Raw genomic sequence first — 57,671 nt, forward strand, 5'->3', positions numbered from 1 at the left:
TACAATATTGACCACGTGAATAACGGCAAGCTGCTCTTCTCGCTGTATCGTGCCACAGGAGATGAACGATACAAAAAGGCAGCCTACCAATTACGCAGTCAGCTGGAAAAACACCCACGCACAAGCGAGGGCGCATTCTGGCATAAGCAAATTTATCCGTATCAAATTTGGCTCGACGGCTTGTACATGGGTGCCCCGTTCTATGCTGAATTCATCCGCGAATTCGGAGATCCATCAGAGTTTGACGATGTGACCCTGCAATTCAAGCTCTGCTACGAACATACGCGTGATCCTGAAACAGGTCTGCTCTACCATGCTTGGGATGAGAAGGGTGAGCAGCATTGGTGCAACCCGGAAACAGGCTGCTCTAAAAATTTCTGGGGACGCTCGATGGGTTGGTTCGTTATGGCACTCGTTGACGTGCTGGACTATATTCCAGAGGATCATGCAGACCGTCCCGTCCTGATTGATATGCTGACGGAAACACTGGAAGCCCTGCTGAAAGTGCGTGATAAAGAAAGTGGAGTCTTTTATCAAGTGCTCAACCTGGGCCATGTGAAAGGAAACTATCTGGAAGCCTCTGCTTCCTGCATGATTCTCTATGCTATTGCCAAGGGCGTTCGCAAAGGCTATCTGCCAGAGCAATATCGTCAAGAAGCAGAAATCATCCGTAAGGGAATTATCGATGAATTTATCACGATCACTGAAGAAGGACTCGTGAATCTGAACAAAACGGTGCAAGTAAGCGGTTTGGGTGGTAAAGATCGTCGGGATGGTACCTTCGCTTACTATATCAGCGAGCCGATTATAACCAACGACCCCAAAGGTATCGGAGCTTTCATTCAGGCGATGGGTGAAGCAGAGCGTATCTAAACACGCGAACGATAAACCCTAATTGCAAAAAAGGACGGTGGCCATCAGCCCCGTCCTTTTCTTATATATAAACATATCTTACTTCATAACCTTAAACTCATATCCCTGTTTCTTTAAATACTCTATGATTTGCGGCAAAGCTTTTGCAGTTTCCTCTTTACCATAGGTGTCATGCATGAGTATGATGGCTTTTTCTCGACCTTTCACTGACCTCATAAATTGGTTGATTAGTCCGGGGGCTTTCTTCGATGCTCCCTCTGCATCCTTCGTTAATACATTCCAATCTACCTGATGATAGTCCTTTTGAAGTAAAACTTTATCCAAAGCAGCCATCCCCTGTGGATCTCTTCTATTCCATGTCATGTGGCCCCCCGGAAACCGGATCATTCTTGTGGTGAATTCTGGCCCTAGAATACTTTTTAACACCTTATTGTTCCTCTCAATATCCTGCATAACATGGTCCGTGCTTACCCGCCTGTTAGGATATAAATACTTATAATTATGAGAGTACGTGTGGTTTCCTATCGCATGACCCTCTTTAACAATTCTTTTAATAATGTTCCTGGTATGTTCATTTTCATCGGCTTCTTTTCCTACGATAAAAAAGGTTGCCTTGACCTTCTGTTTTTTCAGAATGTCCAATATTTTAGGTGTTACCGTCACGGATGGACCATCATCAAAGGATAAGTAGGCCACTTTTTTACCATCGGCTCCATCGGGCATCTGCCCTAGCATTTGCTGCTTTAAATATTTTTCGACAAAGGCACCATCTTCTACTTCGGGGTCGCTTTTTGGAGAGACCGCTTTACCTTTTGATGAGTCCTTGGATACGGAATCTGTCTTTTTAGCAAGCTCCTGTGTTGGCGCATGTGTTTTGTTATCTGAGACCTTTATTGCAATGAAAGTAATACAACCTGCCACAAATAATAAAATAGCAATCCAAATGAGTCTTTTTCTGTTCCTCTTCAAGCGGTGCTCCATTGTCCTACTATGTGAATAGCCCTTTTCCATTAGCTTATGTACCTCCATACTAAAATAAGAAAAACCACCGGATCAGGGTTGATGTACACACCTTAGAATAGACATTGGAAAAACCCTTAGGTTTAGCCGATGAAAATTTAGGGATGTGCTTCAACCAGAGGACAACCTACTCCCGGTGGCTTTCTTGTCTTGCATTTACATAATTTATGAGTATCATTGCAGTTTATTACGATTGCTTCGTTAAGGCCTGAGCCAACAAGGACGCATAAGCTTTAGCACCTTTAGGTTTTAAATGTACTCCGTCATGCTCGAAATATGAATTTTTACCAGAACTGGCTGCATACCAGTCAATCATTGTAATTCGCGGGTCCTGGGACGCTGCTTCGGCAAGATGCTTGTTCACAATGCTCTCCCATGGCCGAGGTACACGGGTATTCACAAGTATAATACGCTTCGCATCCTTCAGGCTAGCCAACAGATCGGATAACTGTTCCTTGGTGAAAGCGCCGTTCGTGCCCAGCTCAATAATAACCGTCTTACCCAACTGTCCGTTCTGTCTTAGCTGCTCCAGTACGGCAGGCGCCTCCGCCATCTGACGGCCGATCCGCCCATCTACAACAGCTCCCGGGAAGGATTCCTGAATGTACGACTGTACATCCAACATGACAGAGTCTCCAATGGCGGTAACACTCGAGCCATCACCTGTCATAGGCGTAGCTTCTTTGGGTTTGTCCGAAGGTTCCGACGTTTTCGTAACATCGTCCGTAGTACCAGCCTGGACCGCCGTATTCTTAGGCGTCTGGGTTTGAGACGGGACTGGGGTCTGCGCCTTGCTGCCCTCGGACCCTTGCAGCTTGATGGCTTGGGGCTCCTTGGAAGCCACGGATACCGTTCCGTGAAGCGGTGGCATCGCCTTTGCCTTTGCGACTGGATTCTCATCGCTTGATGCCGCCTGAATAGTTGCATCAGGAGAAGCCACGTACAGGTGGACGGTACCCACGAGAATACCTACAAACAGCACAGCCGCTGTAGTTGTAGGCATCCATCTCAACCGCGCCTGTCTACGAACCGCAGAACGGATTCCTGTGGTCCAGTGGCGGAATCCTCCATGACGGATCGGCTCCTCAATATATTTAAACGAGAGAGACGCCAGCAATACGGTAGCTAGCAATTGTAAAATGATACGCAGCACATGCACGCCATCGGTATCTACCTGAGGCGTCGTTAGCGTGATAACCGGAACATGCCACAGATACAGTCCGTAGGAACGGGCTCCAATCCAACGTAGCGGTTTGATTCCAAGCAGACGACCAAGGTGGCTTACCGGATGTGCCAACGCTGCGACCACAATAGCAGTGACTAAAGCTATGCCTAGCAGGCCGCCCCGGTACAGAGAGGGGTCATATTCATTCGAGGCCCACGCCCAGTGACAAAGCAACAGCAAGCTTATTGCACCGATGCTGTCCAGAAGCATACGCGCCTTAGCAGAAGCTTGCTCTTTCAGCTTGCCGCTTGGCCACACCAAGGCCAGCGCCGCACCAATTAGTAAAGCAAATCCACGCGTATCCGTGCCGTAATACACCCGGCTCGGGTCGCTTCCCGGTACGTAAATCACGGCCATCAGGAGCGCAGATATTAATGCCAGACAAGTTACCCAGCCTGCGAGCACAATACGCTTGGGCATGAATTTTAGCCCGAGCGCCAGCAGTAAGGGCCACAGGATATAAAACTGCTCCTCCACCGCCAGCGACCACAGATGCCCAAGCGGAGAAGGTGGGCCGAAACTTTCAAAATACGAAACCTGATGGAAAATAAACCACCAATTGCTCATATACACCAATGCGGCAGGTACATCTCCGCGCAAGGCCGTGAGCCGTGACGGATCGAAAAGCAACGAGCACAGGACAATGACAGCCACAACCGTCAACATGGCAGGCAGCAACCTTCTGGCACGACGCAACCAGAAATCTTTCATTTTAAAACTATGATATGTATCCCACTGACTCACCAAAATATCTGTAATCAGATACCCCGACAAAGTAAAAAACACGCCCACACCCAACAAACCACCCGGCAACCAATCCGGATTCAGATGATACACAATGACTGCGATAACTGCCAGCGCTCTTAAACCATCCAAACCTGGCATATAACGACGTTGTGACGACAACCGATTAGACTTCATTTCAGCCGCCGTCCTTCTTGCAAATTCAAGCTCCCTGTCTGTTTCAATGCTCTTCTGCCCTTTCCCTCTCCTGCACATCGTCTGCGATGCCCTGTAGCCTTTTCATTCATTATATAAAACTTCATAATCGTAATGATTTCAATGAAGTTAAAATTAATGACAATGTTTTTATTATATCATTCCTTTCCACAGTTAGGTAACCACTGATAGATATACAAAAAAAGGCATCTCTTCCCTTAGGAAGAAAATGCCTTTTTATTAGTATTCTATTCTCTTAAAATTTGATGATACCTGAGGTATGAAGGAAGACCAACAACATCAGGATCGGTGCAACATACCGAAGACCGAATAACCATACGTTGAACCAGAAGGGTTTGATGTTCGCATGCTCAGCCGCAGTCTTCCAGTAATAACCTGTGAATATAACAATCAACAAACCGCCTAACGGTAAGAAGATGTTGGATGCGGTAAAGTCTACGAAATCAAAGAACGATTTATCCCCTACTTTTAGTTCCGGCACCAGCCCCATGGACAATGCAGAAGGGACGCCCAGCATCAAGCACAGGACCGATACGACGAGAACGGAGCGAACCCGGCTCCAACGCATACGCTCCATGACATAGGCAACTGGAACTTCCAGCAAGGATACCATAGAACCTAATGCAGCAACCGCCAGCAGTACGAAGAACAAACCGCCGAAGAATGCACCAAAAGGCATTGCCGAGAAAGCAGCCGGTAAAGCAATGAAAACCAGCGATGGTCCTTGAGCCGGATTAATTCCGAAGGAGAAGGTTGTAGGGAAAATAATCATACCTGCGATAAACGCATAGATTAAATCTCCGCCACCAACGGCCAGCATGGCTCCACCCAGCGATTGACGGCGATCTACGTACGCACCGTACGTGATCATAATTCCCATCCCCAGTGAGAGTGAGAAGAAGGCATGTCCCAAAGCAACCAATGCAGACTCTATACTTAGCTTAGAGAAGTCGGGATTCAGAAAGAAGGATACGCCCGCACCAGAGCCTGGCAGCATAAGAGCGTTAATCATCAACACAAGCAACAGGATGACCTTGGCAGGAATCAAAATTTTATTGAACTTTTCAATCCCGTTCGATACCCCAAGAGTTACCACGACTGCTGTAAATGCAAAAACAACTAACAGCCAAACCAACGGCGCATAGCCGGAGGAAAAAGAAGCGAACTGTCCAGCAAAATCATTATTCGAAAACAGATTTCCGCTAAATGCCTCAACGGCATAATGCAGTGTCCAGCCGCCTACAATGGCATAGAACGATAAGATAACAAACGGCACGATAACAAACATGATGCTCATCTTGCCCCAAATCGGATGACCGCCTACTTTTACCATTGCAGAAGCAGCACTTCCTCGACCTGCACGACCAAGCGCAAGCTCCGCTAAAAGTACAGGCAAACCAACAAGCAACAGGCAGACAATAAACAATAAGAAAAATGCAGCTCCGCCATATTGTCCTGTAATATACGGAAATTTCCATATGTTACCTAGTCCTGCCGCACTCCCGATCGCCGCCAATATGAATCCAGCAGACGAGAAGCGTTCATTTTTATCAGACAGGCTATTCTGCCCCTTGCTCAAATTCATTATATCCCCCTCATTCTCTCTACTTACGCATAAACATGAGCATGCGTACATAAATAATTTTTACTCATTATAGCGTAAGTAGGATGTAAGGTCATGCATAATTTTTCACTATTACCGGATTTATTTTCATAATGTTCGGTATCTACAAAATACAACAGAAAACTACATATTTTCTTCAACATCCTTCTTTATTATGGTCTCTCCCATGCGATTAGATACTTTTTGATAAATATACGAAATCGCCAACAGTACAACACCAAAAGAGAAGTAGGCTACAATCGTGCTTCCTGTCGTTAACAGATGTAGATCATACAACAGCAGCTTACCTGTCGACAGCAAGGTCAAGCCCAATCCAAATCTGCGAATGTAGACCACTCGCTTGAGGAAGCCGTATACAATATACAAAATGGCCAGCAGCAAATACACCAGACTGAACACAAGACCAGCATCCCCCAGACGGAACTGAACTCCGAGAAAGGCGGTTATGATGCCCAGCAAATATACACCCATAATGACCGGATACAACTCATTACTTCTATAATGTCGGGTCATCAGTGCATTCAGGAAATCCCTGCTGCTGACGAATACCAGCACATTAAAGGCTGCGAGTACCACCAATGCCACATAATCAGCAGCCGTATTTTGCGCATAATTTTCATGCAAGGTTGGAACCGTTACGGTGACCACCAATGCCAGCGCGTAGCCTATGACGTACAACGCCAAGCTGTAGTATTTAATCACCCGATCATACAGCAACCTCACCTTAGGCAGGAAATAAGCCAACACCAGCGAAACGCAAGTATACAACAATACTTTGTACAAGGTGTAATGAGCAAACTCGTCGGATAAGACGATGTTATACCAATGCCCTGCTTCATACAAAAGGTAGAAATACACGTTCACCAAAGCTACATATTTGAATCCTTGCATGATATGCATTTCGTACAACCGATTGTTTTTGAAAGCATTCGAACGGCTAAATTCAATCGCATAGAAGACGGTAACGATTAACATTCCCAGTGTAATGAGCGTATATTTGAGTCCAAAATAATCCGTCTCAAATCCTGACAACAGATATATAGGGAAATCGACGAAAAAGAATGCGCCCAGACACAGTAATAAAATGCCCCAGCCAGCTCGTTCCAATTCCTTCAACCGGTAACGGTGTCCATATAATGTAAGAAGAACCGCTTCGATCAGCCAGCCCATGGATAACCATCTAACTCCAAACTGGAACGGAACCATAAGGATGGCAAAGGTCAACGAAGTCGCATAAAATAATATTTTGGTTTGTTTCTCCTCTGGAATATATCGACGGACCCATTGTCCCAGACCCCCGTACACCAAGCAAAAGACGAGAGCCAGCAAGCCTTTATAATCATCCAGGCCTGCATCGCCGAACAGAGAGTACAGAACGGAACAGCTCACGACTGTATTCAGAGCCAATAGGGAGAAATCCAGCCATGACAGTTTTGTTTTTAAACGGAACGGCACCCACAGCGTCATCCCGAGGTACATCGCAAATGTAATGACTGCATACATCATGCTCGCTACGGCGCTTTCCGATAACCACGCCAGCACAATCATCAAGGGCGTATTAAGCAAAAAGCTGATATATTGCACGACGACCCACCGTTTGCGGAAGGATACAAGCAGAATCAGCAAGTTTAACAGGAACAAATAGCCCATGGCGATATACACAGCGTTCCCTTCCAGCCCATTCGCTGCCATATAGGAAAACAGTGGGAGATATCCCCCTACTAAACCGAAAGAGCATATCGTTCGGGATTCATACCTTAATGACAGTAGCACAGCGGTCACCGTAACGAGTACGGATAAGCCTATGCCTGTATACATTCCTATGATTTCTAACAAAAAGTAGCTGTAAAAAATCGATCCATACAACACAGAAATACCGCCGCCCAAAATACCGAGCGCAAAGGTCTGCTTCTGCTTGCGGTACAGCCATTCCCCGCCGCCCAGCATCAACGCTCCTAGCAGAAAGAAGGCCACGCCCTTCATATTTCCTGTAAACCAGTTCGAGTATGAGTATTTAAAAGCAGCTCCCACACCCAATATAATGAGCAAAATCCCCAGCTTGTTAATCCAGTTCAAGCCTAGCTTCATTTCAAACTGATTTTGCTTCATGCGCTTCTGCATCGTTTCTTCGCTGATCTCTTCTTCTCCGAACTGCTGGAACTCGCTTGCCGTCTGATGAAGCAATTTACGCTCGGCCTCCTGAAACCGCCTGCGTTGCTCCATAATTCGGTCTCGAATCTCCTCTGAGAACAGTCGTAATCTGGCGACGATCTCGTCCTGATCTTCTTTAAGCTCATGCGTAGTTTGCTGAATAAGCTGGTCCACTCGGTTTTTAGCCCCATATTCAAAGGCTGTCAGCCGATTTTCCCCTTCTGTAGTTCTGGAAGCAAAATAGGTCTCCAGCTTTTCACGCGAAATGCGGATCATATTCGCCTTTTCACTCAGCATTTGCTCCGTCAGCGCAGTGCGCAGCTTTCCATTTTCCTGCTCAATATGTCGTACTCGCTCTTCCAAGTGAATGCAGCGAGCCTGATAATCCTCGAACTTTTTTCGCAGAACCTCATTCTCCAGAATGATATCTGAGGCTTCATAGTCCGCGATTAATGTTTGATACTCCTTGAGCAGCTTGTTCTGTTCTTGGCGGATCGTATGTAAACGATCTTTAAAATCCTCCATGTTCTCCTCCATCGCTGTCCATTTTGGTAATCATTACATTTTACATGAAATTAAAAAGTCATTATAGAGACTATAGCCCATTTTGAACGTTAAATTGGGGCTTTTACTTAAATATTCTTCCAGTTTTATGAGCGCAGATGAAGTAGAATGGATATACATATGAAATAAAGCCTACCTTTCCCCTTCGCAAACATGAAATCCGCATGGATGTGTTGCAGAGTCTACGCTGTGTATTTATTTTTATTGGAGAGATCACAATGAAAAAAGGAATTAATCCAATGTACAGACTCATGCCCTTGATTAACCTGCCGAAAATCCGTATACTTACAAAAAAGCAAACGATATTATGCCTATGAAGAGCATCCAACTCGGAGGCGTTTACGCCAAGGACCATACGTTAGCGTAGGATATGGCGATATGTACCTAAGTAAACCGGAGCCGCCCGTTACAGCGGAGCAAAGTGGATTGGAGAGTTATGACATCTGTCATGCTGTCTGGTCAATTTGGGTGGCACCGCGAGATCAAAGCGCTCCTCGTCCCATGTGGATGAGGGCGCTTTTTGTATTTTTATCCGAAAAGGAGTGCGGTGTCATGTTGGATATCAAATGGATCAGAGAGCATCAAGAACGGGTTCAGACAGCAGCAGACGGCAAAGGAATACAGGTATCGGTCGCAGAGCTGTTGACCCTGGATGATCGGAGAAAACAGCTACTTCAGGAAGTGGAACAGCTTCGACAGAAGCGTAATCAGTGTAGTCAGGATATTGGTGCGCTAATCCATGCCGGCAAGAGTGAACAGGCAGAAGGGGCGAAGCGGCAGGTCAAAGAAATTAACGGACAGCTAGATCTTCTGGAAGCCCCGCAACAGGAAGTAGAGGAACAGTTTCAACAGCTTTTGCTTCTGATGCCTAATATCGTATCGCCAGATACGCCACGGGGAAGATCGGATGAGGATAATGTAGAACTGGAGCGGGTCGGGTCGGTTCCGAACTTCGGATTTGAACCAAAGGATCATATGGCGCTCGGTGAGCTTCACAAGCTTATCGACGTCCCTCGGGGTGTCAAAACAGCCGGTACCCGTAACTACTATCTGACGGGAGCAGGGGTTGCATTGCATCGGGCTGTGCAGCAGCTTGCGGTGGATTTGCTGACTGCACGCGGATTCCAGTTGTTGGACGTTCCACTGATGGTACGTGCAGAGGCGATGCGCAGCACTGGTTTTTTTCCGCTCGGACTGGATCAGACGTACCGCATCACAGGAGAGGATCAGTGGCTTGTAGGCACTTCGGAAGTGCCGCTGGTCTCGTATTACAGCGGTGAGATCGTGGATGTTGCGGACCCGATTCGGCTGGCAGCCGTGTCCGTATGCTTTCGCAATGAAGTCGGCTCAGCCGGAAGGGATGTACACGGACTGTATCGTGTCCACCAGTTTGCCAAGGTTGAGCAGGTCGTCATCTGCGAAGCTAGCCTGGACGCTTCGGAACAGATGTTTCAGGAGATTACGCGCAATGCGGAAGACCTGCTTCAACTGCTGGAACTGCCCTACCGCAAGATGGCTGTCTGTACAGGCGACATGGCGCAAAAAACCTACAAGCAGGTGGACATTGAGACATGGATGCCCAGTCGCCAAGCTTACGGCGAGACACATTCGTCGTCCCAGCTGCTTGATTTCCAGGCGCGCCGTTCCAACATCCGGTACCGCAATGCGGATGGCAAGCTGCAATATTGCTACACGCTCAACAACACAGCAGTTGCTTCGCCCCGGATTTTGATCCCGTTGCTGGAGCATCATCAGCAAGAGGACGGTTCGATCCGTATTCCGGAGGCTTTACGCCCATATATGCCGCGAGGTATGGAATTTTTGCGTACTCCCTTGTTATGAAAACAGGAGCGCACTTTGAAAAGTAGTACCCAATGAGCAGGATTTCCGATTGTAATCATCGCAAAAAAGACGAAGGATAAATATCCTTCGTCTTTTTTGATGTCTCATTGTGTCATTGTGCTTCTGCTTCCCATGCGCTGGCAGGGCCAAAGAATTCATAGTGGATATCTGAAGCCGGGATATTCCACTCCTTCAACAGGCCGTATACCGATTGCATGAATCCCTCAGGGCCACAAAAGTAATATTGTGCGTTACGTTCTGGTATCACGGATTGCAACCAGGCCAGATCCAAACGGCCTTCCTTGTGAAAAGCCTGTGCCAGCCGATCCTGCTCCGTTGGTCTGCTGTAACACCAACGAACTGCAGCCTGTGCATGTGTGGCGACCAGCTTTTCTACCTCATTACGCAAAGCATGGTTATCCCCATTGACTGCTGCGTGGACAAAGGTGATAGGTCGATGCGGAGCAGATTTCACTAAGGAAGCCAACATACTAACCATCGGGGTTAGCCCGACCCCGCCGCTGATCAGCACAACAGGTCTGCGATCTGCCCGATCCAGCGTAAAATCACCCGCCGGTGCAGATACTTGGAGCACATCGCCCTCTTGCACCTGCTCATGCAGATACACGGATACTTTACCTGCCGGACGGGACTCTGCGGCATCCTCGCGCTTTACAGATATCCGGTAGTGGGATTGGCCTGGGGCATCCGAAAGACTGTATTGACGGATGTGGGTATTATGTTCGCCCGGAATTTCCATCTTTAAGCTGATATATTGCCCAGGCTCGAATTCAGGCAGCACCTGTCCATCCTGCGGCACCAGATAAAAGGACGTAATTTGGTCGCTTTCCTTAACCTTTTTCTGCACAACAAAGCTTTTAAAGTCTGACCAGCCTCCCTGCTGCTGTCCAGCCTCCTTGTACATTTCAGCTTCCACGTCTATAAATACATTAGCGATCACACCGTAGGCCTCGGCCCATGCGGCAATGATCTCGTCTGTAGCCGCATCTCCCAGTACGTCCTTGATCGCAGCGAGCAGATATTTTCCGACGATAGGGTAATGTTCTGGCTTAATTCCCAAACTGCGATGCTTATGTGCAATCTGGCGTACCACCGGAAGAATTTCCTCCAGGCGGTCAATGTGCTGTGCAGCCGCATATACAGCATTGGCCAGCGCTCCCTGTTGACGTCCTTGCTTCTGATTCGCGTGATTGAATATATTGAGAAGCTCGGGATGGGCTTCAAACATCATCTGGTAAAAACGCTTGGTGATTGTAGTTCCGTGTACCTCCAAAACAGGTACAGTCGATTTGATCGTTGCAATGGTTTGCTCACTTAGCATCTTTGTATCCCTCTTCTCTCCAAAATAAGATAACAAAGGGTATTTCAACATATGTCCCATTTGTTAATCCTCAATTTAAAACCCAGTATACCCACATAAAGTAACCGTTTATGTGATTCCAGTCACTTTAAATTTGAAATAATGTGAACGTGTCAATGACAAAACGCACAATCACAAACACTTCCCACATAACTGACGAGCTTTCCCCAAAGTTTCAAATATCTATATACCTATTTTGTATGTAATGATCAGATTTGTCCTTTCTCCTAACAACAGTTTCACCATGCTAAAGACTTCAATTTATTCCACTTGTAGACGCTTCCAATTAGGATAAAATCGAAGATGAGGTGCCGGACAAGCCGTTTCGGCCCATCCTATCCGTGTTAAAGGAGGCAGACGATATCGTGAAGTGGATCAACAGCAGCAAATGGTTAGCCGCATGGATTTGTATCCTATTCGCAGTGGCCAGTGCGAGTTTTCAACCCTGTGCAGCACATGCCAATACAACAGGCGTTACGCAAGCAACCTACGGGACCGAGGTGAACCAAGCGCTGAATGGCTTGGACGTCGCCAATGCCGAACTATCCCTGAGCGCAACAGCAAGCACAGCCATTACGAACGGAACGGATTGGAAAGACACCGCAGGTAACCCGATTCAGGCGAACAGCGGTAATATTCTAAAAGTAGGTTCTACTTATTATTGGTACGGCGAGCACGCCGAAAACTGGAAATTTGAAAAAGTGAACGTATATACCTCAACCGATTTGAAAAATTGGTCCTTCCGCAGCAGTATTCTCACCAAAGATTCCGCCCCTGAGCTGAATTCCAGCAAAATCGAGCGTCCCAAAGTTATCTACAACAAAACCACCGGAAAATATGTACTATGGGCGCACTATGAAAATGGCACGGACTACTCACTAGGTCGTGTAGCCGTCGCTACCAGCGATACACCCGACGGAAATTTTGCCTACCAAGGCAGCTTCCGCCCACTGAATTACGAGTCTCGTGATATGACGGTGTTCACGGATACTGACGGTAGCGGCTACCTTATTACAGCTTCCCGTAAAAATGGCGGCGCCAATGATACGATGGCGATCTTCAGGCTGACAGCCGATTATACAGGTGTGCAGGCGTTCGTTGGCTGGATTTTTGAAAATGGCTATCGCGAAGCTCCTGCTGTTGTGAAAAAGAACAATACCTACTACCTGTTCACCTCGCAGGCATCTGGCTGGTATCCGAATCAGGGCGCTTACGCAACCGCCAGCTCCATGACTGGAAGCTGGTCTGCTCTGTCACCCTTCGGTGATCCGGCGGCTTACGGCTCGCAAATCCATTCCATCGCCACGATTACGGGTAGCGCAGGAACCAGCTACATCTATATGGGCGACCGCTGGAATCCGCTCAACCTGAGCGACCACAAATTCATCTGGTTGCCACTAACTCTGAATGACTCCAACAAAACAGCAACCCTGAACTGGTACAGTAGCTGGGATCTGGATGCTGCGACAGGCACAGTAATCCTACCATCCCTTGTGAATCACGCACAGGGCAAAACAGCGACTGCTAGCTCAGCCGCATCCAGTTCTCCAGCTTCACTGGCGAACGATGGCAACGCCCAAACCTCGTGGAAGGCTGCTTCCGCATCCTGGCCCGCTTGGTGGCAGGTCGATTTAGGCAGTACCAAGACCATCAGCGAAGTGGAAATTTCATGGTTTATGTACAAAGGATCTGAAGCGTATTACAAATATAAAATTGAATACAGCATGGATGGAGTTAACTACTCCACGATTGATCGCACAGGTAATACCACGTATGGTTTTACCAGTGACAAAGTCAATTTTCAAGCTCGCTACGTGCGAATTAACCTTGTAAATGCAGTGCTATTCAATAATCCAAACAACTGGTATACCCCGACGGTGCATGAAGTAAGATTGCTTGGCAATTAACTTTCACACTTGGAATATTGCCTTAATCCTTAAAAAAATATCGCACAGCTCTTGCGCAATGTTGTACCCATTTGCAGGAGCTGTGCGATTTGTGTTGAACCGCTATGTTCGAGTGCCTCTCTTAGACTCCTGAAGTATCACATGCCGGGCAGTGATAGTGAGTCGCAGATAATCAGATATCAAGCGCTGCATGATATCCTTGATATATTGCAGTCGTGATGGTAGATGCCTTAACGCAATCTCCGATTTGTGCGACATAAGGTGCACAATCAATTAACTCATCTACTACGTTTCTTCTTGGCCGTTGTCCAAGCGCACAAATGACTGAAGTACCTGGAACAAGATGTTCTTCACCATTTTGATCAGCGCAAACAACACCTTCTTGTGTAACATTCAGCCCTTTAAATCCTAAATGAACTTGAATGTTATTCTTTTCGATTTCTTTTAACATAATGGGACGATGTCTAATATTAGCATCCGGAGCCAGCTCTGCTCTCATCTCTACCAGATGAACAGTCTTACCTTCCTGAGCAAGGTGAATGGCTGCTTCACAGCCTGCCAGACCTCCTCCCAATACGACTACGCTATCGCTGACCCTGTCCTGCTCCAGGTAGTAGTTATTAACAATGACTACGTTATCACCATTCAATCCAGGAATTGGAGGAACAATTGCTGCGGAACCAGCTGCTATAATTAACGCATCAACATTTTCTTTCTCTGCATACTCTTTAGTAACAGGTGTATTCAAACGGATCTCAACGCCAGCGTCTTTAGCCAGCTTTCCGAGAGTAACACCTAATTCATACATCTCATATTTAAAAGGAATCGCCTGCTCTCCCCTCAAAATACCGCCTACCTCGTCAGCCTTCTCACATAGAATAACTTTATGTCCGCGTTTGGCTGCAGTAAGAGCTGCATAAAGCCCGCCTGGGCCTCCACCGGCTACTAAAACCTTGCGTGGATTAGGGGAAGGGTAAATTTCTGTTCCATCCATCTCGCGACCAATTAATGGGTTAACCGTACAGCGTCTTGTGGATGTTTCTGCACGTTCTGCCATACAGGTGAAGCATCTCAGACATTTAATAATGTCCTCGTCGCGGTTGCTCATCACCTTTCTTGGAAGCTCTGGATCAGCAAGCAGTGCGCGAGCCATTTCAACAACATCCGCCTGACCGCTAGCAATGATTTCTTCCATTTGAGCCGGGTCATTTAATCCGCCGACCGTTGCAACCGGAACACTTACATGCTTCTTAATCTCTGCTGCAAGATAAACGTTACTTCCATGAGGCAAGAACATCGAAGGATGTGTGATACCAAAGCCTGTCTGATAGGTTCCAGCAGATACATGGAGTAAATCGACTCTTGATTCGATTAATTTAGCAATTTCTATACCTTCTGTCAGGTCATAGCCGCCTTCAAATAACTCCGAACCACTCATTCTAAACTCGATTGGGAAGCCAGAACCCACCGCTTCACGGACACTGTCCAGAACCTCCTGTGCAAAACGCACCCTGTTTTCCAAAGTTCCGCCATACTTGTCTGTTCTGCGGTTGAAATAAGGAGAAAAAAACTGATTAATCAACCATCCATGTCCGCCATGAACCATAATCATTTCATAACCTGCTCTCTTGGCCAGTCCAGCACATCTACCATAAGCTGCTACGATATCATCAATTAGTTCTTGCGAAAGTTCCTTTACTTCTCTGCCATCCGGGCGTACTCCGGGGCTGGGTCCCCACTGAGCAAGTCCTTGTTTCTTATTTTTGTCAGTCAGATAAGTTCCTGCATACTGTCCAGAATGAGACAATTCCACACTGGCAATTGCCCCGTGACGGCGAATAGCGTCTGCAGTATAGGTAAAACTAGCAAGAGAATCTACTGTCCCCAGATCCAGATGGTACATATGGGAAGCTTCCGTCTCAGGATGAACCACGACTTCGCTGACCGTAACTGACGCAGCACCGCCTTTTGCTCTTAATTCATAAAAAGCTGTAGATTTCGGTCCAATAGTGCAGTCAGCTGTAATATCTGTACCTCCCATAGGAGAGCCAAACATTCTATTTCTGAAAGTCACATTTCCAATTGTAATTGGTTTACATAGATTGGGATATTTTCTTTGCATGATCTCATGCTCCTTATCTGTATTTATTGCTATGGGTTAATTGATAGCTTTCTGATTCATATCCACAGCCATCTTCTGATTTTTTCGGGTAGTGAACTTATATACAAATGTTAGAACAAGTCCGGTTATGCCAAGTACGGCCGCAATGACAAAGGCTCTCTGATAGCTACTGTCTGTGCTGTAAACATGACTCATAATCGATGGGCCAAAGTATCCTGCTGTTGCAAATCCAATAAACATAATTCCATAATTCACACTATTATTTCTCACACCAAACTGATCGGCAGTAAATCCAGGAAATACCCCCATCAGTGCACCAAAACATAAACCAATAACTGAAATACCAATATAGAATGTCAACACACTACCTTCGCCTGAAAAATAAAGCAATGTGAGTCCTATGACCGAAAAGACAGAAGAAAAAGCCAGGGTATTGATTCGACCGATTTTGTCCGAAATATAGCCTGCAACGATTCGTCCGCCCGTGTTAAACAATGCCAATACGGAAACAACTGTCGTAGCGGCTGCCGCAGACATACCAATCATTTTCTGAGCTATAGGAGAAGCTTGTGATGTACACATGAGTCCGGCAAAAGCACCACACATTAATAACAAGATCATGATATAAAACAGAGGGCTTGAGAGCATGCCTTTCCAGTCTTTGTCGTTCTGAATAGAACGGCCAACATTTACAGTCTTGGGTGTCCATCCTGCAGGAACAAAGTCAGATGGACATTTCTCAATGAAGAAAGAAGCAGCACATACAATAATAAGAAATGCTATACCGATGATAATGAATGCTGATGTCACACCAGACCTACTGATTAAACTATTGGCAATAGGAGGTATAATAACTGAGCTTATTCCATAAGCAGCCGTTGTTATACCGCCAACTAATCCTCTTTTGTCAGGGAAAAACTTAATAGAGTTGCTAATTGTGCATCCGTAAACCATTCCCGTTCCTAGGCCGAGTACGATACCGTAAGCCAATACCAGGTAACCTACAGATGTTGCAAATCCTGATAAAATCATACCGCCTCCAAATAGCAAGCCCCCTACAAAGATCACTTTCTTGGGCCCGAATCGATCATTAATCCAGCCACCTGAAATCATCGTGATAGGACCTACCGAATTTGTAATCGTAAATGCAATAGCCAAATTCCCCGGTGTTAAACTAAGTCCTGTGACGCTGCTCAAATATTCTGCCATTGGGGCAGAAAATACACTCCACGCGTAAATTGATCCAATACACAGATTAATAAAACAGCTTGCAATCAGAATAATCCATCTCTTTTTTGTAAGTTCCACTGAGATCTTCTTCTCCCTCGTCGTTGTATTGTGAAATCATTCACATATTTCGAAATAATATTAACACGCGCTTTGCAATATATCAACAGAAACATGTATGTAGTTATATGTTTTATTAAATATGTTTTCAATAATATATCAATCTTATTGTGGACTCGCTAAATATGTTATACTTAACCAATAAACGACGAAAATGTTAGGAAGAATGCCTTATGAGAACTTTAAAATATGCCATTCTGGGCTTGTTAAATAAAGAACCTATGACTGGTTATGATATAGGTAAAGAATTCAGTAAAGATTTAGGCGAATTTTGGACTGCAAAGCATAGTCAGATCTATCCAGAATTAAAAAAACTGCTTAATGAGGGACTTATCGTCTACGAGATCCAAATTAGCGGAGAAATTTTAGAAAAAAAATTGTATTCGATTACGGAGAAAGGCAAAGAAGATTTTTTACAATGGCTAAGAAAAGCAGAGCCTATTGAACCCACTCCCAAAGATGTGTTTAGGCTGAGAATGTATTTTTCTAATCATCTGGATATAACAACCCGATTAAATTTGTTGGAACATCAGCTGCTTCAACATCAAGATAGGCTGGAACATTTACGCAAAAATAAAGAACGTTATGAAACTATTCCTCCTCTTGATAGTGATAATTTTGGCGATTATCTTGTATTAGATGGTGCTATTTTACGCGAAACTATAACCATACAATGGATAGAAAGTTTTATTGCTTATTGTAAAAAATAAAGCATCTCATTTTCCCTTAAACTTATTGTAAACACAAAAAAGCACAAGGATTCGAGAATATGTAGCTCGAACCCTTATGCTTATTTTTTTTACTAATCAACGCATTCGATTCACTGTGGTAAACACAAATTTATCGTACCGATGCCGCGAGAACGAGTATTCAAATGGTATACCTGTATCCAGATAACCCACCTGCTCAATTTCCAAGATTGGATCATCCGCTGCGCAGTCCAAATGCTCCCGATCCAGTTCCGTCGACTTGGATGCCCGGATGGTACGGTGTGAACCGACAATATTAAGTCCCAACTCCTCCTTAATGTGTTTGTACACCGAGCCATACAGCACCTCCTCTGTAATACCGCTGATCAGCTTCGTAGGCATGTATGTGCGCTCGATAACATAGGGCTCACCCTCCACGACACGCAGACGAATCACATGATATACAGGAGAATTGGCATCAATAAATAGATGGGTCGCTACCTCTTCGGATGGAAATTGAACGTCAAAGGCGACGATTTTATTTTTGATTTCTTTCCCGCGCAATACGTTGGTTAACCCCAGCATTTCATTTACGACGACGTTAACAGGGCCATTGTGAACCGATTTGACGATAAATGTTCCATGTCCTCTTTTACGATTTAGCAACCCGTCCATCACCAATGTGTCCAATGCCCGCTTAATCGTCATCCGACTTACACGAAACTCTTTTGCCAGTGAGATCTCATCGGGAATCGGATCATCACTGCTATAGGTCTTATTCATAATCCGCTCTTTGACCTCTTGTGCAATCCGCTCGTATTTGTTCATCTGTCTACCACCTGTACTAAAAATTATTTTATGTCAGCATTTTACCAAAACATCGGTAGCGCTGGTTCTTTTTTGTTCTGCAGGCGGGACGTTAAGGTATTACGGTATAAGTAAGTATACCGAACATTATACTTTCTCACCAGCGGCGTACAGCACAGTTCTATGACGATGATGAAGAAAAAAAGGCGGTCCAGAGGACCACCTTAGAATCCGTTATTCTCGATCACCTGTTTGAACCAGTGCCCACTCTGTTTAACGGATCTCTTGCCACCGTTCTGAAGATCGACAGACACAAAACCATAGCGATTCTTATAAGCATTCGTCCAGGACCAGTTGTCCATAAACGTCCATAAGTGATAGCCCTTCACATTGGAGCCCTCTGAGATGGCCCGTTGGACCCATTTAAGATGCTCACGGATAAAATCAATGCGATAGTCATCGCGAATCATACCCTGTTCATCTCTGAACTTTTCTTCACCTTGAACACCCATTCCGTTTTCTGAAATGAAGCATTCAATGTTGCCATAATTTTCTCTGACATTGGTCAGAATGTCGTAAATGCCTTTCTCATAAATCTCCCAGCCCCGCATCTCATTCATCTTGCGGCCAGGCATGACGTAATAATCGAAGAAACGTTCCGGCACAAAAGGAGCATCCGGGTTCGGCAGACTTTCACGAGCCTTGACTCTGCGCGGCTGATAATAGTTAATCCCCAGCAGGTCCACAGTGCCCTGGCGTATAATCTCCCGATCTCCGTCTTCCATGCTTGGTACATATCCCTCTTGGCGTAACAGCTCCACGAGCAAAGGATTGAATTCTCCCGTCACAGATGGGTCTAAAAAGGAACGGTTAAAGAACGCATCGCATATTTCAGCAGCCTGCACGTCTGCCGGATGCTGACTACGCGGATAAGTCGGCGTCAGGTTCAAAATAATTCCGATTTTGCCCTTATAACCGCCCTCTCTGTAAGCCTTAATGACACTCGCGCTCGATAACAGAGTATGATATCCCACCTGTACAGCTTTACCGAAATCCACTTCATTCGGATAGTGGAAATCGTATAGATAGCCGCCTTCCACCGGGACAATCGGCTCGTTATGCGTAAACCATTTGGCTACACGATCCCCGAATAGCTCAAAGCAAGTGTTAGCGTAATCCACGTAAGCTTCGACCGTCTCCCGGTTCACCCAGCCTCCATTTTCCTGTAAAGCCATCGGCAAATCAAAATGATACAGATTCACAAACGGCTCAATACCCGCCTGCTGCAACTCCTCAATGACGGAAGTATAGAATTGAACCGCCTGCTGGTTTATTGCACCTTTCCCTGCCGGAAACAGGCGTGACCAGGAAATAGAGAACCGGAAAGAGTTGTGGCCAAGCTCTTTCATGAGTGCAATATCCTCTTTGTAACGGGTATAGAAACGGGACGTATCGGCAGGGCCAACCCCATCATAGAAACGGTTCGGCTCCTGCTCAAACCAATAATCCCAAATGTTCGGTCCTTTGCCGTCTCCCTCCACGGTTCCTTCTGTTTGGGTAGCCGAAGCGGAGGAACCCCACCAGAAGTCGGATGGAAAACGGTATTGAATGGTTTGCTGCTCTATATCTTTCATTTCGGTATGATTCACAGCTCTACTCCTCTCTCTTTTGCATGAATAAGCTGCTAATCTAGCAGCTTATTCACATTACATTCCAACAGTTTGATCCTTACCTGCAATGGCTGCTTGGCTAAGCTCCTCTTCCTGCTCTTTACGAACGTTCATCCGATCAATAATTTTCAGAAACGGGAACCAGATGACAAAGACGACAGCCATATTAAACAACTGCAGCACGCCACCCATCAGGGAGCCCGTAGCCATCATTCCACTAAAGAACAACGGCATCGTCCAAGGAACCTGTATTCCGTTTGGCGGCGGCACAATCCCGGTGGTCATGGCAAAGTAAGTAATCAGCGTAACGATCATTGGAGAAATAACCCATGGAACAAAAATAAGCGGATTCATCACAATCGGCAGACCGAATATGACGGGTTCGTTGACATTAAACAGACCCGGTCCAAGGGCCAGCTTACTGACCTGCTTCAATTGCTTACTCTTCAGGAAGATCAGAATCGAAAGCACGACAGCCAGTGTCATACCTGTACCACCGATACCTACGGTGTAAATATCCACAAACTGCTTAGTGATGATATGCGGTAGTTCTGCTCCTTTGGAGTACGCTTCATAGTTTTCAAGTGCCAGCGTATTCCAGATTGGGTCCATAACCGAGTTAATAATAATTTGACCATGAAGCCCAAAGAACCATAAAAGCTGAACAAAGAAAATAGCAATCAATGTAGGTATAATGCCACTGCCCAAATGCACCAGAGGTGCCTGTACAGCATGATAAATCAGGTCATGCAGGTTATTATGAAGGGTCAGTGTAACTACAACATTAATGATCAAAAATATGCCCAATGTAATACATGCCGGAAGCAAAGCAGCAAACGATTTGGCAACTGCCGGCGGAACGCCTGGAGGCATTTTAATGACAAAATTTCGCTGCGTCACCTTTCGGTATATCTCAGCCGCGATAAAAGCGACGATCATACCAAGGAACATGCCTTTGGCACCGATCCGATCAACCGGAATGACACCAGCAATCGTGGCACCGCTTTCTTGTGTCAGCACAAACGGGGTGAGCATCAAGAAACTGGCCAACGCAATCATCCCGCCGAATATGGGCTCGACCTTATAACTTCGAGATAAATAATACCCAATCCCGACGATTACAAATAAGGTCATGATATTCAGTGTGGCATTAGGCGCAATGTTCAGCAGACTGCTAAAAGTCGCATAATTGCCGTCGCCCATCCACCCTTTTAGAAACGGCAGATTGATAATAACGACGATAATGGAGCCAAAAACAGTTAATGGAAATGACAGCATAAATGCATCACGCAGTACAGTAAGATAGCGGTTGTTGTTCAGTTTACCGGCAATAGGTATCAGTATCCGGCTTAATTTTTCAAACAAAGCCTATTCCTCCCCGCGAAGTGACTTGCATCAATAGGGTTGCAAGCTTTTCATGTCCCAAATTTCACAAACTTACATGTTCCGTTATAAATTTCTGGATTTGAACAGCTCCAGCAATTCTAGAACCAGATCCTTCATGGTAACCGTGGACATCAGATGATCCTCGGCATGCATTAGAAGGAGCGAGAAAGGAGTTTGGGTACCTCCCGCTTCCTTCTTAACCATTTGAAAATGGATATCATGCGCAGCACGTAAATCCTGCTTGGCTTGTTTGAGCAGTTCGTCCGCACCTTCTACATTCTCATTTCGGTATTCGGTCAGCGCCTGAATTACTTTACTGCGAGCGCTTCCACTATGAAGAATAAGTTGGAAACTAATTTGCTCTTCCGTCAGTTCAGCTATATTGACTTTATCCATTTTTGCGTTCCACCAGCTTCACGGCCTGTTCGTAGGCTTTCTTACCGTCAACCATCCCGTATGCCATCATGTCAATCACTTCTACATGAATACCATATTGGGCTGCTTCCTTTTCCAGCTGTCCTTTAAGAAAACTCATTTGCGGGCCAATCAATACTGCGTCAGCCTTAGCCATGTCTTCTGCCGCCTGATCTTGACCTACTGCCCAAATTTCAGCCTCGTCCCCAATGGACTTAGCATAATCCTGCATCTTAGTAACCAGCAAACTTGTAGACATACCTGAGCTGCAAGCCAGTAAAATTTTCTTCATGATTATTCCTTCCCTTCAAGGTCTGATTGGATGTTAAGTACTAGAAAACGTTTACAGCGTAATTATAAATCCAGTCTTTTGATTTGTCTATACATTTAATATATATGTATAGACTTTTTTAAAAATAACACTACTTCTTCACTTTTTTTTCTTAAAAATGAACATGATCTCTTAACTTTAATCCCTCAATAGTAATCGATTTTCACTATAAGAGGTTCTGCCAATGATATGTTATTCGATTCTGTAAAATGTTAACATGAGCTTACGGAGTAAACTTGATAGCCTCTCCGTAGCCAAAGAATAGCTGAGGTGAGAAGAGATGAGTAGAGATGAGAAGAATCAAAGTAAAACCAAGCAAGAGTTGGACCGGGTCGTGTTCATCGGCCGCACGACCACAAGATTGATGATCTGAAACGCAAAGGCCTATTGGATATTCAGCATGCAATGGAAACGCTAGAACGTGCAAAAGATAATTATGTTTGGAGCTGTTATGGAGATATGCAAGGGCTTAGCGAGCTGCGCCATCAAGCACTCCAGGATTGCACGCAGGATATGAGGAAGCACCCGGAACGCTACGTTGCTGCGGTACTGCCGGAGCTTCCCTTTGAAGATGAACAGTTTAATATCGTGCTGTCTGCCCATTTTCTGTTTATGTATAGTGATCGACTCGACTATGAGTTTCATAAGAATACGGTACACGAACTGCTGCGAGTGGCTTCAGAGGAAGTTCGCATTTTTCCTCTGACCGATTTAACGGGAACTCGTTACGATCTGCTAGATCGTTTGATTCTTGAGCTGGAGGCAGAAGGCTTACGGGTGACAGAGGCCAAGGTTCCGTATGAGTTTATGCGTAACGGCAACTCTCTGTTAAGCATCCAAAAGATATAGGGCAGGTTTAGGTGTAAAGGGAGCAAGCGATTAGCTTGCTCCCTTTCTGGTTATTGAGATGAAAATTAGAAAATTTTAGAATATCAAGAAACATTCCTACATTTTTATCGTCTATATTATGGAAGACCTTACGTATGAGGATAAGATTTCCCGAAGCCTGAAGTTAAAAAATCAACTCACAAAGGAGCTTATGCATGTTAAAAAAGTTAGGATTAGCTGCATTGATTCTGGTTACTAGCCTCTCTGTTATTGGAACAGGCTGGGCCGCATCCAGCACAACAACCATTGAAGTTTCTAAAACTGCTCTGGATTACAACGTTGCTCGTCCGCTGAGCGATGGTGCTTTTCATGATGGATTATTAGCCGCTGAAACATCTGCTGGAAACCTCGTGTATTACAATTCCAAAGGAGAGAAAGCTTTCTCACTTCCCGCCGAGCTTAAACCCATTGGTGATTTTCATGAGCAGCGAGCTGTCGTGAAAAATACAAAAACCAATCACTATGGATACATTAACACCAAAGGGGCACTGGTCATCCCTTGCCAATATACCGAAGCCAATTTCTTTTCTGAAGGAAAAGCCAAGGTTACCATAGCAGACACTAAAGAAAATGCAATTATAGATCGAACGGGAAAAATCCTTTCTCATTTTAAAGAAAATGTGGAGTCAGAATATGTATTTACAGACGGTCTGGCCCTCGCCTACGCCCCTAACACTGGCAAGATCGGTTTTGTGAATGCCTCTGGTCAACTAGCGATTCCTTATAAATACAAATACAGTCGTGGTTTCTCGGATAGCTTGGCTATTGTTCAGAATAGCAAGGGGCTATACGGGTATATCAATACAGCAGGGAAAGAAGTCATTCCTCCTCAATATAAATCCGGTGGAGACTTCTCGGAAGGATTGGCCCCTGTGCAAAATACCAAGGGAAAATGGGGATTCATCAATAAACAGGGAAAAGTCGCGATTCCCTTTAAATTTACGGATGCCCAGGATTTTAGTGAAGGCCTGGCGAGTGTGAAAAATGCAAAAAACGAAGTCGGATTTATTGATAAAAACGGAACGCTGGTCATTAAATATCAACAAAAATACGATGTTGCCTCTCCGTTCAAAGAAGGCTTTGCTTTAGTCGGTAAACAAACACAATCATCCGTCTCAGACGGCAAATTCGGTTACATCAATCGTCAAGGACAACTGCTGACTAAACTTGAGTACAGAGCCGAATCCTCCTCCTTCTCTAATGGCTATGCTGTTGCTTTTATCAAGCCAGGCAAAGCTTTCATTGTATCTAAACATTCCGTTTCAAAATAAAAAAGACGACCCCGGAAACAGATCGAGTGGATCTGCTTCCGGGGTCATTAAATTTCCAATATATCGAATATAATTAGTCGTGTGTGTAGAATTTCACTCCAGGTAGATCTGCTGCCACCCACGAGTAGTTGATGGTATTACTGTTATAATTTTTGGTCCCCGCCTGAGCAACCTGTACCTCTTTCAAAATCGTAATCGATGAACCCTTCGGTCTGACAACGACTACATGACCATGACCATCTTCTTTCTTGATCCCGATCGTAGGATACCCGAGATTGGCTCTTTTTTGTGCATCCTGAAAGGTTACAGAGTACCAGCCCGGCGCCCTTTTATTCAGTAAGGCATCAGCCATTTGATTGGCTAAGCCACTTGGTAAGTCAGCCGACATCGCGGACATCACATCTTGAGCAAAAATATTACACTTCGTTCCACCTACTGGCGAATACTTTTTGTTCGTTTCTACCTTAAAACTGTCAATTACAGATGCATAAGTACTTGCACTTCTAGCCATTGAAATTCCCCCTGAATATAAGTTGTAGAGGAAATGAACGGAGTCGCTTGAACATCTGAATGGCTCCACATTCAATTGATGTTGGCCTCCATTCCCTCTCAACTATTAGGGTGATTTCCGGCTTACTTTAACAACGTAATACTACAAAAAATTAACTTCATTCTCATAACTGAAGGCTTTCTTCACTGATTACGGTTGGAACGATAAGCTCAGGAGTAGTCGTAGGCTTCGTTTGTGTTAAATAGTCTGCTGCCCCCACCATCAGAGCGATGCCTATAAATAGCACGATCCAATTACGATTCTTTTTCATCATTTGTACCTCTCATTCTTCACTGCGCCCGTTCAGCCACTTGAACCAATGGAGCAGATGACTGAATCGATATTCATGCTGCAAAGCATACGTCCATACTTCAGGCTCTTCACCAGGCTCCTTCCAGACGAGCATGGAAAAGTGACCTTCTTCCTCGCTCGCAACCGACAGCAGCGAAAGACGATCATCCCCGAATCGGTATGGAGCCGATTCCACCCAGTAATTCCGCATATCGCTGATCCAGCTGCGGAACTGCTCTGTACCTGCGATCCGCAGGACTTCATCAGGTAGGAGCAGATGCTCGTCGATATCCTTCCAATCTCCCGCATATCGGTACCGCGCTGCCAGCATTGGACTGAGTGGTCGGATTTTACCGGGAGCCAACGTAGGCATATAGGCGACGGGAACGACCGGACCGATACTCTGGATAGCATAAGACCGAGCTTCCTCCTCACTCATTCCGTAAGACATAGCCTCCACGAGAAAATCGTTCCGTCTTACACCAAACTGATGCTGATACTGTGACATTTCATCCTGTAGCTCCAGTACCATACCCTGTGCCGTTTCTGTTCCGATCATTCCCAAACACCTCTCATTCCAAAATATAGTCGTGCAATTCCCGTTGCGCTCGATACTTTGCCCAATTGAATTCAGGCCAAGCCGATTCTTCTCTCGTCATGCTCGTCAAACGGGCTTGTAAAAACTCATCTAGTGATCCATGTTCCTTACGGCTAAAGTCAATCAGCAGCGGAATCGCGTCCGCCGATAGCTCACTCAAATATTCCTTATCTATCACCGATGTCGTGCGATACCGTTCGAGATTATTTTCAGCTATCCGTATATCAATGCCCACATAGTTCACGACGACATAGGCGACCAGAGCGAGTACAATATAATATTTCGCCAACGGCAGTTGACGGAAATGAATGCGCATTGCTGCAATAAGCAGTAGCAAGCCCAGAAAAATCATAAACGCGTGTACCAAATAGCGGGTGTACGTATAGCCGTATGCTTCTTCGTACATAACCAGCCGGGTATATCCCGAATACAGCATCACACCCGAACAACCCACGAGTATGTACAGCAGGCCGCTGTTCATTTTTTGCACTATACCTGATCCAAATTCAGTCCACTTCAATACACTGATCATCAGCACAAAGTTAATACCTGTTACCATAACCAGCTCCCCGAATCCTCTCCTCGCATATTCGGCATACGAGGTTCCTTCGGGCAGAGCACCTTCCCATGCCCCAAACAAATATCCAAACTGCAACACGACGAACACAACATACACCAGATTCATGACAATCAGCACCGTAGCGGTAATGACAGGATCAAATTTGATCGCGACCGGATCGTGGTAAGGCACCGTTGGTCGGTCAATCATCACTGAAGAGTGACCATCATACTCGGTGGTTTGGCCATTCGTGCGCTCATTTAACCCGTGCCATGATTGGGTCTCTCTCTGCGTATTACGCGGAGCAGGCTGTACAAATCCCCACAAATAACAGAAGAAACAGAAGGTGAAAAAGCAGGTCCAGATCAGCCGCAGCATGCCATTCCCAAAGGACAGCGTTCCGATCCATTCGGGTACTCCAGCTAACAACTTTTCGAACATCCCATCCGCCGAAGCCAGCAAAGATATGATAATGAACAGTAGCGGCAAGGCAATAAGTAAACCAATCATCACTTTGCCCAATACACGCTTACGCTCATCCTTTACATTCCGAAGGGCTACTGTCTTGACCATCCGAAAGGGGGTCACGATATGACGAAAGTTTTGATAAAACCAATGGCTTAACGCCTGACCAATAATACCGGGTTCTGACCAGCCATGCCTTTCCTCCCCAAACAGCAGCACCATATGTACGCTAATCAGAGCAGGTATCGCCAGCACATTTAACACGTACAGGACCGGATTATTAAACAGCGCGTATGTCAATGCCAGCATGAAAATGATCACAAACAGCAAACGCCCTATCCATGACCCGGGCTGGAAACGATCTCGGTTAAAGGCATACATATAGGCGTAAAACCCAATAACAAAAATTGGAATGGACACGCCCAGCCCATGTCCGTAAAACAGATATTGATGAACCAGCGCCAACACAATTGCGCCAGCAAAGGCGGACAGAAACGACGTTTTCGGCAAAGACGTTCCATTCATCTTGTCATGCATGGTAAATACCTCCACAAATATGCTTTATAACCCTTATTGTAGATGATAAAATAAGAAGATAAAGAGAAATTAATTCAAACAAAATTTCCTATTTTATAAAAGTGACTACGCTTTTAATCAAATATAGAGGAAACGGAGCAACCTTGAATGAAACTCCATGCCCAATTTTTAAGGCTTCACTCACACGCAGCTGACGACAAGGACGAAAACCATACCATAGAGACGACGCTGGATGAGCTGGCGGCTATTTTTGACTGTACTCACCGCAACGCCTTGATGATCATTCAGAAAATGGAGCAGCACGACTGGATACAATGGACTCCTCGCCGAGGCAGAGGTCGCCGCTCCAGTCTGCGCTTCCTCATTCAGCCGGAAGACATTGCCGTGCAATCCATGATGCAAGCCATAGACCGCCATGATATCAAACGCGCGCTGGATGAAATTCGAGTTCATTCACGCTCCTCCACTATGCAGGAGCATTTGCAAGGCTGGCTGCTGAATTATTTTGGGCATCACGCGGAGGTGCGCAGTGATCAGCAGCAGATCGACACGCTGCGTCTGCCTATTCGCCAGCAGCTCTATACGCTGGACCCGTTGTATTTGAACTGGCTCGCCGAGTCCTTCGTATCCAGCCACGTCTTTGATGGTCTGGCCCGCCGGGCGAACGAAAGCGGCGAGATTTTGCCGGGATTGGCGCACGCTTGGGAGGTGGACACCACTCGTACACAGTGGACCTTTTTCCTGCGTAAAGAAGTGTTGTTTCATAACGGAAAAATACTGACCGCTGAAGACGTCGTCTATACCTTTGAGCGACTGAGTCGGGCGCCGGGAAGGAGACTTTATCATTTTATCGTCCGGCAAATTCAGCACGTCCAGGCGCTAAGTCCAACGATAGTACGCTTCGTACTAAAGGAGCCGAACGAGCTATTTCTATCCTTCCTGTGTACCAGCCGGGCTGCGATTGTGCCGCGTGAGCTTAATCAGGTGGGTGAAGCCGCCTTTGGCATCCGCCCTGTCGGTACAGGGGCATTCAAAGTCACGGAAATGAACGAAAGCCTGTGTACACTGGAGGCTTTCGCACCTTATTTTCAAGGCCGAGCTCATCTGGACCGAGTGGAAATTGTCCAACTCCCATGGGCGACTAAGCTGGAATCGTCGGATACGGAAGACACCGCTTCTTCTTTTCATATTATCCATAATCCCGTATCGGCGGGAGATACGGATACCGCATGGAGCCAGATTCACTCGGCGGCTTCGGTACGCAAATTTATCACATGTAATACACACAAGGATGGGCCGCTGCGTAACCCGGAAATACGTGCCCGCATTGTAGCATGTCTGGATCATCGCTCCCTTCCTCCAGCAGTGGATTCATCTAACGATTCTTATGAACCACTGGCGGCGCTGCAAATTGCTACCATTCCCGAGTATAAAGCAGACGCAGACCGGGTTGCGGCTCAGCTCGAATCCTGTGGGTATACCTGTAACATCGTGGCCGCATCTATGAACGAATTCAAAAGCTCATCTATCCGTATGGAGTCAGACTTAATCATCTTTTCTCTCTTTCGTGACCGTGATGAGCAATTACGCCTGTTTGACTTGTATCTCAATGTATCTGGGCATGTGGAGCCTCATAGCCGTGTGGATATCGAAAGACTGCTGCGTGAAATTGCACGGGAGGCCGATCATACTGTTAGGGCGCAGCAATTCGAACATATCGAAACTCGGCTCATGGATGAGCACCAGCTGCATATTTTATATGAAAAGCCCGTTCAGACGGCCTATCTCCCTTCTGTGCGTGGCGTATCTTTTAACAGTCAGGGCTGGGTGGATCTGCGTCATGTCTGGTTTCCACCTGCTCAACTTCCAGCTCCCCACTCTTGACGGCAAAAATGCTCCTTCAAATGCACTTCCACATCAAAAAAAGGCATCCTCTTTTCACAAGAGGATACCTTTTGGGTTACGACAATCCAGATCTTTTCAAGTAGATGTATCAAGGGATGAAAATGCCCATCCCCCCAACCCATGACTGTGGACATCGCTAGGATCTTCCATAGGAGGGGTAACGGGTGAAAAATTCAATAGGATAAAAACATTAAATGCGAGCAGAGAAAAAACGATCTTTTTTATCATGGATGTACTCTACCTCTCCAAGTAAGTTTTTATATTCCTCTTTGTCCTGAGAAGTGGCAGTATGTCGATACTTTTCAAATAATCCTACACATTTGATTGTGACAGGATTACCATTCAGCACGACGGAATAAGAAAGGCTCTCAAGCAAGAATTTCATACCTTTGGTATAACGATGTTTGTTGAGATCATAACAAGCCATCTCTGCCAAAAATCGTGCATAGAGATCTGCTGACATTTGCTCCGTATAAGTGCCAACCTTGACATGCTGATCTGCAAATGCCTCAATTTGTTTTTCAAAACGTTGCAGTACATGGTCTACATTAAAATCATAACGGTTGGCCGCTACCATAATTTTATGTAACCCCACGAGAATTTCGCCTTCGTTTTTTTCCAAATAATCTACATACTGTGGAATCACATCCAGACTGCCGGACATCAACTGATATAAATACCCGTTGGCCTCAGCCCAGTTGCTACAAAGGGCCTTTAAACGCCGAGCTTCTTCCGTATCCTCTTGCACCCAGCTCAAATCAGAGTATAGGGATACAAATTCCAGTGCCTTCTGATAATCCCCGCGCTCATCCCACACCCCGGCACGCAGCACGTAAGAATATACAATATACATAAACAAAGGACCCTTAGGTTCCTTGCCACGCTCCGGTCTTCTGGTATTTCCGTATTTTTGCTCGTATTGTACCTTGGCTTTTTGAGCCATTTTTTCAGCAAACCACTCTACTTTATCCCAACGCCGCAAGGAGGCATAGGTATTAGCCAAGTCTCTTAAGGCATCCAGTTGGTCTGCTTCACCCAATCGCTCCACAAAGCTTTCAAAGTGTGTGGCTGCCCATAAGTTTTCGTCCTGGTCATCGCCAACGGCAATCGTAAATAAACGGTATTGGCAGAGCGCCAGACGCTCTGAATGTTGGTACTTCTCACTTTCCGAAACATTTTTATAAATAATTGCCGCAGCCTCGAACTTACCTTCACTGAATAATTCTTCTGCTGTCTCAAACAAAGCTGGGGCGTATATGAGATAGTCCATCATAAACTCCACGACTTGCTTAATACAATCCAGTTTGTTCAGCTCTGCACAGCGATGCAAAAAGGGACGAACCCGTCGCCAATTCGGTGCCGTATTCCGTATAAATTCATCAATGTATAACTCATAGAGGCTCCCTTCTTCAAGCCCCATGCCTGCACCAATTCGATCCAACAGCAGCATTGCAATCGGACGATTACCGTTAATAATGGCACTGATCGTTCCTGCATTAATACCTGTGTTCTCCCCAAACTTACTAATCGTAATTCCTTCTCGTCTGATGTACTGCTCCAGCTCTGCGCGAATTGTGGTTGTTTCCTTCAAATCAGGCACCCCCAGGGATTACTTGCATGATTACAATACAAAAAAAGAAAATTCCCGTGAATATTCCCTTAATTATACAAAAGAAAGCCCACTTAGCCAACCGCTCAAGTAAATTTATATCAAAAAATTCAATAATTCTCCGAATTGCCGTATACTACGGGGAGGTGAGCCGAACAGCTACACCCAATCGGTACGCAGGAAAGGATGCGACAAATGGACAACACCCCTACAACAGAACAAGAGATTGCACAATGGATGGTCGCGCAGATCCGTGAAGTGGGCACCCTGAAACAAGAAGATGCAATTGCATATGTACGCTCTGAGTATGGAGAGCAGTATGTGTTTATAAGCGAGCATGGTCATGTATCTCTGGAAAAAGAAATCAAAAAAGCATTCCGCAAGCTTCATGGTGGCAGAATTGCATGGGATCGTGACGGATTTCTCTGGGCCTGGACTTAACAAGCAAAGCATCTGCCCTAGGCAGGTGTTTTTTTAATCATTTATCCATATATCCTCTGGAGTCGGTTAATTTCTTCCTTCACAAACTGTCGGAGTGTTACAGGCTCCACAACTTCAACCCTACCGATCCAATCCATAGCATCGCGACAAGCCGCTTCATAACTATACATGTTGACCGTTAGAATGAAATGATTGCCTTCCTGTACAGACTGGATGATTTCCATTCTTTTCGCTATAATTCCCGCTTGCTTCTTATTCGTTCGGATCAAAACGGGATAGTATTCTTTCTCTGTACAAAGCTGCTTAAACGCGGTTTCTTGCCTCATCCAATGATGTTCCAGCGAAAAATCCACCGGAACCTCAAAGACTTCCGCAGACGGCAGAACCTCCTTGATTCGCTCACATTTAAAGGTCCGAATCTCCTGCCCAACTTCACAGAAGGCAATGAGATACCAATCTCCTTTTTTCACCACAAGTCCATAGGGATGCACATGACGGGAAGAACAGATTCCGTCAGCTTTCTCATATTGAATGGTTATTTTATGTGATCCCCACACTGCAGTTCTCACGGCCTCAAGACAAGGAATTGCTATACGTTCCGTCCACCACGGCGTATCATCAAAATAAAACCGCGCTTTGGCTTTCTTAATATCGGACTGATACGGGTCTGGCATCGTCTGTTCCAGTTTGAGCAGAGCATTCTTTAACTTCAAACCCGATTCCGTGGGCCCGCCTGTATAAATGCCCATCCCTGTTAAATACAACTGAATAACATCCCCGCCATTCAACTGTTTCAGGTTCGCCGTATAACCCTCCATTAAATAAATTCCGCCCTTCGGGCCGGATGCGGTAACAATCGGAACGCCGGCTTCAGCCAGGAGATCGATGTCCCTGTAAATAGAGCGTACAGAGGTTTCCAGTGCCAACGCCAATTCTTTGGCCTTCATTCTCCCTCTAGATTCGATACATAATAAAATCGCGATTAAACGATGCAGTCTCACAATCATACCTCCACAATAGATGGTTAACCCGAATTGAAAAGATGATGCAAAGATTGTTGACACCCTGTTGGCAGTAATAGGTGTGTATCATAGAACTAAAGGGGTGTAATGGATGATGAATATTGGAATATTGGGGACGGGATTCGGCGCGTATCATGCCTCACTGTTAAACAACCATCCCAAAGTAAACAGAATCATGGTATTTGGAAGGAACGAAACCAAGCTGCAAAAGCTGAAAGAGGAGCTAAACGTAGAAGTCACACAAAATATAGAGGATATTCTGCTGGACCCAGACGTGGATATCGTCGATCTATGCCTGCCCTCCCAGCTGCATAGATCATATGCTGTGGATGCGCTGAAGCACGGTAAGCATGTATTTTGTGAAACACCGGTTTGCTTTGATCTCGAAGACGCTCTTCTTATGCAACAAGCTGAGAAGCAATATGGCAAAAAGATTCTGGTCAACCAGTTCATTAAGTTTGATCCCGCCTATACCTATCTGTATGAGGCATACCGCCAACAGAAATACGGGAAGCTCATCTCCTTATCTTTGAAAAGAGAAACGCCTCCTCTGTGGGGGGATCTTGGACTAAACTCCATTCCTACTCAGTTCATGATTCATGAACTGGATTTATTGACCTGGCTATTAGGCCCCTGTGATCCATATACAGTCTGGGGTATAGAAGTTACCCATCCTGAACAAGCACAGGTTCGGGCTCACTTTCAGCATCGGGATACATTCACAGAAGTCATCGCCTCATCCCACATGCCGGGAAGCTACCCTTTCACAGTGGCCTATGAGGCTTATTTTGAAAAGGCCAAGCTGGTATTTCATGAAAGCGACGAAAACGATCTTATACCTACCGCATTATATGAGTATACCGCATCAGGACAGCAAAAAATCAACCTCGAATCTGCCAATCCATATGAAAAAAGTTTGGATCATGCACTTGAATGCTTTGGCGGACATTCGGAAAGCCTGATTCCACTGGAATCGGCTGTACAAGCGCTGAAAGTGGCTGTTGAGATTAAAAGCAGACTGGGGCAAGCCCAGCGTTAACCCCGTATTTTTTCTTATGCCTGTTCTTATCTACGGAAATCAGCTTCCTATAAGGAAGCTGTATCCGCAGGCAAGGAAACTTCGTCCGCGTAGTTCGTTGCCATAATCTTGGCTACCCCTGCCGGGTCGGTCGTCTGCCCCAACGCCCACATCATTTTCGTCACCAGCGCTTCCGTTGTCATGTCATACCCCGGAATAACGCCCTTCTCCAGTACCTTTTGCCCCACTTCGTAAATCGTCAAATCCCCGCCCTCATAAGGACATTGAGTAGTCACGACAATACTCATACCGTCCTTCATCAGCTCCTCGATTTTGCTGATCAGGCTTCTTTCTTTAAAAGGAACGCCACCCATACCAAAGCCCTCAATGACGATACCTTTATAGCCCAAGCCCTGAATGGCATCGAAAATCGCCGGATTCGTACCCGGAATCAGCCTGAGCAGAAATACCTCCGAAGCATACCCGTCGTTGTATGGGTGACGAGCGGTACCGCGATTTGCAAATACGCCCTCCGTATAGACCACCTTACCGTTCTCCACGAGTCCGATATACGGATAGTTAATACTCTCAAAAGCATTATAGCTGCGTGTTCTGATCTTCGAGCTGCGGCTGCCGTTAATAATTTTGCCGTTAAACACGACAAAAACCCCGGCCACCTTGCCACATGCGGTCAGGAATGAGTCAATTACATTTTTTTTGGAATCGCTGTGCTCCGCCAAAATGGAAACCTGCGAACCTGTCACGACGACGGGTTTGTCTACGGTTCCCAGCATGAAGCTCAAGGCTGAAGCCGTATAAGCCATCGTATCCGTGCCGTGTGCAATGACAATACCGTCGTATTGATCGAGCGAACGATGTACCATCCGGGCGATAGAAGCCCAATCCTCAGGTTGTGTATTTGTGCTATCAATGCTCATCAGATTATGGGCATCAATCTCGCAAATCTCCTTCAGCTCCGGAATTTCCGCCAAAATATTTTCAGCCGATTGGGTCGGTGTCAGGCCGTTTTCCTGATAGGAGGAAGAAATGGTCCCTCCGGTATTAATGAACAAAACCTTTTTCATATGCCAATGTTCCTTCCCGATTACATCTTCACTGTATTGTTCTTAGAATTTATCATGAATAAGTGTGATAAGCTACTTTGCAATGGAAAAGAATTTGGGATATGAGGAGCCAAAAAAAGCACGACAAACAAGCGCGGGCTTTCCTTCCTCCTGCGACTTGTCTAACGTGCTTTTTACTATAGGTGCAATAACTCTACAGCGCTGCACATACCTATAACCCATCCACGTACTTCTTATGGGGATACAGGCTGCTCCTGTGGCGCTCTCTGTACCAACGCTTTGCCCAGGAACTGCCGTGTCCGTTCTTCCTTCGGATTGGTGAAAAACTGCTCCACGGGTCCCTGCTCCACGATCACGCCATGCTCCATTAGTACAACCCGATCCGCTACATCTCTCGCAAAACCAAGCTCATGCGTGACAATAATCATCGTATTGCCTTCACTCGCCACCTTTTGAATGACGGACAGTACTTCATCCACCAGTTCAGGATCAAGTGAGGATGTCGGTTCATCGAACAACAACACCTGTGGATTTAGTGCTAAAGCACGGGCAATCGCAACTCGCTGCTGCTGTCCACCCGAAAGCTGGGCAGGATAATAGGTCATACGATCCTTTAACCCGACCTTTTCCAGAATGCCTTCACTGATCTCTCTCGCCTGCTTACGATCCAGCTTTTTCACACTGGTCAGGCCAATCATCACATTGTGGAGTGCATTCAAATTTTTAAACAACTGATATTGCTGAAATACCATTGCCGTTGCCATCCGTAGTCCGAGAATGTCCTTTTTTCCCGCCTTGGCGGCATCGACCTTTACACCGTCAATTTCAATAACACCACTGGTCGGCTGTTCCAAAAAATTAATGCTGCGCAGCAGCGTGGACTTCCCCGATCCGCTTGGGCCCAGGATCACTACGACTTCTCCCTTGCCTACCGTCAGGTCTATGCCCTTCAACACGTGATGCTGTCCAAAATGCTTATGAATTTGATGAAGTTGAATCATACCCTTACTCACTTCTTTCGTAAATTCGAATACGCTTCTCCAGCACGACAAGCCCGCGCTCAATAATAATGCACACCAACCAGTAAATCAGAGACACCGCAACATATACCTCAAAAAAAGCCAACGCTCGCGCGCCCATAATTTTAGCCTGTCCCATCATATCGACGACACCGATCATAAAAATAAAAGACGTATCCTTCACCGTACTGATCAGCGTGTTTCCCAAATTGGGCAAAGCGACCGTCAACGCCTGTGGCAATACAATTTTGAGCATAATTTGTGTTTGGCTCATACCGATGGAATTAGCAGCCTCAAATTGTCCCCGGTCGACTGAATGAATCGCCGCCCGGAACGTCTCCGACAAATATCCCCCGAGGTTCAATGAAAATGAGAGCAACGCAAACAGCTCGGGCGGAATGACATAGACATTGAATTGCTGTAAAAATCCATATTCGCTCTGGAAATAATACAGAAACTTGGGTATTCCGTAATATACGAGAAACAGCTGCACAATGAGCGGTGTTCCCCGAATGTACGAGACATACAACGTAGACAATGGCGCCAAGACAGGCACCTTGTATATCCGGATTAAGGCCGTAGCTAACCCTATGATCCCCCCCAGCAGCATGGACACAAACGCAATCCATAAGGTCACGGGGAGATACTCGACGATCTGGGGAAGGCTTTTCAGCATATAATCAAGATCAAACAGCTTTTCCATAGGAACCCCACTTTACCCTTTACATTGTTATTACTGAGGAATAAATTCTCCACCTGTCCACTGTTCAGACAATTTTTTCAGTGTTCCGTCCGCTTTCAGCTCTTTAATAATCGGGTCGATTTTAGCTTTCAGCTCTTCGCCCTGCTTATCCTTTTTGAACACCAGGTTGATGTTATCGCTTTGCACCGGCTCACCCACAGCTTCCACCTGCAAGCCTTCCTTCTTGATTGTTGCCGCCGCCATAACCGGATCATTCACATAAGCGTCCACTCGGCCATTTTGCACGTCTTGAAGGTTATCGGACGAAGTACCTGTATCATTGTATTTCAAAATAATTTTATTTCCGTTCTCCGCATTATACTGTTCCAACAACTGTGTGTAGGAGTCGCCTACCGAGGCCGCTACCTTCTTGCCCTCCAAATCCTTGAGGGAATGAATATCCGTTCTACCCTTTTTCACAATAATAACCGACTGAGCCGAGAAATAGGACTCATCCGAGAACAAATACTTCTTCTCACGTTCAGGATTTTTGGCAACTTCATCGGCGATCATCTGAACTTTATTTGAATCTAGTGCAAGGAATATCGCATCCCAGCCCGAAGGTACAAATTCAATCTTATAGCCGTCCAGCTTCTTGTCGATCTCCTTGACTACTTCCACATCGTATCCAGTCAGCTCGTTTTTATCATTCGTAAAAGCAAACGGTGGGTAGTCATTTTGTGTGCCGACATAGATTACCTTATCCCCCGATGCCGCATCCTTCGAGGAACATCCACTCAAGGCACCCGTTAATAACACAAGAGATAGGCCAATCGCTGCTACCAAAGCAGATTTCTTCATATTATGACATCCCCTTTTTAATATCCAAGTAATTTACTATGATTTTATATTATAACGGGTTATTCAAATAATACAACAAGTAAATTTCATATTGATTATTTAGCTATATGTTGCACAAAAAAAGGACCCTTGCGGGTCCAATGTCATCCATGAAGCGGAAAACGCTCTGCTGGATGTTCCGGCAAAATGGACGAGATCAACCGTCGTACAGCCGGATGAGCAGATTCAAAAATCTGATCCTTCTCATCACAGCGCTCGATCAGTCTCCCCTGTTCCATCACAGCAATGCCATCGCAGACAGCATAAGCTGCCCGAATATCATGCGTGATGAACAGATATGACAATCCAAACGAAGATTTCAGTTCTCCCAGCAGGGATAAAATGTGCATCTGGTGAACCATATCGAGGCTACTGACGGACTCATCCAGCACGATCAGCTTTGGTTTGAGCGCAATCGCCCGTGCAATATTGATCCGCTGCAATTGTCCGCCACTGAACTGATGCGGATATTTAATCCGATCCTCTGGCTTGAGGCCGACCCGTTCCAGTAGGCTTTCGACCGTTCTTTTTTGTTCCTGCACCGATAACCGTTCGTAATTGTCCAATGGCTCCCCAATAATCTGCCCGGCGGTCATTCGGGGGTTTACAGCAGAGTAGCAGTCCTGAAATACGACCTGCATATCCCGTCGCATTCCCCTGCGGACTTGGGGGCTCGCATTATAAATGTCCTGTCCCTGGAACAGCACCTGACCCTCCTGCGGCTTCTCCAGCCCCAGAATAACCTTGCCCAGCGTGCTTTTACCGACTCCACTGGTTCCAAGTAAGCCTAGGCAAAACCCACTCTCTATAGTAAGTGAAACGTTAGCCAACACAGGGGGGCGTGGTTCAGAACGGCCCAGCCATTTGCGCCTTCCATAGCTATGAGTTACTTTCTTCACTTGTAGCATACGCATTCGCTCCCCTTTTGAAAGTGTAACTGTCGAACAGGCGACTAACCACCTACCTGATTCATGCCCCGAATGGACAACTTGGGTCTGATATGCAGCAGCATTTTCGTATATTCATCCTGCGGGTGATCGAACAACTGATGGACCTCAGCCTGCTCAACAATACGACCCTGCTGCATGACAGCCACTTCATCCGCCAATTGGGAAATGACGCCCAGATCATGCGAGATCAGCAAAATGGACGTATTGTATTCCGTACGCAAGCGATCCAGCTCTCTTAGCACCTGTAGCTGATTGACCACATCAAGCGCCGTCGTTGGTTCATCCGCAATAACCACTGCTGGCCGCAGGCACATCGAAATGGCGATCATGACCCGTTGCAACATCCCGCCGCTCAACTGAAACGAATACCGCTTCATCAGCTTGGCTGGATCGGGCAGATTCATATTTTCCAGAGCCGTTATGGCAAGTTCATGGGCCTGTCGTTTGGTTAATCCGGTGTGCGTGCGGACCGTTTCCATAAACTGAGCTCCGATCGTATACACTGGCGTAAAGGCGCTCATCGGATTTTGCATAATAAACGCGATTTCCTTGCCCCGAATACGCCGCATTTCCTCGGCCGCCATTCCGTTCAGTTCACGCCCATTCAGACGGACACTACCTTCCACATCCATCGTCTGGCGATCCAGCAATTGGAGCAACGCTTTACAAGTCACTGTTTTACCGCTTCCACTCTCGCCGACAAGACCCAATACCTGTCCCTTTTTCAGCTCAAAATGAGTTGGCTCCAGCAGAGATACCGCCCCGGCATCGGTTTTGAGCTTCACCTGTAAGCCGCTGACCTCCAGCACCTTCGCCCTGTCGTCCATCGTTGTAACTCACTCCCATTTTACTGACGTTTGGCAATTCCGTATCGGTCGGACAGCGCCTCCCCCAATATATTGAAGGCCATCACCACCACCAGAATCATAACCCCCGGATAGATCATTAATTCCGGATGACTGCGGATGTATCCCGTTCCTTCATGAATCATGGCTCCCCATTCGGGGGTCGGCGGCTGAATGCCTAGACCAAGGAACGACAACGCGGAAATATCCATGATCGCCCAGCCCATTTCCAGCGTACCAATGACCACAATCGGCCGCAGCACATTCGGAATAATATGCCGCCGGATAATGGCCCCTGAGGAGGACCCGCTAATCCTTGCAGCAGCTATAAAATTCCGTTCTTTCAGACTGACGACCATATTGCGGCACATTCTGGCATAATACACCCACTGCACCATCATCAAGGCAAGCAGCACCTGCATGAGGCCCGGCCCAAAAATACCGACAATGCCCAGCACAAGCACCAAATTCGGAAACGCCATAATGCCCTCGCAAAACCGCATCAGCACACTATCGACCCAGCCGCCCACATAACCTGCTAGCGACCCGACCACAACGCCGATACTAAGCGAGGACAGGAAAATTAATGTCGCAAAGCCGAGGGAAATCCGCGCTCCATACAGCAACCGGGATAAATTGCATCGACCCAAATGATCGGTCCCCAGCCAGTATTCTTTCGAAGGTCCCTCCAGCTTGTGCAGTAAATTGACTTTAACCGGATCATGGGGAGCCAGCCAAGGAGCTAGCGCCATAATGATAAAAAGAGCAACCAGTACGACAGAGCAGACCACGATTACCTTTTGACTTTTGAACATTATACGCAACCTTATCATCACTGCTCTGCTCGTCCCTTCGATGAAATTCGGGGGTCCATATACAAATGCACCAGATCAACAAGCAAATTGCATACGATGAACAGGCATGCCGCCAAAAACACATAGCATTGTATGACGGGAATATCCCGGTTAAAAATCGCTTCCACAAAATAACGGCCAAACCCGGGCCATGAAAACACCTGCTCCACAATAATTGTTCCGGTCAGAAGCTTGCCCAGATTCATACCCAGACTTGTAATCAGTGGAGCAATGGCAATTTTCAGTACATGCTTGAGCATGATCACCCGCTCATGAATCCCTCTAGTTCTGGCATACTGCACATACGTTTCCTGAAGCTGCTCCAACACACTGGAACGCAGCAGGCGCGTATATAAAGCAATCAGAACCAGCGACAGGGTCACCGTGGGCAACACCAGATGCTGCCACGTTCCTCGCCCCTCTACAGGGAGCCAATCCAATCGGACAGAGAAAAAGAAGATTAACAAATATCCCAGCCAAAACTGGGGTATAGATGCGCCAAAATATGAAATTCCTCGACTAAGCATGTCGATCCATCCATTTTTACGCATCGCCGCCAGCACGCCCAGTGGAATACTCACCACAATAGATAGCACCATACTGCTCACAGCCAATTCAAAAGTGGCGGGCAGCCGAACCTTGACCTCATCCCACACCGGCTTGTTGGTCAGATACGAAGTACCAAAGTCCAATTGACTGATTCTTTGAAGTGTATGCATATACTGCGTCAGCAAAGGCTGATCCAGCCCGAACTCATGTCTTTTCTGCTCCAGAATCTCTGGAGTAGGATAAATATGAGCAGCCGTCAAATAAGCCTCGGCCGGATCAACTGGTGAAATATGAATCAGTGCAAAGGTAACGAGGGTGGCAAAGAGAACAATAGGAATGACCGCTACCATTCGCTTCCCGATATAGCTGATCATGAGTTGTCCTCCTATCCTGTAAACTACCGTTACCTACCGGCTTCAGCTACTTTCCGATTTCAATTCCCTCAAACGGATTTTCATCCCGATTAGCGGGGAATACAAAGTTTGTAATCTTTTTCTGGTACACTGCCGTTTTCTTAATATACGAAATAGGCACAATGGCAGATTGCTCCTGAAGCGTCTTCAGAATCGAAGCATACAGCTCTTGGCGCTTGGTTTCATCTGTCGATGAGAGCGCTTCGTGTACTTGCTGATCCAGGTCTTTCTTCATCGGAAGGGCACTCAGCACCTCGGAAATTCCGAAGCTCTTCTTGGCAATGACATTAATAAAGGAATGCGGATCATAAGGCGCACCATAGTTGTACCAGAAGTACAGATCAAACTGGTTGGATCTAAGGCGCTTAATTTGAACCGTCAGTTCCAGTCCGGTCAGGTTCACTTTGACACCCAGTTCTCCCCATTCAGCCTGAATGGTTTCAGCCATCGCCTTTTGGATCGGATCGGTTTTATCGAAAATCAGCTCAAAATCTAGCTGTTGTCCGTCTTTTTCCCGTACTGTACCGCCTGCGGGCAGCTTCCAGCCAGCCTCATCCAGCAACGATTTGGATTTTTCCACATCATAGCCAACAGGCTGTAAGTTTACATTCGTATACGGATAGTTTTTGGATAAAACCGTATCCGCTGTTTCCTCCAGCCCCGAGGTTACACCTTCCACCATTGCCTGCTTGTTAAAGCCATGCTGGAGTGCCAGACGTACCCGAAGGTCTGCTAGCTTGGGATTGGATGAGTTGAGTAACAGGCTTCTTGTACCGACAGGCTCGGACAGCGTGGTAACATACTGATTCGTGTCGCGAAGCTGTTTGAAAGCATCCAGACTAATGACACCCTCTCCATAAATCAGATCCAAGTCGCCTTTTTCAAAGGCCATTACACGGGTTTCGCCATCGGGAATGATTTTTACCGTAATTTTATCCACCTTTGGTGCAGTGCCCCAATAATTTGGATTACGCTTAAAGGTTGCATATTCATCTTGCTTGTATTCATCCAGCATCCAAGGTCCTGTACCTACAGGTTTCTTGATTCCTTTGGACGTATCTCCATCATCCGGGAACCCGGCTTCACCCAGAAAACGGAACGGGCGAACGACAGACAAATCCTGAAGCACTGGATAGTATGGCTCTTTGAGCGTCATTCGGAAGGTGCTGTCATCTACAGCTTCAGTTTTGTCGAGAACGCCTACTATACCAAGCCAACTATGCGTTTTCTCATTTTTCATAATAGCGTCAAAGTTCTTTTTGACAATGGCTGCATTAAATAGCGTTCCATCCGAAAATTTCACGCCTTTGCGCAGCTTAAACGTATATATCTTGCCGTCCTTGGAAATGGTCCAGGATTCAGCCAAAGCAGGCTCCAGCTTGCCTCCTTGCTTATAGCTGACTAACGGCTCATAAACCATGGATTGTGCAAAAAGTTGGGAAGGATTGTATACGTGAGGATTCATCGTACCAATGTCACGCGGCCACGATAGCGTGATCGACTTTTCATTGGCAGCTCCCTCAGTAGAGGTGGATGCAGGTGTGTTCTCCTGCTTCGCGCAGCCCAAAACAACGGATAATAAGAGGAGCGCCACCAACATAAGGGTGGCAGTCTTGCGGTGTCGAACGGACATCAATGTATTTCCCCTTTTCTATATATGTGATAATGATTATCATAATCATATTTAGAATAGGTACCACGTGCTATTTTGTCAACAACATTCGACAAGCCATCCTCTTATTTATTTTAAATTTGTAGAATATTAAATTTATGGCTTAATTCGCCAACGTCTGAAACAGAGCACGTGTGTACTCATGCTGTAACAAGTCTTCATCCCATTCCTTAAATATTTCCACGATCTCCCCCTGAACCATGACGGCAACGCGGTCACAAAACTGACGAGTAGATTGGAGATCGTGAGTGATGAATAGGTAGGACAACTCACGTTCCTGCTGCATTCTCTTAAGCATGCCCAGCACGGAAAGCTGCGTTGTCGTATCCAGATTGGAGATCGATTCATCGAACAAGATAATATCGGGCTCCACCGCCAACGCTCGGGCAATACATACCCGCTGTTTTTGCCCGCCACTCAGCTGTGCTGGGTATTTTTCCAGACTGTCAGCCTCCAATCCTACCGATTCCAATAGGGACAGACAAATATCCAGCGCCTGCGCTTTTCGCTCAGGAAAATAGTTGTGGATCGGCTCCTCCAAAATATCTCGTATGGTCATGCGAGGATGGAGCGAGGAAGACGAATCCTGTGCGACCAGTTGGATTCGTTTGTACAGATGGATATCCTTCATCCTTCCGGTGTGAATGGGCTGGTCATCCAGCCAAATCTCTCCTGAGGTCAACGACTCCAGCCCTAGAATACATTGTGCCAGCGTGCTTTTGCCACTTCCACTTTCTCCAACCAGTCCGAGACATTCCCCCTGTTGTAACTCCAGACTCACCTTTTTCACGGCCTGCTCGCTATCTTGCGTGCTGAACCAACCTTTTCTCCGTTTGCGGATAGGGTATGCTTTGGTCACATTCTTCAATTCCAGCATCACTGGTGCATCCTTCCTTCCGGGCTCATCTCCAACACTCGATCTGCTATGCGGCTCATCCCCTGGCGATCATGTGAAATCAACAATATGGTGAGATCAAAGTCTTCTCTCAATTGTTGCAACAATACCAGAACCTTATCGCGGTTGATAACATCCAACGCCGTAGTAGGCTCATCGGCAATAAAGAGGCTTGGACCGGAGCTTAACATTGCAGCCAGCAGCACCCTTTGACACATGCCTCCGCTTAGTTCAAAAGGATATGACGACAAAATATGCTCAGGATTTGCAAACCCAACCTTGCGGAGCAGAGAGCGCAAATAGGCCTCCCGCACTGGAGTAGCGCCTCCTCTGGCTATCTCCGTGGCACGGCTCAGCATCTGCCGCATCCGTGGCAGCACACCCAGCGGGTGGACTTGCTGCGGTGCAGTGTGGGATGGGTCAGCATCAGCGTGCCCCGGCTCCAACTGGTCGTGCGGCATCCGACGCCGCCCGTGCAGTCTAAGCGTATCCGTCAGCTGGGCGCGGACGGTCCGGATCGGATTCAACCCGCTCAGCGATTGTTGAATGAGCAGGGCAATATCCTCTCGGCGCAGCCTTTGCCAGCGCCGTTCCTGGAACGGGAGAATGTCTTCCCCGTTATAGTAGATACGCCCTTGCGTAACACCGATACCTGACTCCAGCATCCCTGCGATTGCGTGTGCGGTCAGGCTCTTGCCGCATCCGCTCGGTCCGGTCAGGGCCACAATCTCCCCTGAATATATGGAAAAGCTCACATCACGCAGCAGTGGTTTGCTCCTGCTTCCGCTTGCTCCTACGCCTGTACGGCAGATTTCCAAATGTTCCACGTGTAACAACGGTTTTCGCTCTGCCACTTGCTCTATCGTATCCTTGCACCCAAGGGCTGTTTGATCCTCCACTATTTGGCCGCCCCCTTTTCCGAAAAGCGGTCGCCCAAAAGCTGGCAGGCAAGTACGAACAGCATAATCGCCAAGCCCGGGAAAATCATGACATGCGGAGCCACCTGAAAATACGAGGTTGCATCATGCAGCATCACGCCCCACTCTGGCTTGGGCGGCTGTACACCCAGTCCAAGAAAGGACAGCCCAGCGATCATCAGCACCACGCGTCCGATATCCCATACCGCATAAACCAACAACTGCGGCAACGCTTGTGGCAATACATAACGTCTCAGTATACGTACGTGTGAATTGCCGGATAAACGGGCATATCGAACGTAGTCCTCCTGACAGGCTTTTTGAACCAGACTACGGATATACCGGACATAGCCCGCCCACCGTACCGCAATAATCGCAAGGGTCATGTTAACAAAACCTGGACCCAAAATGCCCACAATCGCCACCGTTAAAATAATATCTGGAAAAGCCAATACGCCATCGATTCCCCGCATGATCACCTGATCTACACGTCCGCGCACATAACCAATGAGCAACCCTATAGGCAGACTGAAGCACAGCGTAGCTACAGTAATTGCACATGCGATTAGCACGCTCGTCCGAATCCCGTAAATTAGCCGGGATAGCACATCCCGGCCCAGATGATCCGTACCGAAAGGATATTTCCGGCTGGGTGGTGCCAGACGGTTCAAAAGGTCCACTTGAAGAGGATCATGAGGAGCGACCCATGGAGCCAATAACCCAAGCAGCACGATCAGGCCAAACAGTACGCCTCCTACCAGCAGGCTCCCTTGAAAGGAAAGCCGTATCTTTTTCATTTTCAGCTTCCCCCTTAACGCAAACGCAGCCTCGGATCTATCGCCGTCTGGACCACATCCACCAAACACTGAACTCCTACAATTAAAAATACGGCGAAAATAACATACCCCTGAATCACCGGATAATCTCGCTGTGTAATTGCATCTATAAAATACTTGCCCAACCCCGGCCATGAAAAAATGGTCTCTACGATGACATTACCTGCCAGCATAAATGATAGATTGGTACCTAGCAGTGTAATTATAGGCAGAACCGCATGCTTAAATATCTCAAAAAACAGGATATGCATACGGGAAAAGCCTCGAGCCTTCGCTGCTTTCACAAAATTCCGGTCACCCAGCTCCAGCATTTGAGCACGTAGTACACGGGCTTGCACAGCTCCCAAACCTGCGCCAAGAGTCAGCGCTGGGAGCACTAAATGTGTCCAATCCTCCCTTCCCATGGATGGGAGCCAGCCCAAGCGAACGGAGAATAGATAGATCAACAGAAACCCAAGCCAAAAAGAGGGGATCGACGATCCCAGCAGGGCAAACAGCCTGCCCAGGCGATCCAGTGGACCGCTGATTTTTAGCGAGGCAGCCAGCCCCAACCCCAGCGTAAGCACCGTCATGACGGCAAAGCCCGCAGCAGCTAGCTCTACAGTAGCAGGCAGTCTGTTCCACAGTTCGGCTAGCACGGATTCCTTGGATACATACGAGGTGCCCCAATGCCCTGTGAACACATCCCGCAGCCAGTTCACATATTGAACATGAAACGGTTCGTTTAAGCCCAGTTCCTGCCGTAGCGTCGTCAACGCTTCCTCAGAGGCAGGGACATTATGCGCGGTGAGCAAAATGGTAGCAGGGTCTCCAGGAGCCAGGCGCATCAGTACAAAAGTCAGCGTGGATACAACGAATACAATGATGAGCAGCTGCGCCACACGTTCCAGTATAAAACGAATCATAGGATACGCCGCTCGTTATTCCGCAATATCGGATTGCGCTGTAATGTAGTAATACTCGATCGGATGGGGTGTAAAACCCTCTACCCCTTTTTTCACACCAAACACATTGTCAGGATGCACAATGAACGACTGTGGCAAATCCGTATTGATGATATCCAGCGCTTGTAGTGTCACGGCATTACGCTGCGCTGTATCCTTCGCCAGCTTCAAGCTGTTAAGAATACTCTCTAGCGGTTTGGAACTATAACGGCTTACATTGGCTTCGCTTTTCGAAGAATAAAACATGTCCATAAAATATTGCGGCTCTCCTGTATGAGCAGTAAGCATACTGTACATAGCAAAATCCCAATCGTTTTTGGTCAACGCCTCGTCGATATTTTCCACCTTGCGAATCTTGACCTGGATTCCCTCTTTTAGCAATTGGCTTTGGATGACCTCAGCCATAACAGAGAGTTCCGGACGCTGAGGAAAAGTCAGCAGCGTAACCTCGAACGGCTTGCCTTGCTTAGTCCATGTCCCTTGGGCGTCCTTCTGCCAGCCATCCTTCGTTAACAGCTGATCCGCCGTTCCGTCCAGCGCTTTACGCTCAACTTTACCGAAGGGAAGAATGCTCGGGAACGGACTGCTTGCTTCCGTACCGAAGCCCCTCATGACGGCGCTCACAATCGATGTGCGTGGAATCAGGCTGTCCACCACCTTACGGTTCGCCGCATCCTTGAATACTGGGGATTCCATATTGTACACGAGCATATGGGTGCGCAAGGAGGGAGCCGACAGCACTTGTAGCTTGTCGTTCTTTTTCAGTACCTCTGCGTTATCAACTGGAATATCCGTCGCTACGTCCACCTCGCCGGATTGCAGCGCCATCAGGCGCGAATTCCCGTCCGTAATGAACTTCATTGTCGCCTCAGCCAATCGGGCCTTCTCGCCCCAGTATCCGTCATAACGCTCTACGACCAAGGATTGGTCCTTGCTGAACGCTTTAATTTTAAAGGCGCCTGTCATCGCTGGGTAACTCTGCTCATCTTTCATCGATGCCACATCCAGTACAATCGTCGATGGATCAGCTAGATTGGACACCAACGCCGCATTCGGCTGGTTTGTCGTGATCTTTAAGGCCAGCGGGCCGCTTACATCAATGGACTTCACATTCAGTAAATCCTTCGCCAGATGGCTTTTCTCGATAGAGCGTAGCAAAGATGCTTTTACACTTGCTGCATCCATACTCTTTCCATTATGAAAAGTGACTTTATCCTTCAAGCTGAACGTCCAAACTGTAGGACTATCCTGCTTCCACTCCTTTGCCAGCCAAGCCACAGGCTCCAGCTTTTCATTCAAACGTACCAGTGTCTCACCTGCACCGGATCGCATCACATCCCAGCTATTATCTCCGTGCGGGTCAACACCTGACGGTTTCCATGTATACGCCATTACCAGCTTTTTACCTGTCGCTGTTTGTTGTGCTGACGCGTTCTCATCTTTGCCGGAGCTATTCGACGTCTTATTGCTAGTACATCCCGAAAGAGCCATAACTGCCAGTAACAGCATCACCCCTGTACATATCAACCATGAGCGCCTGCTATGATTGCTAATCATTCGATGAATCCCCCTCTATCTTGTAAAATCATATAAACCTAATGCAAAACGCGAAAAAAGCATTCCGGACCACTTGATCAGCAGTCAGAAATGCTTTCATTATAAAATGTCAAAACACACCTCGAAGCCAACTCCAAAAACATAGAAGGGATCAGATCGGTTTCAGACATTCCGTATGCAGCACGCCTAACCACCTCCCCAGCATCCCGTGGGTCTGACAGTGATGTCAAAACAGGCAGGTCTCCTGACTCCAGGCGTATCTTTCAGGCCTTCCCGGTTCTTCACAGTTCCAGTGGCTGTTCTGAAAGCTCCAGCAGTATCCTGCTGATGCCTGTATACAGTGGCGGGCCCGTGTCGGAATCAACCGAACTTCCCTTTTAAGTGAACACGCTCAACAACTATCCACATGGTCTTAACAAAACCCCGTACATAGAGTCGTCCGGCTCACACCTGTTTTCTTCCTTTATTTCTTTCCATTACGATCTTATTTTGTTGTCACGGGCTTGTCAATAAATGCTGCACAATAGTTTAAATTTGAACGATAAGGAAGAAACAAGACATAACCTTCAATTGCGTGCACGCAATTGAAGTGTTAAAATTAGGTATAGAGTAAACCACCGTGTCCGTATACTAAAAAGAGCCTTCGCCGCGCCAACGGCAAAGACTCTTAGGACTTGAAAGGCTGTGGATCACCACCACGGCGCGCTGCACAACTAAATGTTAATGCAAACGAAACCCACCGTTAGGCGCCTAACCTAATTACGCGGTGGGTTTTCGCTTGTTCCGAAATTTCCGACGTAGCCAGCGATAAAGTTTACGAATACTAAACACCAGGCTTAGTAAAGTAACCATCCAACGCAACACACCGTAGCACGACACAAGGTTGACCATCGGCTTCACCCCCTTTCGGGAAGCTGCACCGTGGTCCGAAAACATCCACCACTATTCAAAATCCATAATTTAGATTATATCATGCCTCTTCCTACCACTCTAGCAAATTCTTCTAGCGTATAAACTGGAAAACACACCAAATTAGAGCTACCCATTTCATCCCGCAGCTTCATCTATATGTCCCCAGACGGCAAGGGTATCTACTATCTGGATAACCCCATGCCAAAAAGCCGGAAAAGAGGCATACGTCCTCTCTCCGGCTATCTTTATTTATTCCTAATCATCAAACCTTCTGTGGAACCTCCTGAACCGTCACGCTTTTGACCGATTCGCCCTGTTTTCTCGTCAAAACGATGTTCAAGACAATCGCTGTAATCGAGCCCGAAACGATACCATTTTGCAGCAGCATTTTAGCAAAGCTCGGCAGCTGGTCGAACATTTGTGGCAGAACGGCAGAGCCTAGGCCCACGGCAATACTGCATGCTGCGATCAGCAGATTGCTTTCCTTCCGCAGATCCACTTCTGACAAAATAGACATGCCTGATGCAGCGACCGAGCCAAACATGACGATCATCGCCCCGCCCAGCACAGCGTTAGGAATCACTGTCGTTAAGGCAGCCAGCTTAGGCAGCAAACCGAGAACAACCATGATCCCGCCCGCAGCAAAAATAACGTTCCGCGATTTGACGCGTGTGAGTGAGATCAGACCCACATTTTGCGAGAAAGCTGTATAAGGAAACGCATTAAAAATCCCCCCGAGCATAATCGCAAGTCCTTCGGAACGCAGACCATTGACGATCTGCTTCTGCTCCACCTTCTGATCAATCGCCTTGCCTACTGCCAGATACACGCCTGTAGACTCAACCATACTGACAATATTGACGATAATCATCGTACAAACTGCCATCATGCTAAACTCTGGCTTACCAAAATAAAACGGCTGCGCAACACTCACCCATGAGGCCTCCGCCACAGGGGCAAAATGCACCATTCCCATTGCATAAGCAACCACCGTACCCGCGAACAGACCAATAAGCACGGAAATCGAGCGCAAGAAGCCTTTTGCCAACCGATTCACAAGCAGGATAACCAGTAGTGTAACTAACGCCAACAGCAAATTCCGTGGCTGTCCAAAGTCCGAACTGCCCTGGCCCCCTGCTACATTGTTCATCGCCACCGGAATAAGAGATAGACCGATAATCGTAACGACCGAACCCGTAACGACCGTCGGGAAAAAGCGTAGCAGCTTGCCATACAACGGTGCCGCTAATACCACAAATATACCGGACAAAATGATAGCACCGTACGCTGTCGCTAAATTTGAGGTCGAAGCAATCGCGATAATGGGCCCTACTGCCGTAAATGTACAGCCTAAAATGACAGGCAGTCTACTACCGAAAAAGCGTGTCCCCATAATCTGTAATAACGTAGCAATCCCGCAAGTGAACAGATCGGCAGCCACCAAATAAGCCATCTGGGCTGGTGTCAGGTGCAATGCTCCCCCTACAATTAGAGGTACAGCAATTGCTCCAGCGTACATCGCCATGACATGCTGGAAGCCCAGCGCGAATAACTTTTGTTTACTTAGCATCCCACATTCTCCTTAACGGGAGGAATCACCGCGCCAGCTTCCTCTATAAAATGAACCTCGCCTGGTGCCATGGAAGCGATACGCGCAAGAGAACGGACGGCAATGCCTCTTTGCTCCAACAGTCCACGGCCTTCCTGGAAGCTTTTCTCAATTACACAGCCAACCCCGGCCAGCTCCGCTCCTGCTTCCTTCACAATATCCGTAAGTCCAACCAAGGCTGCGCCAGTAGCCAGAAAATCATCTACGATCAGCACATGGTCGCTGGCATCGAGATATTTTTGAGAAATGCTCACCTGATAGCTTTCCTGCCGAGTGAACGAATGAACCTCTGCGAAGTATACCTGCTCATTCAGCGTGATTGCCTTCTTTTTCTTCGCATAAATGAACGGGACCCCCAAGGCAATAGCAGTAGCCATAGCAAATTGAATACCACTAGCTTCAATTGTAAGCACCTTGGTGATCGGAGCACTGCCGAAAAGGCGTGCAAACTCCTTACCAATCTCCAAAGCTAATGCTGTATCTACCTGATGATTCAAAAATGAATCTACCTTTAATACGGTGTCAGATAAAATTTGTCCTTCTTGACGAATACGTTCCTCCAAAGCTTTCATTATGCGAGTATCGCTCCTTCTGTACTTTAAAATAGTATAAAACCTGCCAAAACCAAAAAAGGACAGGCTCCCTTGAGTTGTTTCTCAAGTGAAGCCTGTCCTTGGGGTTGTCATCCCTGACGGATTGGCGCACAAATAAATGCCCGCATTCATCCAAAGCCGATGCGCTATCACTCATAGTCGGACGATTACAGTGGTCATCCGGTAGAAACTTTTGGGCCATATCCCCAATATTATACGAGTCATATGAAATTGATATCTTGTATACTACACCCTCTGGCGGGCGGTTTCAAGACTATTTTTCATACAGACAGCGGCATTTGGAGAACCTTCCACAATTGGAATATCGTAAAATCACATCGACCTTTGTTCAAGGTATATATATTGTGAGGACTTTGCAAAATCCTGATTGTAGAAAACAGATGTAAAAAACAAAAATGCATACAAAACAACACTTAATTTTAATTATAATTTTAGAAAACAAAAATAAAACCACAAATACTACTTCCGTTTCTGTTGACTACAAAGAAAAACGGAAGTAGTATGGGGTTAGTTAAAAAAACAAAAGGCAGACTTTCAGGCTGTCCGTATTTTATCCATGCAAGGAGATTGGATATGAATAATTATCTTGCTGTTGATATTGGAGCTTCAAGCGGAAGGCTCGTAAGTGCAACTCTGCAAGGTGACCAGCTACGCTTGCAAGAGCTTCACCGTTTCAACAACTCCTTTACCGAAAAGGATGGACACGATTACTGGAATATCGACGAACTATTGAATGAGATTATTCAGGGCTTGCAAAAAGCTAAACAAAAAGGGATTCATTCCTGTACGCTCGGCATTGATACATGGGCTGTAGATTACGTGCTGCTTGATCAGAAAGGTAACCGCATTCATGAGGTATACGCTTACCGGGATGCACGTACCCTCCATGCACCCGATAGGCTGCATCAGCTCATCAGTCGAGAGGCTGTGTATGAGAAAACAGGCATTCAGGAATTAAACTTTAATACCCTGTATCAACTGTTCGTCCATGATCGGGAACAGCTTGCCCAGGCGGATAAAATATTGATGGTCCCCGATTATCTGTACTATCGCCTGACAGGCATCATGATCAATGAAATGACGAATGCGTCCACGATGCAGCTTCTCAACGTGAACTCCCGAGAGTTTGATGAAGACCTGCTCTCCCTGCTCCAACTGCGACGCAATCAGTTTTCAGAGCTTGCCGAGCCTGGACGGGTTCTGGGTTCTCTTTTGCCGGAGCTTGTTCAAAAATACGATCTTCCAGACTGTCAGATCATTCTTGCGCCGACTCACGATACTGCATCGGCTGTTGCAGGTGTTCCGTCACAGCGGGAAGAACCTTGGGCTTATATTAGCAGCGGAACGTGGTCACTACTGGGAATGGAACGATCCGAAGCCTTGAATACCAAGGCAGCCATGCAGGCGAACTACACGAATGAGTGGGGCGCTTACGGTACGTACCGTTTTCTAAAAAATATTATGGGATTATGGATGATTCAGGAGGTTAGGAGAGAGGGCGGTTCCGCACATAGCTTTGCCGAATTGGCCGAACTGGCTTCAGCAGAGGCACCGTTTGTCAGTCTCGTCCTCTGTAACCAGTCATCCTTTTTAAACCCGGATAGTATGACCATTGAAATCCAGCGATTCTGTGAAGAAACAGGCCAGCCCATCCCCAGGACGCCGGGTTCACTCGCCCGCTGTATTTTTGACAGTCTGGCCTTAAGCTACCGCGATGCCTTACACGAACTGCAATGTTTAACAGACGAAACAATTACCAGATTGCACATTGTCGGCGGAGGCGCTAACAACGAATTACTATGTCAGCTAACCGCCGATCTCTTGGGAATTGAGGTTCAGGCAGGTCCTTCCGAATCTACGGCCATCGGCAATATTGTCGTGCAATTAATTAGCTCTGGTGTTCTTGAGGATCTCAAAACTGCTGGCCGAACCATCGCCCGCTCCTTTCCGACTCGGCTATATGAGCCACAATCGGTGGAAGGCATGCAAGAACTTTTGGATCGCTGGGAGCACCTTAAGATACAAGCAACATCCTCTATTCACATATCTCAATAAAGGAGTAAAGCCATGAACGAAGCTATTGAAGCCAGTTATAACGAAGCGAAAAAGCTTTATACCCGCCACGGTATTCAAGTTGACGATATTTTACAGAAGCTTTCACAAATCAAAATATCACTGCACTGCTGGCAGGGTGATGATGTTCAGGGATTTCTGTTCAAAGACAAACAGCTTAGCGGGGGGATTGCCGTAACGGGCAGCTACCCGGGCAGAGCAGGCACGCCGCATGAGTTGCGTCAGGATTTAGAAAAAGCTCTATCACTCATTCCGGGTAAACACAAGGTCAATTTGCACGCAATCTATGCGGACACCACAGAACAAGTGGATCTGGATCAACTGGAGCCACGCCATTTTCAGAACTGGGTAGACTGGGCTAAGCAGCAAGGGCTTGGGCTTGATTTTAATCCAACGCTGTTCTCCCATCCCAAAGCGGAAGACGGCTTCACACTGAGCCATAAGGATTCTGAAATTCGTGATTTCTGGATCACACACTGCAAAAAATCACGCAGGATTGCAGAGCATTTTGGCAAAGAACTCGGTCAGCCCTGTGTCACAAACCACTGGATGCCGGATGGCTATAAAGATACTCCGGTTGATCGGTTGGCTCCAAGAGAACGTCTGCGTGATGCTTTGGACGAAATTTTCAGCGAGAAAATCAGTGAAGAATACAACATCGATGCGGTTGAAAGCAAGCTGTTTGGCATCGGCTCGGAAAGCTATGTCGTGGGCTCCCATGAATTTTATATGGGTTACGCCCTGACACGCGGTAAATCTATCTGTCTCGACGCTGGTCACTTCCATCCAACCGAAGTCATTTCGAACAAACTGTCCTCTTTGCTGATGTTCACCGATCAATTATTGCTCCATGTCAGCAGACCGGTTCGCTGGGACAGTGATCATGTCGTGACAATGGACGACGAATTGCTGGACATTGCCCGTGAGCTGGTTCGCGGTGAATTGCTTTCCCGAACCCATATCGGTCTTGATTTCTTTGATGGAAGTATCAATCATGTAGCAGCATGGGTCATCGGAACACGCAACACGATCAAAGCGCTGCTTCGCGCTATGCTCGAACCGATTGAAGCATTAAAGCAGGCGGAAGAGGAACGGGACTTTACCACTCGTCTTGCTCTGGTCGAAGAGTTTAAATCGTATCCGTTTGGTGCCATATGGGATTACTATTGCGCTCAAAACGGCGTTCCTGTTCGTGAGGAATGGCTGGCCGAAGTTAAAAATTATGAACAACAGGTACTGCTGAAACGTTAACTACTGTACTGATAATGCTTATATTCATATCATCCAAAAGGGAGAGATTATCCATGACTACTGTACTGGAGAATCAAAAAGAACGAAAATCGGGACTGGATATCCCATTTGTTCGCGAGATGGCGGAAATTACACAAAACATGTGGAAATTCGGCTGGGATGAACGCAATGGAGGTAATGTAAGCTATATTCTGGATGAAGCTGAGGTTGCAAAATATATAGATATTCATCAGGTCATTCGGACGATTAAACCTGCTTTCCCGGTGAATGAACTGGCTGGTAAATATTTTATCGTCACCGGATCAGGGAAATATTTCAAAAACGTAATTGCAGATCCAGAAGCTAACTTAGGAGTCCTTCGTGTCTCCCAGGATGGCGAGCAATTGGAAGTCTTGTGGGGCCTCAAACATGGCGCAGTGCCTACCAGTGAGTTGCCTTCCCATTTTATGAGCCACATTGAGCGTTTGAAGGTCGATCCTAACCATCGTGTTGTGATTCATAATCATGCCACCCATGTTATTGCCATGACCTTCATTCATAGTCTGGACGAAAACCAATTCACCAAAACGCTGTGGGAAATGTGTACTGAATGTATTGTCGTCTTCCCAGACGGTATCGGTGTAATCCCTTGGATGGTACCAGGTTCCAGCGAAATCGGCCGCGAAACGGCAAAAAAAATGAAGGATCATCACGCTGTATTATGGCCTCATCATGGCATTTTCGGAACGGGCAGCTCCATTGATGAAGCATTTGGCCTGATTGAAACGATTGAAAAGGCGGCTCAAATTTATATGCTCATTGCTCACCATAATATTCAGCAACGGATTACAGATCAGGAATTGGCCGATCTGGCCAAAGCCTTCAACGTTACTCCAAAAGAAGGAATCCTGAACGTATAAATATAGACTAATCTCCATCTCATAATATAGAACTTAAAAGGCTCCAAGGCTCGTCTCAACCGGCCATGGAGCCCTTGGCATACCTAGTTTTAATTACATAACCCTTAATTCCAATGAATTAACTTGTAATTATGCTTTCCTTTATATACAATAAAATCAAAATTCCCTTATCTCCACCAAAGGAGAGGTGACAAGTTATGAAAAGAGCAAAAAATGAAGATCACTTCGACATCGTGGAAGACCATTATTTCACAGCCACCGAACTGGAAAAATCCAGCGCCGTTTGGCCTGTCAGACTAGGTATGGATATTTCGAAAACAAGCTGCCATGTCGGTCCCAAGGCTGTTCCTTATTTTTATTTGATATTTGTACTTGAAGGTCAGGCTGAGTTTATTTATAAGCAACAAAAGTACCGCGTCCAAAAGTCTGATTTATTCTGTTTTTTTCCGCATCTTGCCCATGAATATTACACCGATCAGGAGCACCCGTTGCAAAAGGTATGGATTGCCTTTGAGGGACCCAAGTCCCTCGCATTGCTGGAGCGGATCGGAATTAATCCCTCTACGCCATTTATGGCTAACGCAGTGAGCGAGGAAATCCTCAGACTTATCTCCAACCTGTTTTCCATCGTACAGGACAACAGCAGACAGGGCAGCGATCTGGCCCGCTTGATTACACTGCATCAGATCTTCGAGGAGTTATCCCGCAACACATCTGACGTGCTGCGCAACTTTGTATGCTCTGATTATTGGCTCCAGCAGGGGAAAGACTACATTGAGATGCATTATTGTGACCGTGTTACGATTGAACAAATTGCCGAGCATGTAGGTGTGGATCGTGCGCATTTTTCACGTAAATTCCATTCCACCTTCCTCATCTCTCCCGCCAAGTATTTGCAAAACCTCAAGATTAACGAAGCCAAAAGATTACTGGAGCAGACGACTTACAATTTGTCGATCATAGCCCAGTCCATCGGCTATACCGATATGTCCACCTTTTCCAAGGCATTTAAGAAAACAGCAGGGATTCCACCGCGTGAGTATCGCTTCCGACATCAGTCCCGGCAAGAGATTCGTACCGTCAACGCTTAGTCGGAATCCAGTAACGTTAAAGAGAGCCGCCGTATACGGTGTCTCTCTTTTTATGACCTGATCCTAATTCCCACTTGGTTCTGAGCCCTTTCAACGCTATAATAGGCATCAAACCAACAGGAAAGGTACGTGAAATCCATGCTGCGATTCAATGCGATACGTACGGGCTATCTGCTGGGCATCTCACTGATACTGGCCGCAATTATTTATTTTTTCGCCTCCAATTGGGGTGGACTGGATCGGACATTCAAGATTGTACTTGCTGCTGCGCTTATTGTTCTGTTCTACGGCTTGTCTTTTGTATTTGCACGGATACGTGCTGTTCCCGGTCAACAAGCTTTTCTGTCTAATATGTTTTTGGTGGCTGGCTGTATAGCCTTTGGCGTTTCCGTGGCATTGCTCGGTCAAATTTACAATTCCCATGCGGACAGCTACGGATTGTTTTTCATTTGGTCGGTGCCGGCTCTACTGCTTAGCTGGATTACTCGCTACAATCCTTTTTATATGCTGTCTTATGTACTAATTCATCTTGGTTTGTGGCTTTATTTTTACCCTACGATGCAAAGTGTGCCTTATAGCGAGCTGGAATCGTTGTCCATTGCCGGAATGTTCGCAATAGTCAATCTGCTGCTATTTTTATTGACGTTCCTCCATCGTATACATTCTGCTCCACTACAATATATGAGCTTTACGGTTTTCCATATAGCTATGTTAGCGATGACCAATTCCTTTGCATTTGATGGGTATGGCATGGTCATGAATATACCGTATATCGCTGTGATTGCTTTAGGATTTTATATATTTATCAAGGTGCGGCTGAATAAAACGCTACTGACCTTGAATGCATTGGCACTTTCGGCGTTTGCTGTCTTTAAATTTATAGAGCTCGCTGAGGCGTACTCCTCATCTCTATTTTTTGTTTTTGGTTTGATTTTTGTGGCGTTGCTGCTGACGGGTAACGTGTGGTTTTTCCGCTATTTGAATCGTTTGGGAAAAACACTGCCGGATTCAGGGACAACGGATACTAGTACATCAAAGACTGAGACGATCGTCCAAGAGGAACATGGCAGTGAATGGATTAGCAAAACCGTATCCCGTGTGATCAAAGTGGTTGGAGTGCTGATCGGCAGTATATCTCTCATCGGATTGATTATGATTAGCACGAATGTAAACCACACCGAATATGTACTGTTGGTTGTGTCGTTGCTGCTTATGATTTTGATGATTGTCATACCGGAATCCAAGCTGGATTCGGTAATACGTTATACACTGCTGACCATCAGCTATATTACAGGCTTGGCGGCCATTCTATGGTCAGATCAGTCGCTGCTTTCGGTATTATTTCTGATCGTTTCCATCGCTGGATGGTTTCGCTCCAAGGGGAAAAGGCAGTTGTTTTTTGCCTACACCTTTGTAAACCTGAATCTGGCGACCATTTTATTTCAGCAGTATCAGGAGTGGGATGGTTGGAACTGGACCTATAAGTTCATCATCTTCTCTCTTTTCATCGTCAATGCGGTGTTATATGGGGTAAGTTACTTTATATCCAAGACGGAGTTAAAAGAACATCTGCGGAATAGCTCATTATTTTTCAGCTTGCTGTTCCTGTTTTGGGCGACGTTTTTCGAGGATGTCGT

Annotated in this window: 48 protein-coding genes and 2 riboswitches (2 of these 50 only partly in view); of the genes, 14 read left to right on the top strand and 34 right to left on the bottom strand. The window is 46.5% G+C overall.

The window, feature by feature from the left end:
* Nucleotides 1-873 carry the 3' portion of a glycoside hydrolase family 88 protein gene (locus tag MHI21_RS24665; protein WP_103047202.1) on the top strand. Its footprint begins 255 nt before the window's first position, so the window shows 873 of its 1,128 coding nt (coding positions 256-1,128); its start codon lies beyond the left edge, outside the window; it ends in the stop codon at nucleotides 871-873.
* Nucleotides 874-951: 78 nt separating this feature from the next.
* Here MHI21_RS24665 and MHI21_RS24670 read toward each other — a convergent pair whose 3' ends face one another.
* The 4 genes from MHI21_RS24670 to MHI21_RS24685 all read right to left on the bottom strand — a co-directional run bounded on the left by MHI21_RS24670 (nucleotide 952) and on the right by MHI21_RS24685 (nucleotide 8,378).
* Entirely contained in the window at nucleotides 952-1,884 is a 933-nt protein-coding gene (locus MHI21_RS24670) for a polysaccharide deacetylase family protein (protein ID WP_250266952.1), read from the bottom strand.
* A 196-nt stretch (nucleotides 1,885-2,080) separates the two neighbouring features.
* Nucleotides 2,081-4,039, bottom strand: a complete 1,959-nt coding sequence (locus MHI21_RS24675) for an acyltransferase family protein (protein ID WP_342419070.1) — start codon at nucleotides 4,037-4,039, stop codon at nucleotides 2,081-2,083.
* 274 nt (nucleotides 4,040-4,313) lie between these two features.
* Nucleotides 4,314-5,663 (bottom strand): sodium-dependent transporter, encoded by a 1,350-nt coding sequence (locus MHI21_RS24680; RefSeq protein WP_061829525.1) that lies wholly within the window; start codon nucleotides 5,661-5,663, stop codon nucleotides 4,314-4,316.
* Between the two features lie 162 nt (nucleotides 5,664-5,825).
* A complete protein-coding gene (locus MHI21_RS24685; RefSeq protein WP_342419071.1) occupies nucleotides 5,826-8,378 on the bottom strand; it encodes a DUF2339 domain-containing protein in 2,553 nt (850 codons plus the stop codon).
* Nucleotides 8,379-8,969: 591 nt separating this feature from the next.
* On the opposite strand from MHI21_RS24685, the gene serS reads away from it, so the two are divergent.
* Nucleotides 8,970-10,259: a serine--tRNA ligase gene (gene serS / locus MHI21_RS24690; RefSeq protein ID WP_341163754.1), complete on the top strand. Its 1,290-nt coding sequence runs from the start codon at nucleotides 8,970-8,972 to the stop codon at nucleotides 10,257-10,259.
* 112 nt (nucleotides 10,260-10,371) lie between these two features.
* Here the strand turns inward: serS and hmpA are convergent, their stop codons facing one another.
* A complete protein-coding gene (gene hmpA / locus MHI21_RS24695) occupies nucleotides 10,372-11,601 on the bottom strand; it encodes an NO-inducible flavohemoprotein (RefSeq protein WP_342419072.1) in 1,230 nt (409 codons plus the stop codon).
* A gap of 404 nt (nucleotides 11,602-12,005) precedes the next feature.
* Here hmpA and MHI21_RS24700 point away from each other — a divergent pair, with 404 nt between their 5' ends.
* Nucleotides 12,006-13,547 (top strand): family 43 glycosylhydrolase, encoded by a 1,542-nt coding sequence (locus MHI21_RS24700; protein WP_342419073.1) that lies wholly within the window; start codon nucleotides 12,006-12,008, stop codon nucleotides 13,545-13,547.
* A 172-nt stretch (nucleotides 13,548-13,719) separates the two neighbouring features.
* Here the strand turns inward: MHI21_RS24700 and MHI21_RS24705 are convergent, their stop codons facing one another.
* On the bottom strand, nucleotides 13,720-15,669 hold the full coding sequence (locus MHI21_RS24705) for an FAD-dependent oxidoreductase (protein ID WP_342419074.1): 1,950 nt from the start codon (nucleotides 15,667-15,669) through the stop codon (nucleotides 13,720-13,722).
* Nucleotides 15,670-15,705: 36 nt separating this feature from the next.
* Entirely contained in the window at nucleotides 15,706-16,977 is a 1,272-nt protein-coding gene (locus MHI21_RS24710; protein WP_023990960.1) for an OFA family MFS transporter, read from the bottom strand.
* Nucleotides 16,978-17,189: 212 nt separating this feature from the next.
* On the opposite strand from MHI21_RS24710, the gene MHI21_RS24715 reads away from it, so the two are divergent.
* On the top strand, nucleotides 17,190-17,726 hold the full coding sequence (locus MHI21_RS24715; protein WP_341162755.1) for a PadR family transcriptional regulator: 537 nt from the start codon (nucleotides 17,190-17,192) through the stop codon (nucleotides 17,724-17,726).
* 96 nt (nucleotides 17,727-17,822) lie between these two features.
* Here the strand turns inward: MHI21_RS24715 and MHI21_RS24720 are convergent, their stop codons facing one another.
* From MHI21_RS24720 to MHI21_RS24740, 5 genes are all read right to left on the bottom strand, one after another.
* The gene (locus MHI21_RS24720) at nucleotides 17,823-18,533 is read right to left on the bottom strand and encodes a GntR family transcriptional regulator (RefSeq protein WP_023990962.1); all 711 of its coding nucleotides are present in this window, start codon (nucleotides 18,531-18,533) and stop codon (nucleotides 17,823-17,825) included.
* A 203-nt stretch (nucleotides 18,534-18,736) separates the two neighbouring features.
* Nucleotides 18,737-20,146: a glycoside hydrolase family 1 protein gene (locus MHI21_RS24725; protein ID WP_341163753.1), complete on the bottom strand. Its 1,410-nt coding sequence runs from the start codon at nucleotides 20,144-20,146 to the stop codon at nucleotides 18,737-18,739.
* 72 nt (nucleotides 20,147-20,218) lie between these two features.
* A complete protein-coding gene (celB, locus tag MHI21_RS24730; protein ID WP_023990964.1) occupies nucleotides 20,219-21,547 on the bottom strand; it encodes a PTS cellobiose transporter subunit IIC in 1,329 nt (442 codons plus the stop codon).
* Nucleotides 21,548-21,631: 84 nt separating this feature from the next.
* Complete coding sequence (locus tag MHI21_RS24735; protein ID WP_013312602.1) at nucleotides 21,632-21,964, bottom strand: PTS lactose/cellobiose transporter subunit IIA; 333 nt, start codon at nucleotides 21,962-21,964, stop codon at nucleotides 21,632-21,634.
* On the bottom strand, nucleotides 21,957-22,274 hold the full coding sequence (locus MHI21_RS24740) for a PTS sugar transporter subunit IIB (protein WP_013312603.1): 318 nt from the start codon (nucleotides 22,272-22,274) through the stop codon (nucleotides 21,957-21,959). Before MHI21_RS24740 ends, MHI21_RS24735 begins: the two co-directional genes overlap by 8 nt.
* Nucleotides 22,275-22,718: 444 nt before the next feature.
* Between MHI21_RS24740 and MHI21_RS24745 the strand changes: the two genes are divergently transcribed.
* A complete protein-coding gene (locus MHI21_RS24745) occupies nucleotides 22,719-23,162 on the top strand; it encodes a hypothetical protein (RefSeq protein ID WP_342419075.1) in 444 nt (147 codons plus the stop codon).
* 194 nt (nucleotides 23,163-23,356) lie between these two features.
* On the top strand, nucleotides 23,357-24,472 hold the full coding sequence (locus MHI21_RS24750; RefSeq protein WP_341162753.1) for a WG repeat-containing protein: 1,116 nt from the start codon (nucleotides 23,357-23,359) through the stop codon (nucleotides 24,470-24,472).
* 73 nt (nucleotides 24,473-24,545) lie between these two features.
* Here MHI21_RS24750 and MHI21_RS24755 read toward each other — a convergent pair whose 3' ends face one another.
* The 4 genes from MHI21_RS24755 to MHI21_RS24770 form a co-directional block, all read right to left on the bottom strand.
* Complete coding sequence (locus tag MHI21_RS24755; protein ID WP_328801247.1) at nucleotides 24,546-24,983, bottom strand: hypothetical protein; 438 nt, start codon at nucleotides 24,981-24,983, stop codon at nucleotides 24,546-24,548.
* Between the two features lie 163 nt (nucleotides 24,984-25,146).
* The gene (locus MHI21_RS24760) at nucleotides 25,147-25,296 is read right to left on the bottom strand and encodes a hypothetical protein (protein ID WP_180984554.1); all 150 of its coding nucleotides are present in this window, start codon (nucleotides 25,294-25,296) and stop codon (nucleotides 25,147-25,149) included.
* Between the two features lie 9 nt (nucleotides 25,297-25,305).
* Nucleotides 25,306-25,872, bottom strand: coding sequence for a hypothetical protein (locus MHI21_RS24765; protein ID WP_160788297.1), 567 nt, complete (start codon nucleotides 25,870-25,872; stop codon nucleotides 25,306-25,308).
* Between the two features lie 13 nt (nucleotides 25,873-25,885).
* Nucleotides 25,886-27,472, bottom strand: a complete 1,587-nt coding sequence (locus tag MHI21_RS24770; protein WP_342419076.1) for a DUF4173 domain-containing protein — start codon at nucleotides 27,470-27,472, stop codon at nucleotides 25,886-25,888.
* Nucleotides 27,473-27,619: 147 nt separating this feature from the next.
* Here MHI21_RS24770 and MHI21_RS24775 point away from each other — a divergent pair, with 147 nt between their 5' ends.
* Nucleotides 27,620-29,356 (top strand): ABC transporter substrate-binding protein, encoded by a 1,737-nt coding sequence (locus MHI21_RS24775; protein WP_342419077.1) that lies wholly within the window; start codon nucleotides 27,620-27,622, stop codon nucleotides 29,354-29,356.
* Between the two features lie 211 nt (nucleotides 29,357-29,567).
* Here the strand turns inward: MHI21_RS24775 and MHI21_RS24780 are convergent, their stop codons facing one another.
* Nucleotides 29,568-30,968 carry a transcriptional regulator gene (locus MHI21_RS24780; protein ID WP_328801250.1) on the bottom strand — a complete coding sequence of 467 codons (1,401 nt, stop codon included), beginning with the start codon at nucleotides 30,966-30,968 and terminating at the stop codon, nucleotides 29,568-29,570.
* Nucleotides 30,969-31,181: 213 nt separating this feature from the next.
* Between MHI21_RS24780 and MHI21_RS24785 the strand changes: the two genes are divergently transcribed.
* Nucleotides 31,182-31,427 carry a hypothetical protein gene (locus tag MHI21_RS24785; RefSeq protein ID WP_013312611.1) on the top strand — a complete coding sequence of 82 codons (246 nt, stop codon included), beginning with the start codon at nucleotides 31,182-31,184 and terminating at the stop codon, nucleotides 31,425-31,427.
* Nucleotides 31,428-31,468: 41 nt separating this feature from the next.
* Here the strand turns inward: MHI21_RS24785 and MHI21_RS24790 are convergent, their stop codons facing one another.
* Entirely contained in the window at nucleotides 31,469-32,428 is a 960-nt protein-coding gene (locus MHI21_RS24790; RefSeq protein ID WP_342419078.1) for a WYL domain-containing protein, read from the bottom strand.
* Between the two features lie 112 nt (nucleotides 32,429-32,540).
* Here MHI21_RS24790 and MHI21_RS24795 point away from each other — a divergent pair, with 112 nt between their 5' ends.
* Nucleotides 32,541-33,488, top strand: a complete 948-nt coding sequence (locus MHI21_RS24795; protein ID WP_342419079.1) for a Gfo/Idh/MocA family oxidoreductase — start codon at nucleotides 32,541-32,543, stop codon at nucleotides 33,486-33,488.
* 47 nt (nucleotides 33,489-33,535) lie between these two features.
* Here MHI21_RS24795 and MHI21_RS24800 read toward each other — a convergent pair whose 3' ends face one another.
* The 16 genes from MHI21_RS24800 to MHI21_RS24875 all read right to left on the bottom strand — a co-directional run bounded on the left by MHI21_RS24800 (nucleotide 33,536) and on the right by MHI21_RS24875 (nucleotide 50,678).
* Nucleotides 33,536-34,552 carry an asparaginase gene (locus MHI21_RS24800; protein WP_341162747.1) on the bottom strand — a complete coding sequence of 339 codons (1,017 nt, stop codon included), beginning with the start codon at nucleotides 34,550-34,552 and terminating at the stop codon, nucleotides 33,536-33,538.
* Between the two features lie 233 nt (nucleotides 34,553-34,785).
* On the bottom strand, nucleotides 34,786-35,553 hold the full coding sequence (locus MHI21_RS24805) for an amino acid ABC transporter ATP-binding protein (protein ID WP_029518797.1): 768 nt from the start codon (nucleotides 35,551-35,553) through the stop codon (nucleotides 34,786-34,788).
* Nucleotides 35,554-35,557: 4 nt separating this feature from the next.
* Nucleotides 35,558-36,274: an amino acid ABC transporter permease gene (locus tag MHI21_RS24810; protein ID WP_013312615.1), complete on the bottom strand. Its 717-nt coding sequence runs from the start codon at nucleotides 36,272-36,274 to the stop codon at nucleotides 35,558-35,560.
* A 30-nt stretch (nucleotides 36,275-36,304) separates the two neighbouring features.
* The gene (locus MHI21_RS24815) at nucleotides 36,305-37,114 is read right to left on the bottom strand and encodes a transporter substrate-binding domain-containing protein (RefSeq protein ID WP_039271912.1); all 810 of its coding nucleotides are present in this window, start codon (nucleotides 37,112-37,114) and stop codon (nucleotides 36,305-36,307) included.
* Nucleotides 37,115-37,257: 143 nt separating this feature from the next.
* Complete coding sequence (gene nikE, locus MHI21_RS24820) at nucleotides 37,258-38,067, bottom strand: nickel import ATP-binding protein NikE (RefSeq protein WP_342419080.1); 810 nt, start codon at nucleotides 38,065-38,067, stop codon at nucleotides 37,258-37,260.
* Nucleotides 38,068-38,105: 38 nt separating this feature from the next.
* On the bottom strand, nucleotides 38,106-38,930 hold the full coding sequence (locus MHI21_RS24825) for an ABC transporter ATP-binding protein (RefSeq protein WP_342419081.1): 825 nt from the start codon (nucleotides 38,928-38,930) through the stop codon (nucleotides 38,106-38,108).
* 20 nt (nucleotides 38,931-38,950) lie between these two features.
* Complete coding sequence (nikC, locus tag MHI21_RS24830; RefSeq protein ID WP_342420246.1) at nucleotides 38,951-39,781, bottom strand: nickel ABC transporter permease subunit NikC; 831 nt, start codon at nucleotides 39,779-39,781, stop codon at nucleotides 38,951-38,953.
* Nucleotides 39,781-40,725, bottom strand: coding sequence for a nickel ABC transporter permease subunit NikB (gene nikB / locus MHI21_RS24835; protein WP_339201157.1), 945 nt, complete (start codon nucleotides 40,723-40,725; stop codon nucleotides 39,781-39,783). The genes nikC (MHI21_RS24830) and nikB (MHI21_RS24835) overlap by 1 nt, the downstream gene beginning before the upstream one ends.
* Before the next feature lie 46 nt (nucleotides 40,726-40,771).
* Complete coding sequence (gene nikA / locus MHI21_RS24840; protein ID WP_342419082.1) at nucleotides 40,772-42,397, bottom strand: nickel ABC transporter substrate-binding protein; 1,626 nt, start codon at nucleotides 42,395-42,397, stop codon at nucleotides 40,772-40,774.
* A gap of 142 nt (nucleotides 42,398-42,539) precedes the next feature.
* The gene (locus tag MHI21_RS24845) at nucleotides 42,540-43,316 is read right to left on the bottom strand and encodes a dipeptide/oligopeptide/nickel ABC transporter ATP-binding protein (protein ID WP_342419083.1); all 777 of its coding nucleotides are present in this window, start codon (nucleotides 43,314-43,316) and stop codon (nucleotides 42,540-42,542) included.
* Nucleotides 43,313-44,230 (bottom strand): ATP-binding cassette domain-containing protein, encoded by a 918-nt coding sequence (locus tag MHI21_RS24850; protein WP_342419084.1) that lies wholly within the window; start codon nucleotides 44,228-44,230, stop codon nucleotides 43,313-43,315. Before MHI21_RS24850 ends, MHI21_RS24845 begins: the two co-directional genes overlap by 4 nt.
* Nucleotides 44,230-45,045 (bottom strand): nickel transporter permease, encoded by an 816-nt coding sequence (gene nikC, locus MHI21_RS24855; RefSeq protein WP_342419085.1) that lies wholly within the window; start codon nucleotides 45,043-45,045, stop codon nucleotides 44,230-44,232. Before nikC (MHI21_RS24855) ends, MHI21_RS24850 begins: the two co-directional genes overlap by 1 nt.
* Nucleotides 45,046-45,059: 14 nt before the next feature.
* A complete protein-coding gene (gene nikB / locus MHI21_RS24860; RefSeq protein ID WP_342419086.1) occupies nucleotides 45,060-45,989 on the bottom strand; it encodes a nickel ABC transporter permease in 930 nt (309 codons plus the stop codon).
* A 15-nt stretch (nucleotides 45,990-46,004) separates the two neighbouring features.
* Complete coding sequence (locus tag MHI21_RS24865; protein WP_342419087.1) at nucleotides 46,005-47,585, bottom strand: ABC transporter substrate-binding protein; 1,581 nt, start codon at nucleotides 47,583-47,585, stop codon at nucleotides 46,005-46,007.
* A gap of 216 nt (nucleotides 47,586-47,801) precedes the next feature.
* Nucleotides 47,802-48,006: riboswitch (cobalamin riboswitch) on the bottom strand.
* Nucleotides 48,007-48,759: 753 nt separating this feature from the next.
* Complete coding sequence (locus tag MHI21_RS24870) at nucleotides 48,760-50,067, bottom strand: nucleobase:cation symporter-2 family protein (RefSeq protein ID WP_165178129.1); 1,308 nt, start codon at nucleotides 50,065-50,067, stop codon at nucleotides 48,760-48,762.
* Nucleotides 50,061-50,678, bottom strand: a complete 618-nt coding sequence (locus MHI21_RS24875; RefSeq protein ID WP_342419088.1) for a xanthine phosphoribosyltransferase — start codon at nucleotides 50,676-50,678, stop codon at nucleotides 50,061-50,063. The genes MHI21_RS24870 and MHI21_RS24875 overlap by 7 nt, the downstream gene beginning before the upstream one ends.
* 157 nt (nucleotides 50,679-50,835) lie before the next feature.
* A riboswitch (purine riboswitch) is annotated at nucleotides 50,836-50,939 on the bottom strand.
* 354 nt (nucleotides 50,940-51,293) lie between these two features.
* On the opposite strand from MHI21_RS24875, the gene rhaB reads away from it, so the two are divergent.
* The 5 genes from rhaB to MHI21_RS24900 form a co-directional block, all read left to right on the top strand.
* Nucleotides 51,294-52,775, top strand: coding sequence for a rhamnulokinase (rhaB, locus tag MHI21_RS24880; protein WP_342419089.1), 1,482 nt, complete (start codon nucleotides 51,294-51,296; stop codon nucleotides 52,773-52,775).
* A 12-nt stretch (nucleotides 52,776-52,787) separates the two neighbouring features.
* Nucleotides 52,788-54,044, top strand: a complete 1,257-nt coding sequence (gene rhaA, locus MHI21_RS24885) for an L-rhamnose isomerase (RefSeq protein WP_342419090.1) — start codon at nucleotides 52,788-52,790, stop codon at nucleotides 54,042-54,044.
* Between the two features lie 53 nt (nucleotides 54,045-54,097).
* Nucleotides 54,098-54,943, top strand: a complete 846-nt coding sequence (gene rhaD, locus MHI21_RS24890) for a rhamnulose-1-phosphate aldolase (RefSeq protein WP_342419091.1) — start codon at nucleotides 54,098-54,100, stop codon at nucleotides 54,941-54,943.
* A gap of 197 nt (nucleotides 54,944-55,140) precedes the next feature.
* Nucleotides 55,141-56,034 carry an AraC family transcriptional regulator gene (locus MHI21_RS24895; protein WP_342419092.1) on the top strand — a complete coding sequence of 298 codons (894 nt, stop codon included), beginning with the start codon at nucleotides 55,141-55,143 and terminating at the stop codon, nucleotides 56,032-56,034.
* A gap of 138 nt (nucleotides 56,035-56,172) precedes the next feature.
* A protein-coding gene (locus tag MHI21_RS24900) for a GDYXXLXY domain-containing protein (protein WP_342420247.1) crosses the window boundary here: on the top strand, nucleotides 56,173-57,671 show its 5' portion. 772 nt of this gene lie beyond the right edge of the window; 1,499 of the gene's 2,271 nt are visible here — the first part of the coding sequence; its start codon is at nucleotides 56,173-56,175; its stop codon lies beyond the right edge, outside the window.

It is taken from the genome of Paenibacillus sp. FSL H8-0168, from assembly GCF_038592955.1.
Taxonomy (GTDB): Bacteria; Bacillota; Bacilli; order Paenibacillales; family Paenibacillaceae; genus Paenibacillus; species Paenibacillus polymyxa_B.

What these genes read in the sequence shown, in the direction of transcription:
- MHI21_RS24865 (WP_342419087.1), bottom strand. Translation starts at nt 47,585, where the DNA reads ATGATTAGCAATCATAGCAGGCGCTCATGGTTGATATGTACAGGGGTG.
- MHI21_RS24765 (WP_160788297.1), bottom strand. Translation starts at nt 25,872, where the DNA reads ATGATCGGAACAGAAACGGCACAGGGTATGGTACTGGAGCTACAGGAT.
- MHI21_RS24870 (WP_165178129.1), bottom strand. Translation starts at nt 50,067, where the DNA reads ATGCTAAGTAAACAAAAGTTATTCGCGCTGGGCTTCCAGCATGTCATG.
- MHI21_RS24875 (WP_342419088.1), bottom strand. Translation starts at nt 50,678, where the DNA reads ATGAAAGCTTTGGAGGAACGTATTCGTCAAGAAGGACAAATTTTATCT.
- MHI21_RS24805 (WP_029518797.1), bottom strand. Translation starts at nt 35,553, where the DNA reads ATGATTCAACTTCATCAAATTCATAAGCATTTTGGACAGCATCACGTG.
- MHI21_RS24800 (WP_341162747.1), bottom strand. Translation starts at nt 34,552, where the DNA reads ATGAAAAAGGTTTTGTTCATTAATACCGGAGGGACCATTTCTTCCTCC.
- nikA (WP_342419082.1), bottom strand. Translation starts at nt 42,397, where the DNA reads ATGTCCGTTCGACACCGCAAGACTGCCACCCTTATGTTGGTGGCGCTC.
- serS (WP_341163754.1), top strand. Translation starts at nt 8,970, where the DNA reads ATGTTGGATATCAAATGGATCAGAGAGCATCAAGAACGGGTTCAGACA.
- MHI21_RS24825 (WP_342419081.1), bottom strand. Translation starts at nt 38,930, where the DNA reads ATGGACGACAGGGCGAAGGTGCTGGAGGTCAGCGGCTTACAGGTGAAG.
- MHI21_RS24725 (WP_341163753.1), bottom strand. Translation starts at nt 20,146, where the DNA reads ATGAAAGATATAGAGCAGCAAACCATTCAATACCGTTTTCCATCCGAC.
- MHI21_RS24675 (WP_342419070.1), bottom strand. Translation starts at nt 4,039, where the DNA reads ATGAAGTCTAATCGGTTGTCGTCACAACGTCGTTATATGCCAGGTTTG.
- MHI21_RS24720 (WP_023990962.1), bottom strand. Translation starts at nt 18,533, where the DNA reads ATGAACAAATACGAGCGGATTGCACAAGAGGTCAAAGAGCGGATTATG.
- MHI21_RS24815 (WP_039271912.1), bottom strand. Translation starts at nt 37,114, where the DNA reads ATGAAGAAATCTGCTTTGGTAGCAGCGATTGGCCTATCTCTTGTGTTA.
- MHI21_RS24670 (WP_250266952.1), bottom strand. Translation starts at nt 1,884, where the DNA reads ATGGAAAAGGGCTATTCACATAGTAGGACAATGGAGCACCGCTTGAAG.
- MHI21_RS24715 (WP_341162755.1), top strand. Translation starts at nt 17,190, where the DNA reads ATGAGAACTTTAAAATATGCCATTCTGGGCTTGTTAAATAAAGAACCT.
- nikB (WP_342419086.1), bottom strand. Translation starts at nt 45,989, where the DNA reads ATGATTCGTTTTATACTGGAACGTGTGGCGCAGCTGCTCATCATTGTA.
- MHI21_RS24745 (WP_342419075.1), top strand. Translation starts at nt 22,719, where the DNA reads ATGGAAACGCTAGAACGTGCAAAAGATAATTATGTTTGGAGCTGTTAT.
- nikE (WP_342419080.1), bottom strand. Translation starts at nt 38,067, where the DNA reads ATGCGTATGCTACAAGTGAAGAAAGTAACTCATAGCTATGGAAGGCGC.
- rhaA (WP_342419090.1), top strand. Translation starts at nt 52,788, where the DNA reads ATGAACGAAGCTATTGAAGCCAGTTATAACGAAGCGAAAAAGCTTTAT.
- MHI21_RS24680 (WP_061829525.1), bottom strand. Translation starts at nt 5,663, where the DNA reads ATGAATTTGAGCAAGGGGCAGAATAGCCTGTCTGATAAAAATGAACGC.
- MHI21_RS24785 (WP_013312611.1), top strand. Translation starts at nt 31,182, where the DNA reads ATGGACAACACCCCTACAACAGAACAAGAGATTGCACAATGGATGGTC.
- MHI21_RS24705 (WP_342419074.1), bottom strand. Translation starts at nt 15,669, where the DNA reads ATGCAAAGAAAATATCCCAATCTATGTAAACCAATTACAATTGGAAAT.
- MHI21_RS24755 (WP_328801247.1), bottom strand. Translation starts at nt 24,983, where the DNA reads ATGGCTAGAAGTGCAAGTACTTATGCATCTGTAATTGACAGTTTTAAG.
- MHI21_RS24770 (WP_342419076.1), bottom strand. Translation starts at nt 27,472, where the DNA reads ATGCATGACAAGATGAATGGAACGTCTTTGCCGAAAACGTCGTTTCTG.
- MHI21_RS24795 (WP_342419079.1), top strand. Translation starts at nt 32,541, where the DNA reads ATGATGAATATTGGAATATTGGGGACGGGATTCGGCGCGTATCATGCC.
- MHI21_RS24740 (WP_013312603.1), bottom strand. Translation starts at nt 22,274, where the DNA reads ATGAAGAAAATTTTACTGGCTTGCAGCTCAGGTATGTCTACAAGTTTG.
- nikC (WP_342420246.1), bottom strand. Translation starts at nt 39,781, where the DNA reads ATGATAAGGTTGCGTATAATGTTCAAAAGTCAAAAGGTAATCGTGGTC.
- MHI21_RS24760 (WP_180984554.1), bottom strand. Translation starts at nt 25,296, where the DNA reads ATGATGAAAAAGAATCGTAATTGGATCGTGCTATTTATAGGCATCGCT.
- MHI21_RS24735 (WP_013312602.1), bottom strand. Translation starts at nt 21,964, where the DNA reads ATGGATAAAGTCAATATAGCTGAACTGACGGAAGAGCAAATTAGTTTC.
- MHI21_RS24810 (WP_013312615.1), bottom strand. Translation starts at nt 36,274, where the DNA reads ATGGAAAAGCTGTTTGATCTTGATTATATGCTGAAAAGCCTTCCCCAG.
- rhaD (WP_342419091.1), top strand. Translation starts at nt 54,098, where the DNA reads ATGACTACTGTACTGGAGAATCAAAAAGAACGAAAATCGGGACTGGAT.
- MHI21_RS24895 (WP_342419092.1), top strand. Translation starts at nt 55,141, where the DNA reads ATGAAAAGAGCAAAAAATGAAGATCACTTCGACATCGTGGAAGACCAT.
- rhaB (WP_342419089.1), top strand. Translation starts at nt 51,294, where the DNA reads ATGAATAATTATCTTGCTGTTGATATTGGAGCTTCAAGCGGAAGGCTC.
- nikB (WP_339201157.1), bottom strand. Translation starts at nt 40,725, where the DNA reads ATGATCAGCTATATCGGGAAGCGAATGGTAGCGGTCATTCCTATTGTT.
- MHI21_RS24775 (WP_342419077.1), top strand. Translation starts at nt 27,620, where the DNA reads ATGAAACTCCATGCCCAATTTTTAAGGCTTCACTCACACGCAGCTGAC.
- hmpA (WP_342419072.1), bottom strand. Translation starts at nt 11,601, where the DNA reads ATGCTAAGTGAGCAAACCATTGCAACGATCAAATCGACTGTACCTGTT.
- MHI21_RS24685 (WP_342419071.1), bottom strand. Translation starts at nt 8,378, where the DNA reads ATGGAGGATTTTAAAGATCGTTTACATACGATCCGCCAAGAACAGAAC.
- MHI21_RS24750 (WP_341162753.1), top strand. Translation starts at nt 23,357, where the DNA reads ATGTTAAAAAAGTTAGGATTAGCTGCATTGATTCTGGTTACTAGCCTC.
- nikC (WP_342419085.1), bottom strand. Translation starts at nt 45,045, where the DNA reads ATGAAAAAGATACGGCTTTCCTTTCAAGGGAGCCTGCTGGTAGGAGGC.